Origin of the sequence: Halomonas profundus, from assembly GCF_020865425.1 — a bacterium.
In the GTDB taxonomy this organism is placed as follows: Bacteria; Pseudomonadota; Gammaproteobacteria; order Pseudomonadales; family Halomonadaceae; genus Vreelandella; species Vreelandella titanicae.
Genome location: NZ_CP086344.1, coordinates 806191 through 861712, shown reverse-complemented (window position 1 = coordinate 861712; position 55522 = coordinate 806191). Strand labels below are relative to the sequence as shown.

Annotated in this window: 60 protein-coding genes (2 of these 60 running past the window's edge); 30 read left to right on the top strand and 30 right to left on the bottom strand. The window is 52.3% G+C overall.

The window, feature by feature from the left end:
* Together LMS44_RS04080 and LMS44_RS04075 are read left to right on the top strand one after the other, a co-directional pair.
* Positions 1-326, top strand: partial view of an NAD(P)H-dependent oxidoreductase gene (locus LMS44_RS04080; RefSeq protein WP_138801325.1) — the 3' portion only. The gene continues 232 nt to the left of window position 1, outside the view; the window shows 326 of its 558 coding nt (coding positions 233-558); the start codon falls outside the window, past its left edge; it ends in the stop codon at positions 324-326.
* Between the two features lie 3 nt (positions 327-329).
* Positions 330-758: a DUF6220 domain-containing protein gene (locus tag LMS44_RS04075; RefSeq protein ID WP_414121332.1), complete on the top strand. Its 429-nt coding sequence runs from the start codon at positions 330-332 to the stop codon at positions 756-758.
* Positions 759-810: 52 nt separating this feature from the next.
* On the opposite strand, the gene LMS44_RS04070 is transcribed toward LMS44_RS04075, so the two are convergent.
* Positions 811-1725, bottom strand: coding sequence for a LysR family transcriptional regulator (locus LMS44_RS04070; protein WP_159176144.1), 915 nt, complete (start codon positions 1723-1725; stop codon positions 811-813).
* Between the two features lie 45 nt (positions 1726-1770).
* Positions 1771-2109 (bottom strand): winged helix-turn-helix transcriptional regulator, encoded by a 339-nt coding sequence (locus tag LMS44_RS04065; protein ID WP_138801327.1) that lies wholly within the window; start codon positions 2107-2109, stop codon positions 1771-1773.
* Between the two features lie 153 nt (positions 2110-2262).
* Here LMS44_RS04065 and LMS44_RS04060 point away from each other — a divergent pair, with 153 nt between their 5' ends.
* Complete coding sequence (locus tag LMS44_RS04060; RefSeq protein WP_138801328.1) at positions 2263-3246, top strand: NADPH:quinone reductase; 984 nt, start codon at positions 2263-2265, stop codon at positions 3244-3246.
* 7 nt (positions 3247-3253) lie between these two features.
* Here LMS44_RS04060 and LMS44_RS04055 read toward each other — a convergent pair whose 3' ends face one another.
* Complete coding sequence (locus tag LMS44_RS04055; RefSeq protein WP_498946885.1) at positions 3254-3388, bottom strand: hypothetical protein; 135 nt, start codon at positions 3386-3388, stop codon at positions 3254-3256.
* A 91-nt stretch (positions 3389-3479) separates the two neighbouring features.
* On the opposite strand from LMS44_RS04055, the gene LMS44_RS04050 reads away from it, so the two are divergent.
* Positions 3480-4319 (top strand): AraC family transcriptional regulator, encoded by an 840-nt coding sequence (locus LMS44_RS04050; protein WP_138801329.1) that lies wholly within the window; start codon positions 3480-3482, stop codon positions 4317-4319.
* Positions 4320-4356: 37 nt separating this feature from the next.
* On the opposite strand, the gene LMS44_RS04045 is transcribed toward LMS44_RS04050, so the two are convergent.
* From LMS44_RS04045 to LMS44_RS04015, 7 genes are all read right to left on the bottom strand, one after another.
* Positions 4357-5043: a TetR/AcrR family transcriptional regulator gene (locus LMS44_RS04045; RefSeq protein ID WP_138801330.1), complete on the bottom strand. Its 687-nt coding sequence runs from the start codon at positions 5041-5043 to the stop codon at positions 4357-4359.
* A 25-nt stretch (positions 5044-5068) separates the two neighbouring features.
* Positions 5069-6667 carry a gamma-glutamyltransferase gene (gene ggt, locus LMS44_RS04040; protein WP_414121336.1) on the bottom strand — a complete coding sequence of 533 codons (1599 nt, stop codon included), beginning with the start codon at positions 6665-6667 and terminating at the stop codon, positions 5069-5071.
* A 24-nt stretch (positions 6668-6691) separates the two neighbouring features.
* Entirely contained in the window at positions 6692-7972 is a 1281-nt protein-coding gene (locus LMS44_RS04035; RefSeq protein WP_230804796.1) for a TRAP transporter large permease, read from the bottom strand.
* Between the two features lie 4 nt (positions 7973-7976).
* Complete coding sequence (locus LMS44_RS04030) at positions 7977-8480, bottom strand: TRAP transporter small permease (RefSeq protein ID WP_051051946.1); 504 nt, start codon at positions 8478-8480, stop codon at positions 7977-7979.
* A gap of 84 nt (positions 8481-8564) precedes the next feature.
* The gene (locus LMS44_RS04025) at positions 8565-9575 is read right to left on the bottom strand and encodes a TRAP transporter substrate-binding protein (protein WP_009286830.1); all 1011 of its coding nucleotides are present in this window, start codon (positions 9573-9575) and stop codon (positions 8565-8567) included.
* A 539-nt stretch (positions 9576-10114) separates the two neighbouring features.
* Positions 10115-10531, bottom strand: coding sequence for a type II toxin-antitoxin system VapC family toxin (locus tag LMS44_RS04020; RefSeq protein WP_022519783.1), 417 nt, complete (start codon positions 10529-10531; stop codon positions 10115-10117).
* Positions 10528-10782 carry a FitA-like ribbon-helix-helix domain-containing protein gene (locus LMS44_RS04015; protein WP_022519784.1) on the bottom strand — a complete coding sequence of 85 codons (255 nt, stop codon included), beginning with the start codon at positions 10780-10782 and terminating at the stop codon, positions 10528-10530. The genes LMS44_RS04020 and LMS44_RS04015 overlap by 4 nt, the downstream gene beginning before the upstream one ends.
* Positions 10783-10892: 110 nt before the next feature.
* Here LMS44_RS04015 and LMS44_RS04010 point away from each other — a divergent pair, with 110 nt between their 5' ends.
* The 3 genes from LMS44_RS04010 to LMS44_RS04000 all read left to right on the top strand — a co-directional run bounded on the left by LMS44_RS04010 (position 10893) and on the right by LMS44_RS04000 (position 12227).
* The gene (locus tag LMS44_RS04010) at positions 10893-11198 is read left to right on the top strand and encodes a hypothetical protein (RefSeq protein WP_022519785.1); all 306 of its coding nucleotides are present in this window, start codon (positions 10893-10895) and stop codon (positions 11196-11198) included.
* A 383-nt stretch (positions 11199-11581) separates the two neighbouring features.
* Positions 11582-11890, top strand: coding sequence for a hypothetical protein (locus tag LMS44_RS04005; protein WP_498946881.1), 309 nt, complete (start codon positions 11582-11584; stop codon positions 11888-11890).
* On the top strand, positions 11847-12227 hold the full coding sequence (locus LMS44_RS04000; RefSeq protein ID WP_498946879.1) for a GFA family protein: 381 nt from the start codon (positions 11847-11849) through the stop codon (positions 12225-12227). Before LMS44_RS04005 ends, LMS44_RS04000 begins: the two co-directional genes overlap by 44 nt.
* A 117-nt stretch (positions 12228-12344) precedes the next feature.
* Here the strand turns inward: LMS44_RS04000 and LMS44_RS03995 are convergent, their stop codons facing one another.
* Together LMS44_RS03995 and LMS44_RS03990 are read right to left on the bottom strand one after the other, a co-directional pair.
* A complete protein-coding gene (locus tag LMS44_RS03995) occupies positions 12345-12488 on the bottom strand; it encodes a hypothetical protein (RefSeq protein WP_498946878.1) in 144 nt (47 codons plus the stop codon).
* A 34-nt stretch (positions 12489-12522) separates the two neighbouring features.
* Positions 12523-13041, bottom strand: coding sequence for a helix-turn-helix transcriptional regulator (locus LMS44_RS03990; protein ID WP_498946877.1), 519 nt, complete (start codon positions 13039-13041; stop codon positions 12523-12525).
* A 481-nt stretch (positions 13042-13522) separates the two neighbouring features.
* Between LMS44_RS03990 and LMS44_RS03985 the strand changes: the two genes are divergently transcribed.
* Positions 13523-14467, top strand: coding sequence for an IS5 family transposase (locus LMS44_RS03985; RefSeq protein WP_153844212.1), 945 nt, complete (start codon positions 13523-13525; stop codon positions 14465-14467).
* A gap of 302 nt (positions 14468-14769) precedes the next feature.
* Here LMS44_RS03985 and LMS44_RS03980 read toward each other — a convergent pair whose 3' ends face one another.
* Positions 14770-15357, bottom strand: a complete 588-nt coding sequence (locus tag LMS44_RS03980; protein ID WP_498946876.1) for an RpnC/YadD family protein — start codon at positions 15355-15357, stop codon at positions 14770-14772.
* Positions 15358-15439: 82 nt separating this feature from the next.
* Positions 15440-16351 carry a LysR family transcriptional regulator gene (locus LMS44_RS03975; protein WP_498946875.1) on the bottom strand — a complete coding sequence of 304 codons (912 nt, stop codon included), beginning with the start codon at positions 16349-16351 and terminating at the stop codon, positions 15440-15442.
* A 96-nt stretch (positions 16352-16447) separates the two neighbouring features.
* Here LMS44_RS03975 and LMS44_RS03970 point away from each other — a divergent pair, with 96 nt between their 5' ends.
* Entirely contained in the window at positions 16448-17287 is an 840-nt protein-coding gene (locus LMS44_RS03970; RefSeq protein ID WP_498946874.1) for a DMT family transporter, read from the top strand.
* A 647-nt stretch (positions 17288-17934) separates the two neighbouring features.
* On the opposite strand, the gene LMS44_RS03965 is transcribed toward LMS44_RS03970, so the two are convergent.
* Together LMS44_RS03965 and LMS44_RS03960 are read right to left on the bottom strand one after the other, a co-directional pair.
* Positions 17935-18852 carry a nucleotidyl transferase AbiEii/AbiGii toxin family protein gene (locus LMS44_RS03965; protein ID WP_498946873.1) on the bottom strand — a complete coding sequence of 306 codons (918 nt, stop codon included), beginning with the start codon at positions 18850-18852 and terminating at the stop codon, positions 17935-17937.
* Positions 18842-19663, bottom strand: a complete 822-nt coding sequence (locus tag LMS44_RS03960; RefSeq protein ID WP_498946872.1) for a type IV toxin-antitoxin system AbiEi family antitoxin — start codon at positions 19661-19663, stop codon at positions 18842-18844. Before LMS44_RS03960 ends, LMS44_RS03965 begins: the two co-directional genes overlap by 11 nt.
* A 305-nt stretch (positions 19664-19968) precedes the next feature.
* Here LMS44_RS03960 and LMS44_RS03955 point away from each other — a divergent pair, with 305 nt between their 5' ends.
* Positions 19969-20343, top strand: a complete 375-nt coding sequence (locus LMS44_RS03955; RefSeq protein WP_498946870.1) for a GFA family protein — start codon at positions 19969-19971, stop codon at positions 20341-20343.
* Positions 20344-20368: 25 nt separating this feature from the next.
* On the opposite strand, the gene LMS44_RS03950 is transcribed toward LMS44_RS03955, so the two are convergent.
* Both LMS44_RS03950 and LMS44_RS03945 read right to left on the bottom strand, forming a co-directional pair.
* Complete coding sequence (locus LMS44_RS03950; RefSeq protein ID WP_498946868.1) at positions 20369-20695, bottom strand: RpnC/YadD family protein; 327 nt, start codon at positions 20693-20695, stop codon at positions 20369-20371.
* Positions 20695-21603 (bottom strand): LysR family transcriptional regulator, encoded by a 909-nt coding sequence (locus tag LMS44_RS03945; RefSeq protein WP_498946866.1) that lies wholly within the window; start codon positions 21601-21603, stop codon positions 20695-20697. The genes LMS44_RS03950 and LMS44_RS03945 overlap by 1 nt, the downstream gene beginning before the upstream one ends.
* Before the next feature lie 93 nt (positions 21604-21696).
* On the opposite strand from LMS44_RS03945, the gene LMS44_RS03940 reads away from it, so the two are divergent.
* Entirely contained in the window at positions 21697-22617 is a 921-nt protein-coding gene (locus LMS44_RS03940; protein ID WP_498946865.1) for a DMT family transporter, read from the top strand.
* Between the two features lie 193 nt (positions 22618-22810).
* Here the strand turns inward: LMS44_RS03940 and LMS44_RS03935 are convergent, their stop codons facing one another.
* The gene (locus tag LMS44_RS03935; RefSeq protein ID WP_498946864.1) at positions 22811-23557 is read right to left on the bottom strand and encodes an SDR family NAD(P)-dependent oxidoreductase; all 747 of its coding nucleotides are present in this window, start codon (positions 23555-23557) and stop codon (positions 22811-22813) included.
* Positions 23558-23641: 84 nt separating this feature from the next.
* Between LMS44_RS03935 and LMS44_RS03930 the strand changes: the two genes are divergently transcribed.
* A complete protein-coding gene (locus LMS44_RS03930; protein ID WP_498946863.1) occupies positions 23642-24277 on the top strand; it encodes a TetR/AcrR family transcriptional regulator in 636 nt (211 codons plus the stop codon).
* The gene (locus LMS44_RS03925; RefSeq protein ID WP_498946861.1) at positions 24274-24669 is read left to right on the top strand and encodes a VOC family protein; all 396 of its coding nucleotides are present in this window, start codon (positions 24274-24276) and stop codon (positions 24667-24669) included. The genes LMS44_RS03930 and LMS44_RS03925 overlap by 4 nt, the downstream gene beginning before the upstream one ends.
* On the opposite strand, the gene LMS44_RS03920 is transcribed toward LMS44_RS03925, so the two are convergent.
* Both LMS44_RS03920 and LMS44_RS03915 read right to left on the bottom strand, forming a co-directional pair.
* Positions 24662-25660, bottom strand: coding sequence for a saccharopine dehydrogenase family protein (locus tag LMS44_RS03920; protein ID WP_498946859.1), 999 nt, complete (start codon positions 25658-25660; stop codon positions 24662-24664). The two genes, LMS44_RS03925 and LMS44_RS03920, sit on opposite strands and share 8 nt — an antisense overlap.
* Before the next feature lie 2 nt (positions 25661-25662).
* The gene (locus tag LMS44_RS03915; protein WP_498946858.1) at positions 25663-26058 is read right to left on the bottom strand and encodes a VOC family protein; all 396 of its coding nucleotides are present in this window, start codon (positions 26056-26058) and stop codon (positions 25663-25665) included.
* A gap of 227 nt (positions 26059-26285) precedes the next feature.
* Here LMS44_RS03915 and LMS44_RS03910 point away from each other — a divergent pair, with 227 nt between their 5' ends.
* Complete coding sequence (locus LMS44_RS03910; protein ID WP_039858789.1) at positions 26286-27194, top strand: AraC family transcriptional regulator; 909 nt, start codon at positions 26286-26288, stop codon at positions 27192-27194.
* 75 nt (positions 27195-27269) lie between these two features.
* Here LMS44_RS03910 and LMS44_RS03905 read toward each other — a convergent pair whose 3' ends face one another.
* A complete protein-coding gene (locus tag LMS44_RS03905) occupies positions 27270-27770 on the bottom strand; it encodes an Lrp/AsnC family transcriptional regulator (protein ID WP_039858787.1) in 501 nt (166 codons plus the stop codon).
* Between the two features lie 88 nt (positions 27771-27858).
* Here LMS44_RS03905 and LMS44_RS03900 point away from each other — a divergent pair, with 88 nt between their 5' ends.
* Positions 27859-29031, top strand: a complete 1173-nt coding sequence (locus LMS44_RS03900) for an MFS transporter (protein WP_039858784.1) — start codon at positions 27859-27861, stop codon at positions 29029-29031.
* A 90-nt stretch (positions 29032-29121) separates the two neighbouring features.
* On the opposite strand, the gene LMS44_RS03895 is transcribed toward LMS44_RS03900, so the two are convergent.
* Entirely contained in the window at positions 29122-30072 is a 951-nt protein-coding gene (locus LMS44_RS03895; protein WP_039858782.1) for a DUF808 domain-containing protein, read from the bottom strand.
* A gap of 280 nt (positions 30073-30352) precedes the next feature.
* On the opposite strand from LMS44_RS03895, the gene LMS44_RS03890 reads away from it, so the two are divergent.
* Both LMS44_RS03890 and LMS44_RS03885 read left to right on the top strand, forming a co-directional pair.
* Positions 30353-30601, top strand: coding sequence for a type II toxin-antitoxin system ParD family antitoxin (locus LMS44_RS03890; RefSeq protein WP_039858779.1), 249 nt, complete (start codon positions 30353-30355; stop codon positions 30599-30601).
* Complete coding sequence (locus tag LMS44_RS03885) at positions 30601-30900, top strand: type II toxin-antitoxin system RelE/ParE family toxin (RefSeq protein WP_039858778.1); 300 nt, start codon at positions 30601-30603, stop codon at positions 30898-30900. The genes LMS44_RS03890 and LMS44_RS03885 overlap by 1 nt, the downstream gene beginning before the upstream one ends.
* 3 nt (positions 30901-30903) lie before the next feature.
* Here the strand turns inward: LMS44_RS03885 and LMS44_RS03880 are convergent, their stop codons facing one another.
* Positions 30904-31806 (bottom strand): LysR family transcriptional regulator, encoded by a 903-nt coding sequence (locus tag LMS44_RS03880; protein ID WP_152419248.1) that lies wholly within the window; start codon positions 31804-31806, stop codon positions 30904-30906.
* A gap of 99 nt (positions 31807-31905) precedes the next feature.
* On the opposite strand from LMS44_RS03880, the gene LMS44_RS03875 reads away from it, so the two are divergent.
* The 3 genes from LMS44_RS03875 (at position 31906) to rarD (ending at position 33990) form a co-directional block, all read left to right on the top strand.
* Entirely contained in the window at positions 31906-32328 is a 423-nt protein-coding gene (locus tag LMS44_RS03875) for an EamA family transporter (RefSeq protein ID WP_236614941.1), read from the top strand.
* Complete coding sequence (locus LMS44_RS03870; protein WP_236614940.1) at positions 32325-32744, top strand: EamA family transporter; 420 nt, start codon at positions 32325-32327, stop codon at positions 32742-32744. Before LMS44_RS03875 ends, LMS44_RS03870 begins: the two co-directional genes overlap by 4 nt.
* Positions 32745-33066: 322 nt before the next feature.
* Positions 33067-33990: an EamA family transporter RarD gene (rarD, locus tag LMS44_RS03865; RefSeq protein WP_009286819.1), complete on the top strand. Its 924-nt coding sequence runs from the start codon at positions 33067-33069 to the stop codon at positions 33988-33990.
* A gap of 434 nt (positions 33991-34424) precedes the next feature.
* On the opposite strand, the gene LMS44_RS03860 is transcribed toward rarD, so the two are convergent.
* Entirely contained in the window at positions 34425-34886 is a 462-nt protein-coding gene (locus LMS44_RS03860; RefSeq protein ID WP_039858775.1) for an Lrp/AsnC family transcriptional regulator, read from the bottom strand.
* A gap of 283 nt (positions 34887-35169) precedes the next feature.
* On the opposite strand from LMS44_RS03860, the gene LMS44_RS03855 reads away from it, so the two are divergent.
* The 5 genes from LMS44_RS03855 (at position 35170) to cml (ending at position 40282) form a co-directional block, all read left to right on the top strand.
* A complete protein-coding gene (locus tag LMS44_RS03855; protein WP_083868741.1) occupies positions 35170-36156 on the top strand; it encodes a pyridoxal-phosphate dependent enzyme in 987 nt (328 codons plus the stop codon).
* 3 nt (positions 36157-36159) lie between these two features.
* Positions 36160-37158, top strand: a complete 999-nt coding sequence (sbnB, locus tag LMS44_RS03850; protein WP_009286817.1) for a 2,3-diaminopropionate biosynthesis protein SbnB — start codon at positions 36160-36162, stop codon at positions 37156-37158.
* A gap of 235 nt (positions 37159-37393) precedes the next feature.
* Entirely contained in the window at positions 37394-37849 is a 456-nt protein-coding gene (locus LMS44_RS03845) for a ParB N-terminal domain-containing protein (RefSeq protein ID WP_083868739.1), read from the top strand.
* A gap of 120 nt (positions 37850-37969) precedes the next feature.
* Complete coding sequence (locus LMS44_RS03840) at positions 37970-38761, top strand: DMT family transporter (protein ID WP_236614939.1); 792 nt, start codon at positions 37970-37972, stop codon at positions 38759-38761.
* Between the two features lie 342 nt (positions 38762-39103).
* On the top strand, positions 39104-40282 hold the full coding sequence (gene cml, locus LMS44_RS03835) for a CmlA/FloR family chloramphenicol efflux MFS transporter (protein ID WP_169331551.1): 1179 nt from the start codon (positions 39104-39106) through the stop codon (positions 40280-40282).
* A 49-nt stretch (positions 40283-40331) separates the two neighbouring features.
* Here cml and LMS44_RS03830 read toward each other — a convergent pair whose 3' ends face one another.
* Positions 40332-41153, bottom strand: coding sequence for a Fic family protein (locus tag LMS44_RS03830; protein ID WP_009286814.1), 822 nt, complete (start codon positions 41151-41153; stop codon positions 40332-40334).
* A 51-nt stretch (positions 41154-41204) separates the two neighbouring features.
* Entirely contained in the window at positions 41205-41459 is a 255-nt protein-coding gene (locus LMS44_RS03825; protein WP_338074265.1) for a DUF4172 domain-containing protein, read from the bottom strand.
* A gap of 213 nt (positions 41460-41672) precedes the next feature.
* Between LMS44_RS03825 and LMS44_RS03820 the strand changes: the two genes are divergently transcribed.
* From LMS44_RS03820 to LMS44_RS03810, 3 genes are read left to right on the top strand one after another with little or no spacing between them, the layout of a single operon-like run.
* Positions 41673-42899, top strand: coding sequence for an ABC-three component system protein (locus LMS44_RS03820; RefSeq protein WP_039858769.1), 1227 nt, complete (start codon positions 41673-41675; stop codon positions 42897-42899).
* A complete protein-coding gene (locus LMS44_RS03815; RefSeq protein WP_009286812.1) occupies positions 42896-43561 on the top strand; it encodes an ABC-three component system middle component 1 in 666 nt (221 codons plus the stop codon). Before LMS44_RS03820 ends, LMS44_RS03815 begins: the two co-directional genes overlap by 4 nt.
* On the top strand, positions 43536-45875 hold the full coding sequence (locus LMS44_RS03810; RefSeq protein WP_009286811.1) for an AAA family ATPase: 2340 nt from the start codon (positions 43536-43538) through the stop codon (positions 45873-45875). The genes LMS44_RS03815 and LMS44_RS03810 overlap by 26 nt, the downstream gene beginning before the upstream one ends.
* A 1107-nt stretch (positions 45876-46982) precedes the next feature.
* Here LMS44_RS03810 and LMS44_RS03805 read toward each other — a convergent pair.
* The 3 genes from LMS44_RS03805 to guaB all read right to left on the bottom strand — a co-directional run bounded on the left by LMS44_RS03805 (position 46983) and on the right by guaB (position 54463).
* Positions 46983-50873 (bottom strand): nSTAND3 domain-containing NTPase, encoded by a 3891-nt coding sequence (locus LMS44_RS03805; protein WP_009286810.1) that lies wholly within the window; start codon positions 50871-50873, stop codon positions 46983-46985.
* A gap of 448 nt (positions 50874-51321) precedes the next feature.
* Positions 51322-52899, bottom strand: a complete 1578-nt coding sequence (guaA, locus tag LMS44_RS03800; protein ID WP_039858767.1) for a glutamine-hydrolyzing GMP synthase — start codon at positions 52897-52899, stop codon at positions 51322-51324.
* Between the two features lie 94 nt (positions 52900-52993).
* Positions 52994-54463, bottom strand: a complete 1470-nt coding sequence (gene guaB / locus LMS44_RS03795) for an IMP dehydrogenase (protein WP_039858765.1) — start codon at positions 54461-54463, stop codon at positions 52994-52996.
* Between the two features lie 170 nt (positions 54464-54633).
* Between guaB and LMS44_RS03790 the strand changes: the two genes are divergently transcribed.
* Positions 54634-55224: a DsbA family oxidoreductase gene (locus LMS44_RS03790; protein WP_039858764.1), complete on the top strand. Its 591-nt coding sequence runs from the start codon at positions 54634-54636 to the stop codon at positions 55222-55224.
* 132 nt (positions 55225-55356) lie between these two features.
* Positions 55357-55522, top strand: the beginning of a protein-coding gene (locus tag LMS44_RS03785) for a hypothetical protein (protein WP_009286809.1). Its footprint extends 563 nt past the window's final position; only the first 166 of its 729 coding nucleotides appear in the window; the start codon lies at positions 55357-55359; its stop codon lies beyond the right edge, outside the window.

Below are 55522 nucleotides of genomic sequence, written 5' to 3'. Positions count from 1 at the left end.
TATGGCTGGATGCCGTGCTAACGCGACTGTTCTACATTAACTACGAGTCGGAGGGGCGCAGGCTACGAGGCATGCCCATAATGGTCTCGGTGACCGCAGGCAACACGCCTGACGCTTATAGCAAGGGCGGGCGTAATATGTTCACCATGCTTGAGCTACTTGCCCCGATGCGCGCGACAGCCCACCGTTGTGAGCTGGCCTGGAGCAGCCCCTTTATCGTCTACCATGCCAACCAGCTGTCTTTGGACGAGATTAAGACCGAAGGGACCCGTTACGCAGAGGTATTAAAGTCATGGATTGCATCACCCGAGCCACAGGAGGTTTGAGTGATGAGTGAGTTAAATAGTCATGTTACTAATTCCTCGCAAAAGGTTCCTCGCTGGTATCCCCTACTAGCAGGGGCCTTTCCATGTGGTGTTTTAGGGCAATTTCTTATCGCGGGCGGTGCACTATTCAGAAATGGTGGGCTGTGGGAGACACATGCAATAGTGGGAGGGGTCCTGTTCTTTCCGGCGAGTGCACTTCTAGTCGCTACTCTGTATGTGCCTCAGCTTAGGACGCTGAGGAGGTGGGCCGGGTTAACCTTCTTTTTTTACTTGGTACAGGTAATCTTAGCCGCTGGTTCAACCCCCTTGTTGCTTTCAATGCATCCATTTAACGGAGCGTTGATGTTGGGAGCTAGCTTAGCGTTGCTGACCAAAGTGGAATATCTCCGTCGCTACCAGCTTAAACCAACCTCAGGGCCTCTCAGTGACTGATACCTCCTATTCAGTCGTACTTATTCCCGAAAGCTCCAAGCTTGATAAGACATTATCGAATAGCTTCGATGCCTTCTTTTTGAAAGAGGCATCGCAGCGTTTCGGTCACATGTTGTACAACCAAATCACCATCTCTTCGCGCATGCCAAGCTAAATGTAGACTGAAGCCTGGCACCGGGATGGGCGGCTCGAAAACCGCTAGGGCTTGAGTATCAGAAAGACAATTTATAGGCGTGGTAGCGATCATATCCGTTGCTTTCAGCAAAGGCTCGATCATAGTGAAATTCGGTACAACAGCGCCGACATGACGAGTTTTGCCTTGTTGGGCTAATACTTCTTCCAGAGACCCACGTACATTCCCCTCTCCGGAAACAACGATATGTGGCCAGGCCAGCCACTCATCCATGTTAAATTTCCGAACGGCAGGATGCGAGGCCCGCATGGCCACAACATAGTCCTCATATCTAATTTCCTGGCGATGAAATTTTGGAGGCAGCGCAGGAAACGTTGAGATCGCAATATCAGCTTCACCATTCTCCAGACGATGGAGAGCATCCTTACTGCTGCGCCATGGCAATAGCGCTAAATTCACATTTGGAGCGCTGGTGCTTAACTTGGTTAAAAGGTGGGTCATGACCGCCAGACCTGGTTGATCTGCCATTAACAAGCGGACCGTTTGGCGAACTTGCGTCAATTTAGCTTGCGGTGTCTCTACGACGGCCGATATGGCAAGCAGTGCGTGGGACAATGGTTCTTTTAGCGACAGAGCTTTCGTCGTTAATCGCATTTCACCTGCGACACGCTCCAACAATGGATCATTGAAGACATGCCGGCACCTATCTAGTGCGTTACTAGTTGCTGGTTGTGACAGCGCAAGACGCCGTGCTGCTCGTGTTACGTGCTGCTCCTCTAACAGAGCATGCAAGACAACCAGAAGATTGAGGTCCAAAGAGCGCAAGTTGGCCATATCATTTACCAAGTCAAAAAGAGGCAACTAGTTTCTTCAATATCATTATTTTTCATCTTGTTGCCAAGAGAGATAGCTGTCTCCCCACTCTTTCATGGCGTTGAGCACGGGGGCCAGAGTCAGCCCAAGCTCGGTAAGCGAATATTCGACACGTGGGGGAACTTCGGCAAACACTTCTCGAGAGATAATACCGTGCGATTCAAGCTCTCGAAGTTGCAATGTCAACGACCGTTGCGTGACGCCACCGATAAGCTTGCGAAGCTCTCCAAATCGTTTGGTTCCGCTGAGTAGATAGTAAATGATCAGCGGTTTCCATTTGCCGCCAGCAACAGCAACGGTCGCTTCAACAGTGCACCGATACTCATGAGCTTCTTGCTTCTTCATCCGTTATACACCCGCCATTAGTATAAAACATATCCCTATATATCAAATAAGTGCCTACTTTTCAATTTAACCCCTAGTACCTAGAATATCTCTTCCGCAGCGGCTAGTGCTGTGCTGCGCTCTTTTACCTGAAAATCTTGATGGAGCACCCTGATGAAAGCAGCTTACTATGAAGCCCAAGGCAGCGCTCGTGATGTGCTGAAAGTCGGTGAATTGCCGACACCAGAACCAGGGCCAGACGAGGTGCGCGTACGCATTCATGTTTCTGGACTGAATCCTACCGATGTTAAAGCAAGAACTGGCTTCTCTTCAGAGATGCCTTATCCACGCATTATTCCTCATCAAGATGGTGCAGGCGTTATTGATGCGGTTGGCACGAACGTGTCATCGGATCGGCTTAGCGAGCGGGTTTGGGTATACGAAGCGCAATATGGCCGAGCAACAGGCACGGCAGCAGAGTTCGTTGTAGTTCCGTCTCGCCAAGCGGTTCACTTGCCAGATAAGGTCTCATTCGAAGTAGGGGCTTCGCTTGGGATTCCTGCGCTCACAGCTCACCGCTGCCTGTTTTCTGATGGCAGTCTTAAAGGTCGGCGGGTGCTGATTCATGGCGGAGCCGGCGTGGTCGGAACAGCAGCAATTCTATTGGCAAAGTGGGCCGGCGCATGGGTTTCAACAACGGTGATGAGCTCTGAACAAGCCACCGTAGCCGAAGAAAATGGCGCAGATCTAGTGATCGACCGAAAGTCGGAAGATGTTGCGAGTATTGTTTTGGAAGCAACAGAAGGACTCGGCGTTGACCATATTGTCGATGTCGCGTTGAAGCCCAATCTTGACATCAACTTGGCCTGCTTGTCCCAAGGTGGGGTTATAAGCGCCTACGCAACCGCCAATGCGACGGATGAGCTTTCCATTCCATTATTGAAGGCCATGATGCATGGTTGCGTCTTCCGTTTCGTATATATCTACAATGTACCCGATGAGTTGAAACAAGCTGCTATAGCGGATATCAACTCGTGCCTTGAGGCCGAATGCTATTTGCCAAAAATCGGTTTAAACATGCCTTTGCGGAATGTAGCGGATGCTCACGAGGCATTGGAATCGTCCAACGTTATAGGCAAGGTTCTTATACACATGTGAGCTGAGATTACTTGAAATCACGCATGACGACCATCACCACCAGCACTTCCGTCAGCAGTAACAGGTACACCCTAGTATGAATGCGGTCGAGAATGCGCCCGATCCATCGCGACGCCAGGCGGATCCCGAGCCATGAGCCCACCGTGCCATTGCATGGTCTGCCGTTGGTGGTGGCGCCATGTGGACAGGGAAGCAGCAAAGACCATCAACGCGTTTCAGCCAGGTTAACGCTAATGCTCAATACACCTCTTTCTGATGTGGATCATGTAGCAAGGCCCGTGGTGGCCATCGGCACTGACTACCGCCCCGGTACCCTCCTGGACTTCCATACCCATCGCCGTGCCCAGTTTCTCTATGGCATGACCGGCGTGATGGAAGTCAACACGGATGACGGCACCTGGATGGTGCCGCCCTATAGCGGCGTATGGCTACCTGCGGGCAAACGCCACCAAGTGCGCATGAACGGGGTGAGCACCCGAAGTCTGTATATCGAGCCCCACGTCGCGCCACGCGCTTCGCTCAACTGCGAGGTGCTGGTCGTGACGCCTCTCCTGCATTACCTGCTGCTGGCTTCCGCCCACATCCCCGCGCTCTATGACGAAAACGGCCGCGACGGTGCCCTGGCTCAATTACTCCTATACGAACTGGAACAGGCTCAGGCCCTGCCACTATTTGCGCCCCTGCCCCATGACCTTCCACTCGCCAGCCTGTGCAGAGAGTTTCTCGGCCAACCAAACATTCACACTCTTCCGGAGGAGTGGGCGCGGCAGTTACATTGCAGTCAGCGCACCTTCAATCGCCTGTTCCGTCAGCAGACCGGGCTCTCCTTTGGCGTATGGCGCCAGCAGGCCTGCCTGATGGCAGCAATTCCCAGGCTGCTCTCGGGCAGTTCCGTTACCCAAACCGCGCTGGAACTCGGCTATGACAGCCCAGCCGCTTTCTCCAGTATGTTTCGCAAGGTGCTCGGTCAATCTCCCAGCGCTTTTGTTCGGGCGGCTAGTCGCCCGCCGGAGGAAGGCGGCGGTTCTGGCTTGGTTTGCTGTCGTAAATTTATGCAGCAGATGGGCAAGTAGATGAGGTATTCGGAGCCCTGCAGATAGTCCTTGTCGCTTATTTAATCACCCGGGACTCAACACATAGATAGGAAAGTATTACCTCGACCGCATGGGCACGCCGCTCAATCAACCAATCCGGGTCAGCCAGATCCTGCTCGAAGATGATGGATAGCGTGTCGCGTTGATTGATGTGAATGATTGATAGCGAAAGAATAGAAATGTAGAGCTGGGTAGGGTCTACAGCCGAGCGAAATAACCCTGCTGCTTCCCCTCGCTTTAGGGTATCCCGGATCATGCCTACGAGCGGCGTCGTTTGCTGGACGACTTTGCTCGATTTGCGCAGCATGCGCCCACCCAGCAAGTTCTCATTGCGCACCAGGCTGGTGAACTCGGGATGCTCGGCCATATGATCGAAGGTGAATTCGACCAGCGCGCGCATACCTGCAACGGGCTCGAGATAGCTTAAATTGAGTGCCTGCTCCTTGGCGCGCAACTCCTCATAGACTCGTTCGAGAACAGTCAGGTAAAGACCTTCCTTGTCATCGAAGTAGTGATACACCATGCGCACATTACAATCGGCTGCACGCACGATACGTTCCATGCGAGCACCATCGTAGCCGCGCTCGGAAAACTCTTGAGTCGCCGCTTGAAGCAGGCGCTCGCGTGTTTCATGAGCATTACGGCGGGTTTTTCCCCGGGTACGGGCACTCTGTTTCATATCGAGCGTATCGCTTTTTGTCATGTACACATCCTTGTTTCTATTGGTGCTATAGCCCTAACGCGATGCCATCGCTGCGAGGGTCATGAGCGGCGTAAAAGCCTTTCGCCGGGTCGATAACGACCGCGCCGGGGTGGCCAGCCAGGGCACTTTGTGCGGGTAGCGGGCTCATCTGATGACCACGCCGGGTCAATTCAGCGAAAATAGCAGCTCCCGCATCCTGCTCAAGTTTTAGCGTGTCACGTCCATCGGAAAAGGTTCGCCCCAGTAGGAAGCGCGGCGCTTTAAGCGCACTGAGCGGATCCATGCCATAGTCTATCAAGCGCGTCAGCACGGCAGCGAGGGTTTGCGGCTGTCCATCTGCTCCTTGAGTACCGTAAAGTAAACGAGGCTTTCCATCGACACGATACATACCCGGGTTAAGGGTATGAAAAGGACGCTTTCCCGGGGCAATCACATTCGGATGAGCAGGATCAAGACTGAACGCGGCACCACGGTTATGCCACAAAATCCCCGTATCACCGACACTGACACCACTGCCCCAGTCGTAATAAATCGTCTGCAGCATGGAGACGGCATTACCGAAACGATCAGCGGCCGCTAGATAAACCGTATCGCCATGCTGATAAGCGAAGGGCCAATCCAATGCTTTCCCCGCCTCCACTTTTGCCGCTTCAGCATCAAGATGGGCAGGCGATAGCAACTTTTCACAAGGCACCGACGCGAAGTCGGGATCAGCCAAGTAGCTATTACGATCCAGGAAAGCACGCTTTACCGCCTCCACCAGCAGGTGGTAATAATCGGCGCTGCCTTCTTTGATCCTGGAGAGGTCAAAACGCGCCAGGATACCCATTATCTCTAGTGTCGTCATACCCTGGGTTGGGGGGCGATGGGCCAGCAGCTCGCCACCCCGATAGGGCACCGACAGCGGCGTTTCTATTCGTGCTCGGGTAGCCGCCAGATCAGCGCCGGTGAGTGGAGACCCTGCCGCTGCCAGTCCAGCGGCGATTTTCTCCCCCAACTGCCCTTCATAGAAATCCCGGTAGCCGTGAGTCGCAATGGACTGCAGTGAAGCGGCCAGCTGTGGCTGGTACAGTTTTTCACCCTCATGGGGAATCTTCCCGCCTGGCATAAAGTGCTCTCGCACGCCTGGCATCATCGACAGGTCATCGCTGCGAAAATCAAGCCAAAAGCGCTGCGATGGCGTTATCGGGAAGCCTTCCCTCGCTAGCTGTATCGCTGGTTCTAACAGCGCTGCCCAGCCCATTTTTCCGCCACAGCTCTGACGGGAAATCTCATGCGCCTGCCCCCAGGTATCGACCGTGGCAGCCGTCGTTAACATGGAACCTGGCCCTCTCGCAGGGAGCTTGCCAGATAATTTCAGGTTGGCTTTTGGCGCCTGACCAATGCCTGACAGGGTTTGCACGCCACCGTTTGCATCCGCAATGATCATGAAGGCATCGCCGCCAAGCCCGGTAAAATGCGGATACGTCACTGACAGACAAGCCCCCATGGTGATGGCAGCCTCAACCGCATTGCCTCCTTGACGAAGTACCTCACGACCCGCCTCTGTTGCCAACGTATGTGGACTGGTCACCACCCCCTCATGGGAATGCGCCAGCGCTGATGAAGTTAAACTAATAGACATTGCTACCATCCTTATTCTGGCTGTTTAGCCGCCATACACCACACTGGGTAGCCACATACTGATCGCAGGAATATAGGTCAGCAAAATCAAGGCAAACAGCGCAATGCCAATAAAGGGCAAGGCACCACGTACCGCCTGGACGTAATCGACGCCGTTGATAGTGCCCGCCACAAACAGGTTGAGGCCAAATGGCGGCGTAAACATACCAATCGCCCCATTCACGGTCAGTACTGCCCCTAGGTGGACAGGGTCAATACCAACGCGCATACCCACGGTGTAAAACAGGGGGGCGAGAATCACCATGATGGAGGAAGCATCGAGGAACATGCCGGCAATCAGTACCGTCACATTGATCAGCAGGAAGATATGGTACGGATTCTCGGATAACGACAGGATAGCGTTGGCCAACATGGCCGCTAGCCCATTACTGGAAAGAAACCACGCCAGAACCGAGGCAGCAGCGAGAATAATCATTACCTGAGCCGTTGTGGTCGCCGCTTCAATCATGCTTTGGAATAGCTCTGCAAAGCTCTTCTCACGATAAATCAGGGCTGAGACCAACAGAGCATATACCACTGATACAGCGGCGGCTTCAGTGGGCGTAAAGATACCCAGATAAATCCCACCCAAGACGACGAGAGGCACACCCAACCCCCACGAAGCATCTTTGAATCCTGCTAACACCTCGCCCCAACTGGGCGGTTTCATGGGGGTGACACCGTCCTTTTTGGCGCGGTACCAACAGTAAGGCAATAAGCATGCTGCATATAATAAACCGGCTCCCACCCCCGCCATGAACAGCGCACCCACGGACACCCCAGTGACAGCCGCGTAGACGATCATTACAACCGAAGGGGGAATGATGATGCCCAATGAACCGGCAGACACCAGCACGCCAATCGAAAATTGACCGGAATATCCTTCCTTGCGCATGGCCGGATAGAGCAATGAGCCCACCGAAACCACCGTGGCCGGGCTAGATCCGGAAATAGCGCCAAAAAACATACTCGCTGATACCGCCGTCATCCCCATACCACCGGTAAAGCGTCCTACCAACAAGTTGGCCAAGCGGATGATACGCTGCGATAACCCACCCGCGCTCATCAAGCTACCGGTGAGAATAAAAAAGGGTATCGCCATCAATGGGAACTTATCCAACCCGGCAAACAATCGCTCAGCCACGATCGCCAATGGAATATGGCTAAAGCTCCCCATCGCCACCGTGACGGAACCCGCCAATGCAATAAAGATGGGCGTTCCCACTAACATCAAAACAGCTAATAGCACCAGGAATGTGATGACCATATTCTTATCCAATTTGATCAAGGTGGGCAGAGGCTTGCTCTCGACCAAGCAACGTCCGGAAGAAATGCTGGGTAAAGCGAATACCCATTAAAAGAGCGCCCACCGGAATGGCCAACTGAACGATCCACATGGGCGCTTGTAGAGCAGAACTCACCTGACCAAACCGATGGGTTTGCTCGGTTAACTGGAAACCGTAAACCACCAGGAAAAGGCAAAAAGCGATAGAAACCGCATGAACTAGCAACTCTATCCATTTCGCCATGAGGGGAGGACTAAACCTGCGTAGAATATCGATCCCAATATGAATCCCTTGCCGTGCAGCAACGCTCGCGCCAAGCAGCACCATCCATACAATTTGGTAACGCACCAGCTCCTCAGCCCATGCAAAACCATCGTTAAACACGTAGCGTGCAATGACGTTGGCGAAAAGAATGAACGAGGCGGACAAAATCAGCAGGCCAATCAAAACCTCCTCGGCACGCGATATTAGGCGATCAAGTTTGCGCATAGCGGACTCCACCAGCGATGAAAACAATGGGGAAGGAAAGGGCTATCGGGATCACCGATCAGCCCTTTAATGGGTTACGCGCTACTATTCGGCATCAGCAATGGCTTGCTGGAATTCCGCCATTAGATCTGCGCCAATTTCATTGGCAAACTCATCGTGCACCGACGCTGTCGACTCTCTGAAAGCCGTCAGTTGGGCATCATCCAGTGTGCTCACGTTAGTGCCACTGGCTTCGATAGTGGCAATGTAGCCCGTTTCACGGCGGGCGGTTTCTTCACGCTGGAATACGGTGGTTTCACGTGCAGCGTCCGTCAATAGCGCCTGATTCTCAGGGCTTAAGCTATCGAACCAACTCTGGCTAAACAGAAATGCATAGGCTAGATAAGCGTGATTGCTGATAACCACATCCGACTGCACTTCATAAAATTTCATTTGTGTAATCGATACCAGCGGATTTTCCTGGCAGTCGACAATGCGTTGTTGCAGCGCGTTGTAGGTTTCGCCGAAGGCAATCGGTACCGGGTTAGCGCCCATCGCTTTAAACTGTTCCATGATGATAGGGCTTTGCATCACGCGTACCTTTTGGCCTGCGAAGTCTTCCGGGCCATTAACGGGTTGGTCGCAGGTAAATTGCTTGAAACCACTTTCCCAAAAAGTAACCCCCTTCAGACCCACCTGTTCCACAGTCGCCAATAGATCATCACCGGCCTGCCCATCAAGAACGGTGTGGGCGATATCGGGAGAAGGGAACAAGAAAGGCAGATCGACGATCTGCATGGCGGGAACGAAGCCCGATAACTTGGCGGTCGGAATAATCGCTGCTTCCACAGCTCCCATCTGCAACTGTTGGGTGACTTCGACATCATCACCGAGTGTGTTGTTGGGGAAAATTTCTACTGAAATCTCACCGCCACTACGCTCAGCCACCATGTCCCTGAAGCGCTCAGCTGCTAGGTGCTGTGCGCTATCTTCAGGCAAATCATGATGGAACTTGATATGGATATCGGCACTCGCCATGCCGGTGTGTACCAAGGTGCCCAACGCGAAACTACAAGCGAGGGCCTTCAGCTTCATGTTCTTAAATTGCTTTTTCATGGTGTGATCCTTGCCATTGCGCCCATTCAGAAAACACTCTTCATGGAGCGAGTTAAGTAACTATTTACTTACTTAAAGAAAAAGCAATTATCATGCCACCTTGAAACATGAGAGATTCTGCGGGTTGTTGAACGTATCTATGCATAAATTCGCACCAACTTTGTGCTAAAGGGCTCAATATGGTGCGAATTTATTCGGGGCCTGATGCCACCCATCAAGCCATCGTCCTCTTAGTCAATTCTTGGCAGGATCGGGCCGGAAGCTCTTTGCCGCCCGGCAGTTTTTGAACAGCTTTTGCATCGAGGGCTTGGGGGTCGAACAGAGCGCGCTACTTGAAGGCTTTGAGGCAGCGCGCAGTTACTCCGTTAAAAAGACGGCCAGTGGTGCTATTCCCAAATATACATGAGCCGATTGCATCATCTATTCAGATCATCTTATGAGCCGAATAAGGTTTATATTCGGCTCATGGGCTAGTCGGAGGGTATGTTGGGGTAAGAAGAATGGGTTAAGCAATTAAAGTGCCCAGCAGACCGCACCAGTTAGGCTTCAAAAGGGTTAATGACGTCCACATTGGCTGCCTCAAAAGGAGCCATATCTCTGGAGGCGACTTGATAGCCTTGTGATACGGCAATAGCAGCAATGTAGCCATCCGGCACAGGAAAACCACGCCCGGCGGTTCTGGCTGTCACGGCTAGCTCTGCATACTTGCGAGCGGCGTCAACGTCAAAGGACAAAATCCGCCCTCTGAACAACTCCACAAGGCCGCCCAAGGTCTCGCTCAACATGTCCTTGCGCTTCCCGTTGGGCAGCGCCGCAATACCAAATAACAACTCTGCAAGTGTGACACTAGACAGGTATAACGTTTCAGCCGACTGCTCATTAAGCCAAGCTCTGACGGCTGGATCAGGCTCGGGTTTCATCGCCTCGGAAACGACATTGGTATCCAGAACGATCATTCAAACCTCATCGGTTCAGCAGGCGTCTTGTCACGCACCTTTTCAAAGACCGCTACGTCTTCATTGGTCAACCCGATCTTGCGACCCAAATCAGCCAGGGCATCACCCATTTTGAGGCGACTTTCTGGCCGTGTGATCTCTTCCAGGATGGCCCGCACCTCAGCCTCGGCGCTGCGGTGATTCTGCTTGGCTCGCGCTTTTAGTGCATTGTGTACTTCGTCAGGAATGCTTCTAATAGTCATCATGCCCATAGCCCAAACTCCTATTGCATGTGGTAAGCGCAGCTGCGCTCCAACTGCATTCAGTATAGTATACTGGATGCAAAAGGCAAGCACTTGCAACACTGCTTTTCAGAAGTAACGTGTACTTTAAGGATATTTTGCAACCGCAAAGCGATGCCTGCATAACTAATCCCGTGGAGAACACTCCCGCACCAATTGCTGACATATTTGGTCAAGAGGCTGCTTTTGTGGCCAAAAGACAATCAGATTATGGTCACACCGGCTTCTTTGCTGAGCGGGTACTACTGATCCGCCAAAACGGCTATTCATTACTGACTATGAACCATTGCATCAGGTTATTTCATGGCATGGGGAATGTCTGCCATCCTCAGCAGCCAAATACAGAAAGGGCAGTCACTTGGACTGCCCTTTCGTTTTATGTGTGAAGCGGGAATACGTAAATGAAAGCACGGATCAGCGCTGACCTTCAGTGCGCAGCTTTGCCACTTCATCTAGCGCCAAGCCTATCGCTTCAGCAATCTGCTCATCACTCTACACCTCACGCAGCCAACCCAATAATGCCTCGCTGCCTGGGCGCTGAGGTGCGCCTTGACGTGTGTATAGGACAATAGCATCGTGCTGAGGCGATGGGTGTCCGGAATCAGTGAACCACTACATAAAGCAGTTTAGTGTCGTAAGGTTGGCGCGGATCCTTGTGTAAACCAACTACTCGCTAACCAATGAAATCGGATGGGCAAAAAGTTATTATCCAGCTAAATAATTTTTCTACCGAATTCATGCACTTTTATATCCTCTCACTGGACACTCTATGCATAACCTATGGATTCCCGTCGTCGCCATTTTCGTCGTTGCTGGCCTGGTATTCGGTAACCAGGCCTATTCTGAGGCCCAGCGTGATGCCCACATCGCCGCGACTATATCTGAACACCTCGACAGCCAGGCACCGGCCGAAATTTCCCACTTGACGCAAGTCAATAAGGGCTATGGGGTGTGCGGCGACTATGAGCTTTCAAGCGCCGAGTCCGGTCGTTTCTACTACAATCACGCCACCAAGCGCCTAGTGTTGAGTACCGATGCTCCGCTGTATCACGACAACTGCGAGGGCGTCTCTGACTGACCCCTTAGAACCTGTTCACGATCTTTTCAGCAGTAAAGTGATTGCGCACAAACCCCATGCCCCTCCTCACGCAGCGCTTTTCTATGCCGCTGCCGATTACCCCCAAGCAAGCTGCCAGATCGAAGGCGAACCGCACAGTTATCAGGGGCGCTACTTCTGTTCCGCATGCGGTTCGTCGGTTTTTTCGGTAAGCGAGGAAGAAATCGAAATACACCTTGGTACCCTTGATTCACCCAATCAACTTAAACCGACGTATGAGCTTTGGGGCATTCGCCGCGAACATTGGCTACCGCCATTTCAAAACGCGGAGCGATACGAACGGGATAGGGAAGTTTGAGCAGGCTCAAGGGCTGCCGCTTAGGTCAGAAGGCAATCGATCAGCGCTGACCTTCAGTGCGCAACTTAGCCACTTCACCCAGCGCCAAGCCTGTCGCTCCAGCAATCTGCTCATCACTCAGCACTCAGCACTCAGCACTCCCAGCTTGAGCAGATTACGGGCCGTTTTCTCAATACCCAGCTTTTCGCCTTTCACAATACCCAGCTTTTCGCCTTCCTGGCGCTCTTGCTGAGCCCAGTTTTCCAAATTTTCTGCCAACATATCTTTATCCTCCACCAAACTATTGAACTGTTGGCTACGCGGTCAGCAACTCCATTTCCTCGCGGCTACGAACCGGATGGCGGATCGCCTCTTTGGCTATATTCACTTCTAATGCTACTTTCGCAATATCCAGCACGCCAACATCAATTTGGTAACCCTCTCGGGTCATCAACCAGTCAAGCACCTCCGCCAGGTGCCAGATTGAGGCACTGCCTTCGTGAACCGGCACAGGAAACGTCGCTCGGTGGGTGAGCATCAGCTTTCGCATTGCCTGTCGCGAAACGCCCACAACGTCTGCTACATCCGTCAGGCCAACAAGATCCGGCGAAGCCTCGATCAGCCGCGCGGAAGGGATCGCTTTTTTTACGTCAACCAGGGCACTGTGAACCGCTTCCGCGGCGCTGCCCGCTTCACGAGAGAATTCCAGCGCCAAGCGGCCCGGCTGCCCCACGCCCACCAGAGCATCATCGCAACCGGCAGCGCCCAAACGCTCCACTAGCGCATCTAGGTCGGAGTCAGCCAGTTGGTATTTCAGCGTAAAAACATACTCCATTCTTCAATCCTCCGGCTCCGCTTCGTCTCGACGCTTGTGGGTCGAGCACTTGTCCACCACTCTCCGAATTGCCCGGGCGTGGCTGCCGGGATTTTTCGGTGTACTCCACACGCTCGCGATACAAAACTCACCGCAGCGGCATTCATCATCATTATAGGGACAGTAAATCTTGCCCCAGGCGTGACTACCGCCGACTTCAACTCACCAGCCCTCCGCTTCCGCATGTTTGAGGGCAGTTTCGATCTCTTTTTTCGGATGTGATGGACGAGGCATTATTTGCCTCTGAGTATGAAGCCCCCTTCAATGGTTGTCAATTGACAACCATTGAAGCAGCAATTCATATGCTTGCCGACGTTCATCTAAATAGATAGACCCAAGTGTCTCTTTTAACTCCCTAATAAAAATTTAAGGAAGCTCTGAAAAAGTCACTGCCATCAGTGATAATACGGCTATCGTCAACTGCATAGGATTCAGTGCTGCCATGGATCAAATCACCTTCTCCGAAGCCGAGTACCAGAACAAGAAGAGAAAGACTCGCCGCGAACTCTTTCTGGAGCGGATGGACAAGCTGATCCCCTGGACGCAGCTGGAGAAGAAGATAGCCCGTTATTACCCCAAGGGCGAGAGCGGGCGGCCTCCGTATCCGTTGTCTGCCATGCTCCGCGTCCATTGCATGCAGTTGTTTTACAACCTGAGCGATCCGGCCATGGAAGACGCCCTCTACGAGATCGAGTCCATGCGCCAATTCGCCGGTTTGAAACTAGACCGATTGCCGGACGAAACCACGATTCTCAAGTTTCGCCATTTTCTGGAACACCACGGCCTTGGCAAGGTGCTGTTCCAGGAAGTGAACAACCACCTAGAGAAAAATGGCCTGATGCTGCGCGAAGGGAGCATTGTCGATGCCACTATCATCTCTGCGCCTAGTTCCACCAAAAACAAAAAAGGCGAGCGCGATCCGGAAATGCACCAGACTAAAAAAGGTAGCTCTTGGCACTTTGGCATGAAAATGCATATAGGTGTCGACGATAAGCTTGGGTTGATTCACAGCATCGAGACCACGGCTGCCAATGTCCATGACATTGTGCCTGCCGATAAGCTCCTTCACGGTGAAGAGCAACGCGTCTTCGGTGATGCCGGTTACCTGGGTATTCAAAAACGCGACGAGCACAAGCACCGCAACGATATCTCTTGGTATATTGCCAAACGGCCTGGCACCCGCAAGAAGCTAGATGCCAGGCGACAGAAAGTCGAAAACATCAAAGCCAGTATCCGTGCCAAGGTGGAGCACCCCTTTCGGTACATCAAACAAGTTTTTGGTTATGGCAAGGCTCGCTATCGTGGACTGGCCAAAAACACTCAGCGCCTGCACTTGCTGGCGGCGTTCAGCAACCTGCTGATCAGTGAGAAATACCTATGGGAATAGGGCGATTGCGCTCCTTTCCCGCTCAATGAGCGGGAAAGGAGCAAAAATACACAAAGAAAGGGAGAAGAGTGTCTGAATTTTCGATTTTTTGTCGGCTCAAGTAAGCGTTGATGAATATCGGCAGTTATTCAGACCTTCTCTAAAAAAGAATATCAGTATGTGCAACACTTAACCTGACGCTGGGGGCTTTCATGGCATGGGGAATGTCTGCCATCCTCAGCAACCAAATACAGAAAGGGCAGCAAATTGGACTGCCCTCTCGTTTTATGTGTGAAGCGGGAATACGTAAATGAAAGCAAGGATCAGCGCTGGCCTTCAGTGCGCAGCTTAGCCACATCCTCTAACGCCAAGCCTGTCGCTCCTGCAATCTGCTCATCACTCAGCACCCCCAGCTTGAGCAAATTACGGGCTGTTTTCTCGATGCCTAGCTTTTCACCTTTCTCAATGCCCAGCTTTTCGCCTTCCTGAAGACCTACTTGGCGTTCTTGCTGTGCCCAGTTTTCCAAATTTTCTGCCAACATGTCTTTATCCTCCACCAAACTGTTGAGCTGATTGAGGTCGACCTCAGCCCCTAGCCGCTGCAAGTGGCGTTTAAGCCAGCGGGTAATAATCTTGTCGATACGCTCTTTGTGAGGATCGGCCTGAATAATCGCCACAATCCGATCCACGGCTTTTTGCAGCCCTTGCCAGTTAACGTTGACTGACCACACCACGTCCTCAATTTTTACTTCGAACAGTGGCGTAATGTAGTTGCCGCTCTGGCTCTTCAGGGTAGAAAAATCCATTAACCGGGCAATCTCGGCGGGAGCAAAGCCTTCGATGAGTTGCTGAACAAATTCAGGATAACTAAACAACTCTTTGTAGCCGGTATCGTGGTGGTTATTAACCATGGAGACCTCTGCCAATCGTTACGAGACAGATTACCATGCTCATCCATCCGTAATACATTCACACCATGCGATGGAAAGCCCGTTACGCTTTGCACTCTTTCAGTAGTTGTTGGCCGACCTGATTCAGCGGCTGCCGTTTAGCCCAAAAGGCAATCAGGTTCCGGTCACGTTGGGGAGATAGCGGCAGCGTTACCACATTAGTCGCTGGTTTATTGTTTAACGCCAATGTGGGCACTAGGCTAACACCGACATCGCCAGCAACCATCTGCAACAACGTGCGCGTATCGCGTACCCAAAAATCCACCTGAAAAGTATCGACTTCCTCCAATGAGTGAGCAAATATCTGCTGAATAAGCGCCTCACAACCCCCTGACGACATAATCAACGGATGATCGGCAAGCTCCGCTACCGTAACGCTAGCTTGTTTGCAGAGTGAGTGGTTCTCGGGTAAAACGGCAACGACCTCATCCTTCTTTAGTAGCTGCCAATCGAAGTGCTCACACCAGTAGGTGAGATTAAGCTGCGTCACATCGGTGGTTATGCCCATATCAACCACGCCGCTTTCCACCCACTCCTTTATCTCTTCCTCCATGCCTTCCAGCACAAGGCTAATGGCATCAGGGTAGCGGCTCGTTAAGCTAGAAAGGGGTGGGGATAACCATCCCGTTAATGCACTGGGAATTACACCTATTTTCAGCGTTTCATCTACTTCATTATGAAATTGGGCCACTTGCTGGCTCAATACCTGAAACTCTCCTACAACCTTTCTGGCACTAGTAAGCACTAACTCGCCTAAGGCAGTCGGCTCCCATCTTTCCGCCGCTTTTGTGATAAGTGGGCCACCTACCAGCTTTTCCAATGCCTGCATTGAGTGACTTACGCCAGATTGGCTAACGCCCAGTCGCGCCGCCGCCCGGGTATAGGATTGCTCTTCCACTACCGCAAGCAGCACACGTAGTTGGGCAATAGAGATGTCGGCGCCTCTTATCATCATCCCTCCTCATAACGGCCATGAGCGAACCGAGTTTCCAGCCAAGCACTAGCGCCTTCTATGCTGGCCTTTCATTTATCATCCTGACCTGGAAATCCCATGTCCATCGTTCTGGCACTAAGCGCCATGTTGTTGCTCGGCAGTACACACTTTATCAATGGCTTGCTCGCCCGTTTTTACCCGCCGCTTAATATTGGTTTTTACACCCATCTGGGCGGGGCGCTTGTCAGTCTTGCAGGCGCGCTGCTCTTTTCCACATGGGAGCCAGATACCTGGAAATGGGGTACGCTTGCTGGCCTTGGCTCAGCCCTGGGCGCATTGCTGCTTTATAAAGGCTTATCGCAGGCTCCCTTTGCTATCGTAGTGCCTGTTAGCGCTGTCTCGATGGTAACCATCGCCCTTGGGCTCTCTTTGGTATTTCTTGGCGAGCGGCCCAGCGCTTGGGTATGGCTAGGTGTGATGATCGCCTTGCCCGCTATCTGGCTAACGACGGGCGGAGGTAGGATAAACAAAGGGCAGGTGAGCAGCATAATCAGAACAGGCCTGCTCTTTGGGTTAGGTGCAGGGTTGGGGTTTTCTCTGCAGCTGCACTTTCTTGGGCAGGTGCCCGACCATGCGGCGCTGTATGGCATCGCCCTATGCATGCTAAACGGTGCCGTGTGTTTACTGCCGTTTTACCAACGCACGAAGCCAGCACAAATACGCTTTCCACTTTTCTCAACGATGGCGGGTGGTATCAGCGCTCTAGGGCTTACGTTCTATGCGCTATCACGGCAAGAGCAGCTCACCATTATCAGCATTGTAATTGTGTCGATGTACCCGCTGATACCCGTCGTATTCGGCTCACTGGTTCGCAAGGAGGCGGTTAGCGGCACCAGCATGGTGGGGATAGCGTTGTCTATTGTAGCGACGATGTTGATTGTGGCGGGGAATGGTTAGATAGCACTCAGCCGTTTCGGGTGTGTCAGTTTGTGGATTTGTAGTGGCGACGCAAACCGAATATTCGGTTTGGACATATCAACAGTTCGATATTGACCTGCCCAACAATACACATTGCCTAGCCAAGATCTGTGCCACTGGCAAATCGTCTGGACAGTAAGCATTCAGGGAAGGCGTCAGAAACTTGTATATATAGAGCTTCAAGCAGCTCCGTTTGATCTCTTCTTCGTGCGCCCTGTTTAGCCATACACGAGCCGATTGCCTCCATTCAGCTCATATTATGAGCCGATTATGGCTTCTATTCGGCTCATGGGCGAATCAGCGGACTTGTTGGTAAAGAAGAGTGGGTTAAACAGTAGAAATGCTCAGTAGACCGCACCAGTTAGTCCTCTTGCCTTTCTTGTCAGCCATATCCATATTTATTACTTTTGAACACGGGAAGCATTCTATGACGTCAACAAGTCTTAGCTTGGAAAAACGCAAAAGCAAACTTGAGGCGCTACGTACACATCTAGCTCAAGGTACCAGACAAGCTAGAGCTGGTGAATTCGTGGACGATTTCTCGATGGATGCATTAATCAGCGACTTAGATAGTGAAGCGTGATGCCCACATTCCATATCACACCGAGGGCGCCGCTCCGATCTACCTACCCTAGCAACACTTCCAGCTTTCTCCGTTGCTCAGCATGCTTGGCGGCATTTTCGTTTTTCAGTTTTCCCAGATTGATAAGCTTCCAGCGTACGGCTGGCAGATCCACCGCCCGAGGGTGAGCAATAGCATCAAAATCGGGCGTACCGTCATGCAGGCTTATTAGGAATCGCTTGGTGTTCTCATCGAAGCGGGAATGAATATCTGCAATCAATCGTTTACGGGTGTCCAAGAGCTCTTGGAGACTGACAGAAGCTCTGGTCATTCCCTCAAATTCTTGAGTATAAGGCTGATCAAGATTGATGAGATTCGGATTCAGCAGCTCATGCGCGGGGCGCGACGAACTCGCAATGTAGATCAAAAAGGTGCGAAATAGATCATCCGTTAGGCCCTCGTTCTCGTAAAGCAGCTTCACATCGTAAAGGTCGCGCGGATGCTGACGGTCGACGGCTGCGTTCAACTTACCGCCGAACAGATCTTCGAAGGAGACAATCTGCATCTCTGCGTAGCCGAACTCATCTTCAACAGCTTCGGAGACGGAAAGCGTTTCAGGCTCATGAACGACACCGCGTGTGACTGGAGAGGTTTCGATCTTGATCTCTACACCACCCATGCGAGCAAGAAGACGAGTGGCACCACCACCGCCGCCCTTTATACGTTGTGTTTTGGCACCAACGATACCGCCTTCAATGGCCCCCGCAATGCGATCCATCGCGTTGTTGATCTCGGAAAGGCTATCGATTCGATCTTTCACCGGCAGGTAGGTCAGGTCGATATCGACCGACAAACGCGGAAGATCACGATAGAACAGGTTTATCGCCGTGCCGCCCTTGAGCGCGAATACATCTTCCTTGGCGACATGCGGGAGAATACGCACAAGAAGTGCGACCTGTGCTTCATAGGTTTCACGTGCCATCGTTGGCCTCCGCCGTTACAAACGCTTCAGGCACCATAATCCGATAGCGCGGATGTATCTTGCCCCCTTTTACCAGCGCGCGGTCGCCACTTCCAAGATTGAACTCTGCTGGGTCGAGGCGCTTGCGCCAGGGGTGATCGTGGCGATCTGCAAAAACAAAGAACAGACGCTTTACCTTGATCTTCTTACAACTATGCAGCAGCGCTGACAGTAGTTTCGGGCGCAGCGTTGTCAGGCTCTCAAATAGCATATCGAGGTTGTGAAAACTCTCAAGGTCGGGCAGCTCGTTCATAGCTTCCATAATTGCCCTTTCGGGTGCCGACATTTTAAGCATCCAGTCCCATGGCAGCGTGCCTTCGGCATTGATGTTGTCCTTGGCCAACCCAAGCGATGAGTCGGCGAACAGCGAGGTGCTACGGGTTTGAAGTGGTGCGTTGAGTGGCAGCTTGCTGAGCCAATTGGGCGTGGCCTCGCCATATACCCAGACAGGCGCATTGCTGCCCAGACGCAGATAGTGATCGTAGCCCTGTTGGGCAAGCGCCGAGGTACCGCCGACATGGATGTCATAGCGCATAATATGCTGCATGGAAAGCAGGCAGGTTTTCCAATCGATGGTGGCCGGCGTTGTTGCATTCGGCACGGGGCGTCGGAAGACGCCGCGGTTAACGCGCTCCAGCCAGCTGTTATCGACGTATTTGCGAGCAAGGAAACGGCTGACACCGTGGCGTTCAAGCCATGCGGTGTCAACCATGAATCCTGAAGGTATGGCTTCAAGCACCTTCTTTAGCTTTTCTTCTTTAAGTGTACTCATGGTTCACAAATTAGCACTTAACTAAATAATCTGCCATGAGACTCTTTAATATCATCAAATTTTGTGTACCTTTAGCTCACCAATTATCTATCTTTTAAAGAACCAAGGGAGGGCGATTTACCCGCTTAATATCCGCGCCTGCTTGTAACCGAGATACAAACTAATTCCGGGCTCTTAGGCGAATCCGCCTCCTGCAACAGCTCGATTTATGTCGGTTTGCTGGCATCAAATACCAACGAGACGGCGGCAAGACAAAATCGAAAGTGCCACTTACTTTGAATGTATGATTCTTCTGGAGATTGGCAATGGAACAACTAACAGGTGGCTGTCTCTGCGGTAAGATCCGAATCGTGGCCAATGGCGAGCCGCTCCGGGTAGGTATTTGCCACTGTATGGATTGTCGCAAGCATCATGGGGCGCTTTTCTATGCGGCTGCTGATTATCCCAAGCAAGCTGTCATTATCGAAGGCATACCGCACAGTTATGAGGGGCGTAACTTCTGTTCGGCATGCGGTTCGTCGGTTTTTTCGGTAAGCGAGGAAGAAATCGAAATACACCTTGGTGCTCTTGATGCTCCGAATCAACTGAAACCGACATATGAGCTTTGGAACATTCGCCGCGAACATTGGCTACCGCCATTTCCAAACGTGGAGCGATATGACCGGGATCGGGAAGGTTGAGCATGCTCAAGAGCGGCCGCTTAGATCAGCGCTTACCTTCAATGCGCAGCTTCACCACTTCATCTAAAGCCAGACCTGTCGCTTCAGCAATCTGCTCGTCACTCAGCACTCCCAGCTTGAGCAGATTACGAGCTGTTTTCTCAATACCCAGCTTTTCGCCTTCCTGAATGCCTACTTGGCGTTCTTGCTGAGCCCAGTTTTCCAAATTTTCTGCCAACATGTCTTTATCCTCCACCAAACTGTTGAGCTGATTGAGGTCGACCTCAGCCCCGAGCCGCTGCAAGTGGCGTTTAAGCCAGCGGGTAATAATCTCGTCAATACGCTCTTTGTGAGCTCGTACAAACCTTAGCATCACTCATCACCCAACACCTCACGCAGCCAACCCAATAACGCCTCGCTGCCTGGGCGTTGAGGTGCGCCCTGGCGTGTGTATAGGGCGATAGCATCGTGCTGGGGCAAGCTCTCTGTCACCGGGCGGATCAGTTCGCCATTTTCAATTAAGCGTTGCGTTGTGCGCTGCCATCCCAAGGCAATACCGTGCCCCGCGACAGCCGCTTGCAGTAGCAGCGGATAACTGTCGAAAACAGCACTCTCCGCCGATGAGAGTTCAAAGTGCCCCATGGCACGAAACCAGCCATCCCACTCCAGCCAATCCGCCGGGTCAGCGTGGTAGTGCAGTAGCCGCTGGTTCAGCAAAGCGTTGAGACTCAACGGCGTAGTGACCCCTTTCAGGTACGCTGGGCTGCAGACCGGAAATATCTCGTCCTCGGCGGTAAACACCAATCGATGGCTGCCGCTGGGCCTACCGTTGGTTTGCAGCGCAATGTCGAAGCTGCCACTAAATTCGGTAATCGGCCTTGTCGACGTCGCCAGCTGTATCTCAATCTCAGGATAGCGACGATTGAAATCAGCCAACTGAGGCATCAGCCAATAGAACGCTTCGCATAACTGGCAGAACAACACGACACGTTTATCATTTGGGTCGCCGCGCAGCGCCTGAGCCCCGGTGGCGACACTTTCCAGCGCCTGGGAGACAGTACGGCCAAACTCACGCCCTTCACGGGTAAGAAACACACGGCGATGACGGCGCTCGAAAAGCATCACGCCAAGATCTTCCTCCAGCGCACGGATCTGTCGGCTGACAGCCGCCTGGGTCAGGTGGAGCTCATCGGCCGCGCGCGAAAAGCTCTCAAGCCTGGCGGCAGCCTCAAAGGGGCGCAGCGTCGCCAGCGGTGGAAGAGACTTGATGAAGTTATCCATAATCTGAGCTCATGCATGGTGACGCAGAAGTCGTTTGAAGCACTGCTAGAGGCAGCGGCACTCTAGAGCGGAATTCATACCTGGAACGCTGCAATGAAGGCCACCGCTGAACCACAAGATAATATCCTACAGGGCATAAGCCTTATCGTGGGGGCTGTCTTTCTGCTGGCGTTGACCGACGCTCTGGTTAAGTATCTGAGTGCCAGTATGTCGCTATGGCAACTCTATGTCATCGCCTCAACACTCTCGCTGCCGATACTCTTTGGATTGATCATTGGCCATTCAGGCCCCCGCCCCAAAGTAAAATCACGCCGCTGGGTGGCGATAAGAAGCCTGCTTCTGTTGCTGATGTGGATAGCCTACTACGCAGCACTACCGCTGATTCCGCTCTCGGTGGCAGCGGTCGCTATTTACACCACGCCGCTGTTTATTGCCGTGCTGGCTGCTTTTGGGGCAGGCGAGCATCTTTCACGCCAGGCGTGGCTAGGCATCTTCTGCGGATTCCTGGGCGTGGTGGTGGTGTTGCGCCCTGGCGGCGACACCTTCACACCCGCCACACTGCTACCCGTGCTTGCCGCCCTCTTTTATGCGCTAGCCATGCTGGTCACTCGCCACCACTGCCAAAGAGAGCACCCCTTACTTCTCACCCTGGGATTAAATCTAGCCTTCCTGGCAGCAGGCAGTCTTTTCAGCGTGCTGGTGGCAATCAACAGCACAGCATCGCTCGCTGAACGCGCGCCGTTCCTGTTCGCCGGTTGGCAACCGCTAGACGCCGAAGCGTTATTGATCGTGGGCGCCTACGCGCTACTGCTGATCATTGTGAATACCGGGGTGGCCAGGGCCTATCAAATTGCCCCTTCGACGTTGATCGGCACCTTTGATTACGCCTACCTCATCTTTGCCAGCCTTTGGGGCTACCTGGTATTCAGCGAAGTGCCTGATGCTATGACTTGGCTGGGTATGGGCATGATCTTAATCGCGGGAGTGATGGTGTTACGGCAATGGCGGGTCTGACGCCTATTTCTTGATGAACTACCGAAAAGCCTTCGGTAGTTGCTTAACCAGCATCACCAAATTCCTTTACCACCTCAGTTATTCAGATCATATCTTGAGCCGATTATGGTTTATATTCGGCTCATAGGTCAGCCAATGGCAGATAAGAATAGCAAGGAACTGTATAGCTCTATCCAACGGTGCCGGTTCCTCACTATGTCTGCGAAGCACCACCATCAGCAAACAATTCCACCCCGTTAACATAGCTGGCGGCATCGCTGGCCAGGAAGGCAGCAACGGAGGCAATCTCCTCCGGTTCACCGATGCGCCCTAGCGGACTTTTGGCTGTCAGGAACGCCATGCCTTCCTCGGCGTGCTCGCCGAATGCCTCGCGCAATGAAGCCGTGTTGGTGGGCCCAGGGCTCAGGATATTGATGCGAATACCCGTTCCCTTCAGTTCCGTCACCCAACTGCGCACCATATTGCGCACGGCCGCCTTGGTGCCACCGTAGATGCTCATGGTCGGCCCTGGGTCTATTGAGGACGAGGAACCAACGATCACAATGCTGGCACCAGAGCCCATCAATCCCAGCGCCCCCTGAACGGTCAGCACCACGCCTTTAACGTTGGTCGAGAGCTGCTGGTCGATCTGTTCCTCGGTGATCTGCCCAAGCGGTGCGTGGCTGCCGCCTCCGGCATTGGCCACCAGGATATCGATACGCCCGAAGCGTTCTCTCACGGACTCATAGAAAGATGCCAAGCTCGCAGCACTGGCGACATCAGCCACTATCCCCGTAGCGCTGCTGCCCAACCGTTGCACAGCTTCATCCAATACCGTCTGCCGCCTCCCCGTTATCACGACATCGGCTCCGTCATCGATCAAGCGCTTGGCGATGGCAAACCCGATACCACTGCTACCGCCGGTCACGACAGCAACGTTACGGTTCATGTTCTGTTTCACAGCATCACCTTTCAGTTTGTAGTAGTCACTAAAGCAATGCTATAGTGATCACTACAAACAAAAGAGTCAATCGGTATTATCAATATGAAAAGCAAACCATCCAAAACAGGCACTGGCGAACGCGTTGCAGAACGCTCACCTCGACGCCCCTTCGACAGAGAAGCGGGCGTTGCCGTTGCCAAGGATCTATTTCACGAACGCGGCTACGACGCAGTAGGAGTTGCCGAGCTCACCCGTGCACTGGGCATCAATCCGCCTAGCCTCTACGCCGCCTATGGCAACAAGGCGGGCCTGTACGAACGCTGCCTGGCGATCTACGTGGCAGAAGCCAACCTGCCGGCAGACAAAATCCTGACACCCGACCGGCTCTTGTCAGAAGCAATCAATGATTTACTGCGGCAAGCTGTGCGGCTCTACACCAAGTCAAAAGCCAAGCGTGGCTGCATGGTGGCTGAAGGCATGCGCGCCGATGATCCTCAGGCCCGTCAACTGGCCAACGCCTATGGCGACGCGGCGGCGGACTTTATCGAGGACTACATCAAGAGAAGTCAGCCGCAACAAGCACGAAAACTCGCCGATTACGTCGTGACGACACTGCAAGGCCTTTCAGCAGGCGCGCGCGCTGGCCGCTCAAGGGCTCGCCTGCTTGCCGTGGCCGAACTGGCTGGCCAGGCCTTCGAGACTTTTCTACATACACCCGATGAGAGCAAAGACGCATGAGTATTCTTGACCATGTCGAGTTCGCCGTACGCGATGCGGAAATATCGCGATGCTTCTACGAACAGGCGCTAGCCCCACTGGGCTTCAGCCGCATCATCACCGTAGGGCCAGACCGCACGCGCAGCGGCGGCACACGGCATGGCTTTGGGATGGAGGGCTACCCACGGCTATGGATACACGACAACGAGCAGCCGGGCGAAGGCGTTCATATCGCCTTCGCCGCAGCAAAACGATCCATTGTCGAAGAGTTTTATCGCGCCGCGCTGGCAACGGGTGGGGAGGATAACGGCGCACCAGGCATTCGCACCCACTATCACGACAACTACTACGCCGCCTATGTGCTAGACCCGGACGGCGTCAACGTGGAAGTGGTCTGTCAGCAGGTCAACTGATGGGAATATCAGTGATTCGCGTATCGGCGATGGTCTCGGCAAAGCCGTGGCCGAACAGGCCCGCAGGGGACTGGAAGCCGGGCCGCACCTCACCGGCAAGCACTCGCCGGGCAGCCTCTGCCGCCGCCATGGCCGTGAAGGTGTAACCATTCACCGTATCAAGCACCGAGCGCGCTACCGAACCGTCCATATCGGTCACTTCGACAACCGCATGGTAGCGGTTCGCCGCCCGCTCATCTGCGCTGGGCCCCGCAGGGAGTTCGTTGGCGTTTTCCGTAGGGAACGCACCCGCCGTCACATGCACGAAGGTTTCGATATCACTTACGCCTGTCGACTGGTGGAGTGTCACGAGGTCGGGCAGCGTGACAGGGAATGACGATAGCGGGCCCTCGCCAAAATCGAAGTCGCGCACCTCTTCTGGGCTGCGTGCAACTAGCTCTCCGCCAACCAGATGAAGCGTCTCCGTCGTGATGTTCTGGCTCGCGCTGGTCACCGACCCTCTCGACATTCCCCCCGCCACCAGCAAGGCGATACTGATTTTGCGCGGATTATTGACCCGCGCCACGGCGTGCCCCGCCAAGCTTCCCAGCATCGCGACGCTACCACCGCTTCCCGGCAGCAGCATGGCACCCGCAGCACGCGCCTGCCCGTCGAGCGCCAACGCTTGCCGGTAGGAGTCGAGTTCCGCCGAGAAATCGAGATAGTGCACGCCAGCACGAATGGCGGCCGACATCAGCGGCTTGGCCGTGTTCATAAAAGGCCCGGCAGCGTTGAGCAGAACAGAGATGCCTTCAAGGCCCCTTGCGATTGCCTCCGGATCATCGAGCGAAAAGAGCCGAATATCAGCGCCTAAACGCCCTGCCAATATGTCCAGCGACTCACGATCCTTCGCACGCCCTGCGACAACCAGGTGAATACCTGCGGATGCAGCGTGCTCCGCCGCCATGCCACCGGTGTAACCGGCGGCGCCATAGATCATCAATGTTTTCATGGTCAGTGCTGCCAGCTTTTGTAGACAAATTCTAGGCTATAGCCGTCAAGATCCCTCACCTGCGCGGCATAATAGCGGGGGTCATAGTGGAGCTGAGGCCCAGGTGGATGGATCTCGGTGGCGCCCGCCGTCATAGCTTCGGCATAGGCGGCATTGACCTCCTCTTCGGACGCTGCCACGAAGCCCACATGCACCGCACCGGGCACCGCCTCTCCCTGCCTTAGCCAGAAAAAAACACGCCCCTTGGCACCGAACCCCTTCAGATCAGGGTGGCCAGGCGGGCCATCATGGCCGTCAAAATCGTGGCGATTGGTAATTCCCAAAAGGGGTAGCACTCGCTCGTAAAAAGCAATGGAACGCTCGGTATCACCCACGGTGAGGAAAACATGATCAAGCATGAGACACTCCTTTAGATGGCGTAGCCACCGGCAAGCGCAGTGCCGTGCTTGCGCCGATACCCCGGCTACCTCCGGTAATGACGATAGTATTCATGTGACGCTCCAATGAGATTTAGTCTCCCCATCATAGGCACCTGCTCACCTAACGCCCCGCCTGTTCCTACCGCAAACCTGCCTATTCCTGCTTTTCGCTTGCCTCTGCTCCCGCTCTGGCATTCAATAGCGTCATGGAAGAACAACTCAACGAACTACGCCGCCTGGCTGCCCATGCGCATAACCGACGTACCGAAACCGGTATTCCCCGGGTGGCGATGGTGCAAGGCGCAATTCCAGAACACGAGCTTGCCGCCGTGTACGACCCCATGGTCAACCTGATCCTGCAGGGCAGCAAATCCATGACCGTGGGCGGGCGCACCCTGCACTACGACCCCGCGACCTATTTTGTGATGTCAGTTGATCTGCCTGCAGCGGGGGTTGTACGTAGTAGCAACTCGGGAGAACCCTACCTTGCGGTAAGCCTGACGCTGGACGCCACCCTATTGGCTGGCCTGCTCTCGGAACTGCCTAATGCTGGCAGCAGCGCCGGGCATGCAACGGGGTTTTCCGTAGCAGCAGTGACGCCGGAACTGCTCGATGCCTGGGTGCGCATGTTGCGCCTGATGGAGCAGCCAGCCGACATTGCGGCGCTTGCACCCGCCTACGAGCGCGAGATTCTTTACCGCGTGCTTCAGGGGCCAATGGGCTGGATGCTGCGCGACATCGCCACACCAGACACCGCCCTGGCACGGGTGCACCAGGTCATTCAGCGACTTCGTAACGACTATGCACGACCCTTACGGATGGAGGCACTGGCCAAGGAAGCAGCCATGAGCATCTCTGCGTTCCACCGCCATTTCAAAGCCGTGACGGCGCTCAGCCCCTTGCAGTATCAGAAGCAGGTTCGGCTACTTAAAGCGCGGACACTACTGATTTCCACCGGTTACAGTGTCACGGAGGCAGCTCACGCAGTGGGATACGAAAGCTCCACGCAGTTTGGAAGGGAATACGCTCGCGCTTTCGGCCAGCCCCCGGCGAAAGATGCTGCACGGATTGTTGCCAACATGAAGCGAGGCTTTCAGGCAAAACCCGACCAATAGCAGTACAAAGTAAAGAAAGGACGAGCTCTTCTCCTTACTCTGCGAAAACTTCCATGATGCTGTTTCCAGAATTGCTTAATCTGGCGATGGGCCTCTTTCCAGGAAGGTTGAAAGCGCAATGTAGCTGCGGACAGACCTGACGCCTTCAAGGCTCTGAATCTCCATCAGGAAGTCTTCGAGAGATTCAGTATTCGCCGCACGTACTTTAATGAGCACACAGCCATCGCCTGCCACGGTGTGCAGCTCTTCTACTTCGGCTCTATCGGCAAAGGCCAGTAGTTTGCGCGTGGCGCTGTAGCTACTGGTATCAATCAGCAGGAAGGTCAGCAGCGTTCTGCCAAGCTTGCAGCCGTCAAGTATGGCGACGGTGCCCTTGATGACCCCATCGCGCTTTAGCCTTTTTACGCGGTCATGAACAGCGGGGGCGGATAGATGCACGATTTTGCTGAGTTCAGCGTAGCTACGCGACGCATCTTCGGCGAGAGCGCCTAATATTTTTCGGTCAATTGAATCAAGTTCAGCCGGATGATGCTTTATCTGCCGAATAGCATCTGTTTCTTTATCTGACGGCACCATTATCGTTTTACCTCCGAATATTATTTTCAATAAAATAAATATAACCGAACTACATTCGATTGAAAATATCATATACGGAGACACTATTATGCCATTAGCACTTTTCGCGTTGGCGATTGGCGCATTCGGTATCGGACTGACTGAATTCGTTGTCGCTGGCATCCTTCCCCAAATCGCCAGGGATTTCGGCGTCGATATACCCACGTCAGGTTTAATGGCCACCACCTACGCGTTAGGCGTGTTCGTGGGCGCGCCCATCCTGACGATTCTAGGCGCCAAGGTGCCACGTAAAACGATGCTAATCTGCCTCGCCCTCATCTTCACGCTAGGCAACGTGATCACGGCAGTGGCACCGACGCTCCCTATCGCCCTGGCGGGCCGTATTTTAACGGCGTTCAACCACGGTACTTTCTTCGGTATTGGCTCCATCATCGCCGCCTCTCTGGTAGCGAAAGACCGTCAAGCAAGTGCCATAGCCTTCATGTTCTCCGGGCTGACGATGGCAAACCTGTTCGGTGTCCCTGCTGGCACCTGGCTCGCGCAAGTCTACAGCTGGCGGCTAGTGTTCTGGTTGATCGCCGGGATCGGTCTTATCACCGTCATCAGCATCGCGCTGCTAGTGCCCCAGATCAAAGCGGGCAAGGCCATCGCCTTGAAGAGTGAACTACGTGCCTTCGTAGACCCACAGGTTCTGCTCGCCATGGGCATCACTGTCTTCGGCCCTGCCGCTTTCTTTACTTCCATCACCTATATCGCCCCGATGATGGTAGAAGAGGCAGGGTTTTCCGATACCGGTGTGGCAAAACTGATGGTTCTGTTCGGGTTGGGTCTGGCGGTTGGTAACTGGGTAGGTGGTCGCTTTGCTGACCGCTCACTTTTCGGAACGCTGTTTGTGACCCTTGCCGCGCAGGCGGCGGTACTTTTCGTCTTCTGGCTGGGCGTTGGGAACAGCGTTGTGGCCTCGGCCTCTGTCTTCCTCATGGCCGCCTTTGGCTTCGCCACCGTCTCCCCGATCCAGAAACTGGTGATGGATCGTGCCAGCCAAGCAGGAGCGCCCACCATGGCAGCGTCGGTGAACATCGGTATGTTCAACCTGGGTAATGCCATCGGGGCATGGGTGGGTGGCGCGACGATTGCCGCCGGGTTCGGTTTGGCCTCTCCAAACTGGGCGGGTGCCATCCTTTCGTTGATCGCTTTAGGCTTGGCCGTTATTGCCTGGGCGAGCGCCGGTCAGCAGTATTCAGCGGCGCTCGCAAAGTAAGGTCACGGGAAATACCCTCCCCTATCTCACAAAAATGCCCGCCTTGATGGCGGGCATTTAGATGCCTGATACTTACTTCGCGGCGCGCACCTACTCGGCATGCGCCTTCTTACCGGGAAGTAGGTGCATCACACCCACCACAACCGAGCCCACCAAAAAGCCAATTACCGCAGAGCACAGCGTATTGAAGCTCCAGCCCAGCAAACCGCCCAAGGCACCGGTTGCCTCGCTAATGCCTTGCTCAATATGGTGTACCCACTCATAGGGCGCGTTGAACCAATCCGTGCCATCGGCACCCAGATTGACCATCAGGATATGCCCACCCACCCAGAGCATGGCGACGGTTCCCACGACCGAAATGGTCGCTAGCACCTTGGGCATGGCCGTCACCAGACCACGGCCCAGTGTCTGCATGCTCGAACTATCCCGCTGGGCGAGCTTCAGGCCGATATCATCCATTTTGACCAACAGTGCCACCACGCCATACACCAGAATAGTGATGACAAACGCGACCACCACCAGGCTCGCCAGCTGTGACCAGAATCCTTGATGGGAGACCGTGGCCAGCGCAATCACCATGATTTCAGCAGACAGAATCAGGTCGGTTCGAATGGCACCACTCACGATCTTTTTCTCGGCTTCCGGCCCCTTTTCTACCGCTGGTTTGTCGTCGTCATGCTTACCGGAAAACTTGTGCCACACCTTCTCAGCGCCCTCAAAGGCCAGATAGGTGCCACCCACCATCAGGATGATCGGCAATAGCGCGGGTAAAAAGTGATTCAGCAGCAGCGCCACCGGCAGGATAAAAATCAGCTTGTTGCGGATCGACCCTAGCGCGATCTGCTTCACAAGCGACAGTTCACGCTCCGCTGCCACTCCCTGTAAATATTGCGGCGTCACCGCCGTATCATCCACCACCACCCCGGCCGCCTTCGCCGTCGCACGCCCAGCGGCGGCACTCACATCGTCCAATGATGCTGCGGTCAACTTCGCCAATGCGGCAATGTCATCCAGTAATCCTATCAAGCCGCCTATGGCCATGGATGTTTCCTCCGTGAATAACAGTTGCAGATAGTAAAGCACATAGCTGCTGAGTTACCTGCAAATGGATTTGAGAAACTGCTTAAACACCTCGCTCAAGGGGCTGAACAAATGTGAACCGAGGATTTCGTAGACGATTTCTCGATGGATACCTTAATCAATGACTTAGATAGAGAATTATGACTACACAGAAAGGATTATTACTTGGACTGCCCTCTTGTCTTTCTTGCCAGCCATACCTATATTCATATTTGTTACTTTTGAATATAGGAAGCACATCATGGCAACGACCAGTCTTAGCCTTGGGGAGCACTGGGAAGTCTTCATCAGAAACGAAGTCGCCAGTGGCCGCTACGGCTCCGCAAGTGAGGTTGTACGTGATGCGCTACGCGCCATGGAGGAGCACAAAAGCAAGCTTGAAGCGCTACGTACGCATCTAGCCCAAGGTGCCAAGCAGGCTAGCGCCGGTGAATTCGTGGACAATTTCTCGATGGATGCATTAATCAACGACTTGGATAACGAAACGTAATGCCCAGGTTCCGTATCACACCGAGAGCGAGAGACGATTTAAAAGATATCGGTCGCTATACGGAGTGGCAGTGGGGCAAGAACCAACGGAATACCTATCTAAAGGATTTTGAAAAACGGTTTCACTGGCTCGCAGAAAATCCCCTGTTAGGAAAACATCGCTCGGATATCAGCGAGGGTTATTACAGCTACCCCCAGGGCCAGCACGTTATCTTTTACCTGATTGGCCAAGGGTGCATTGAGATTATTGGCATTCCTCATAAAGAGATGGATATCGTCTCTTATTTTTTGCCTGATTGATCATCAACACTCCCTCAAGAACTGCTTACCCACGGGATTAAGCGGCTGTCGTTTAGGCCAAAAGGCAATCAGGTTCCGATCGCGCCTTGGTGATAGCGGCCGCGTCACTACGTTAGCCGTTGGCTTATTGCTTAACGCCAAGGTAGGAACCAAGCTAACACCGACATCACCAGCGACCATCTGCAATAGCGTACGGGTGTCGCGTACCCAGAAATCCACCTGGAAGGTATCGACTTCCTCCAACGAGTGGGCAAATATCTGCTGGATAAGCGCTTCACAGCCGCCTGATGACATTATAAGGGGGTGTTCCGCTAGTTCCGCCACAGTCACACTTTCTTGTTTGCTGAGCTGGTGATTTTCGGGCAGCACGGCCACAATCTCATCCTTCTTTAATAGCTGCCAATCGAAGTGCTCACGCCAGTAGGTGAGATTAAGCTGCGTGACATCTGTTGTGACACCCATGTTGATAACACCGCTTTCCACCCACTCCTTTATCTCTTCTTCCATACCTTCCAGTACAAGGCTAATGGCTTCTGGGTAGCGGCTCGTAAAGCTCGCAAGCTGGGGCGCCAACCAGCCAGATAACGCGCTAGGAATAACGCCTATTTTTAGCGCTTCATCCACCTCGTTATGAAACTGCCCCACTTGCTGGCTTAATACCTGAAGTTCACCTATTACCTTCCTGGCGCTAGTAAGCACTAACTCCCCTAGCACGGTGGGTACTAGCCCTTCTGGGCTTTTTATGATCAGCGGGCCACACGCCAGCTTCTCCAGTGCCTGCATGGAATGACTCACCCCCGACTGGCTAACGCCAAGGCGCTCCGCAGCACGGGTATAAGACTGCGCTTCCGCCACGGCAATCAGCGCGCGAAGTTGGGCAATGGAGATATTCGCCCCTCTGATCATCACAACTCCTCATGGCGACCATGACCTAATCGAGTTTCTAGTCGCATGTTAGCGACTTCTATGCTGGCCCTTCCCTTATCATCGTGACCAGGAGCCCGCATGTCTATCGCCCTTGCACTAAGCGCAATGGTGCTGCTCGGCAGTACGCACTTTATCAATGGTTTGCTCGCCCGTTTCTACCCGCCGCTCAACATTGCGTTTTATACCCACCTGGGCGGCGCGCTTGTCGGTTTTGCCGGAGCATTGCTCTTTTCCACCTGGGAGCCAACTGTGTGGATATGGAGCGCGCTGGCGGGCATCGGCTCCGCCTTTGGGGCATGGCTGCTTTACCAGGGATTATCCCGGGCGCCCTTCGCTATCGTAGTGCCTGTTAGCGCTGTCGCGATGGTGACCATCGCCCTCGGGCTCTCACTGGCTTTCCTTGGAGAGCGACCCAATGCGCGGATATTGCTTGGCGCGATGATCGCCCTGCCCGCCATCTGGTTAACAGCGGGCGGGGTAAACCGAACAAAGCGCAGATGAGTGGCACTACTAGAACGGGCCTGCTATTGGGTTTAGGTGCAGGCTTAGGGTTTGCCTTGCAGCTCCACTTTCTTGGCCAAGTGCCCGAGCCAAGCGCTTTTTATGGCATCGCACTCTGCATGCTCAGCGGCACCGTATGCTGTTTGCCCTTTTATCAACACGCACACCCAGCACGAAAGCGTTTTCCACTGCTGGCAACCGTAGCGGGCGGTATCAGTGCACAGGGGCTAACGCTGTATGCGATGTCACGGGAAAGCCAGCTTGCCATTATCAGCATCGTGATTGTGTCGATGTACCCACTGATTCCCGTCGTGTTTGGCTCGCTGGTGCGCAGGGAAAGGGTGAGCGGCGCATCTGCTGTGGGGATAGCGCTATCGCTTCTTGCGGCGGTGTTGATAGTGGCGGGTAATGGTTAGAAACCTGATGACGAGCGTCTTGATTGGCCTTCCATGTTTTCCAGTCGCGTTAAGGCTTATAAGACTCTCTTCGGAAAACGTAGATGGGGCAAGGTCTTTGACTCTGGCTACCCTAGCAGCGCCTCAAATTTGATTCGTAGCGACAGCATAATGTGGAAGATCTCATTGAGCCAACGTGGCTAATCCATGAAAAGGTCGCATTAAGCACCTAAAACGAAAATTTTTTGCGTAAAAGGGATTAATAAAAAATCATTTTTGATAGTGAATCATAGGAAAATAAACCCAAGCAAGCTAATTTATTTAAAATAAACGCAGGTTAAAAATGAACACTACGATTGGGGTCACATTGAATGTGATAGCATCTTTCTTATTTGCAGCTATGTTTGCCTATACTTCCCTTCTTACCAATCTTGATGGGGAAGAAATTTTTGGGTGGCGTATGCTTTTAACATTCCCTTGCTTGACATTATTTATCATAACAAGAGGATACTGGAGTCAAGTTGTTAATATATATCATAGGCTTACTAAGAGCATAATATTTATAGTGACGAGGCTTTTTTCAGCAGCAATGCTAAGCTTCCAACTCTGGCTATTCGTTTGGGCCCCTGGAAATGGTCATGGTCTATCAGTATCCCTTGGTTATTTTATTATGCCGTTAACAATGGTTCTGATAGGTAAAATAGCTTTTCAAGATAGAATGACGGGATATCAGAAGGTAGCATGTTTTTTCGCATTTCTTGGTATACTTTATCAAATAGGGTTTTCTGAAAGTCTTGCCTGGCCGACCTTGGCTGTTGGGTTGGGATACCCTGTGTATTTCTGGCTAAGAAGAAAAACAGACACGAATAATATTGGAAGCTTGTGGGTAGATATGGTTTTGAGCTTGCCAATAAGCGTAATCTTTATTTTTGCTGGCGGAGAAATAACATCAGATATATGGGTTAATATAGATACTCTATGGTTAGTCATAGGACTTGGGGTGTTGAGTGCCTCTGCCCTAACATTTCAAGCTTTATCAGGCCCTCACCTTAACCTGACGCTTTTTGGCCTTTTAGTATATGTAGAGCCAGCTTTACTTTTATTAGTAGCCTTAATACTTGGGGAGGAAATCAAAGCATCTGAATGGCCTACCTACTTAGCAATATGGTTTTCCGTATTTCTTCTTATCGTAGAGGGCATCAATAGCCTCTGTGTCAAACGTAAGTTCAGAAAAGAAAAACTACGCACATCTAGATATCAAAAATAATCTATTCCAATTATTGATAGAAGTAAGCTAAATTTTTAATTAACTAACAGTGATGTAGCCGGGTATTAGTTATTCTCTAACCCGGTTTGATTGATGAATGACTGGAGCACGCCAGTGACACGACTTTGAGCGCACGCCTAGAGGTGGATGCAATTAAACGTAATTTCGAGCAAACGCAGGCCTTGGCGCGAACAAACACCTCACTCTGGTTATGTTGTCTAAATCTATTAAACGGCGCTCAAAATGTATTATGACAGACGTCTGACACTATGTATTCAACCTTCGTTTTTCTATTTGAATGACGAGAAGGTCAGATTCAAGTATTTTAAGTGCACAACTAAAAAACATGCGCTTACAAAAATCAGTGGGCCTTAAGTAAATCGCATTATTCTCTAAACAGTTTTTAACTCTCAGTTCGTTTCTAAAATATACAGTTAAGATGCTTCTATTGGAACGTAAAGCGTTTTGTAAGATTTTCCCATGGAAATAGAGGTTTTAAAGCCACGCACATTACTATCCTCGAACAAAAGCCTGTGTGTCATGGCTTCAAAATCTTCCATATTCTTTGCGATGCTAATAATTACAAAATCACCTTCCCCTGTAACGTAGTAGCACTGTTGAACCAATGGCTCTTTTATAGCTTTACGCCGAAATGACTCTATATGTTCAGATCTGTCCCTTTCGAGTTCGACAATTATCACAAAGGTCATGCTCATATCCACGGCAACCGGATCTACAATGATAACGTTTCCTTTTATTACTCCACTGTTACGCAAACGTTTGATGCGACGCTGAACTGCAGGCACTGAAAGTGATACTGCGTCCGCCAGGCGTTCGAGAGTTAAGCTTGCATCATTCTGTAGCAGGTTTAGTAGTGCCGCATCTTTAGGATCCATAAAGCGAAGCCTCTTATCGAAAAAGAACTTGAATACGCAAAATTCTATATCGTTCGGGTGTATAAAAGCAATTTCTAATCAAATTATTTTGCCATGATGTAACTGCAAAAGCGACACAGGTGAAGGCAAGCTCGGAACTGATGCCCTTTTAGGCTCGACGTGAGCGCAACGTAGGTTTTTATATAAGGCCAAAGCCTCAAAAATCATAGTGCCTTCTCAAGCGTCATGAGAAAACTTGTCTTCCGAAAAAAATCACTAAGAGGCGTTCTAAATGAGAAATATAATGGAAGCAGTTGAAGATTCGGTTAGAGCAAATGATTTTATAATTTTAAGGAATTGCTTTGGGCGGTTTGATGTAACGTTGAAATTAGAAGGCATGAATTTTGCTGAATCTATTAAGCTTCGCACTGCTAAAGCACTTGTGAATCACGCAGAAGAGCATCTTGATCTCAAGAAAAACAAGAGGTTTATAGAGTCAAGCTCAGGAAATCTTGGCGTGGCGCTGAGTATGATAGCGGCTAGCCGCGGTTACGAGTTCATCTGTATAGTTGACCCTAACACCAATGCTACCAACATTGCCATTATGAAAGCAATGGGTGCAAATGTAGTGGTCGTGAATACTAAGGATGAATCTGGTGGTTACCTCGGAACCAGAAAAAAATTCATTAGGGAACGACTTTCACATGACAATACACTCATATGGATAAACCAATATGAGTGTGAGGCAAACCCTGCCATACACTTTTCTGAAACAGCTCATCAAATAAATATTAATTGCTCGGACGTGCGTAAGATTTACATCGGCGCAGGAACCACTGGTACTGCTATGGGCGTATCAAATTACTTTAAAAAATATTTTCCTAAAATAGATTTAATAGCAGTCGATTCTGTTGGATCAGTCACTTTTGGAGGGAACGCCAGTCCAAGATATCTTCCTGGTCTTGGTTCTAGTGTGCCACCAATTTTTTTCAAAAAAGAAAGCTTCAATCGCCTGATCAGTATTAAAGAAAGTCAGACTGTTGCTGTCTCTAGATACATTGCAAGAAAATACGGACTCTTACTCGGTGCCTCTACTTGTACTGTGCTCGCTGGCATGTATGAGGACATTAACGCGACAGAAGAAGTGTTGGTAGCCATATCGCCGGATTTAGGAAGTAAGTATATAGACACAATGTACAACGACGAGTGGTGCGACGAAAAATTCGGTAGTGAATGGCGTAACATTAATCTTAGTAGCAATGAACCCAAAACTTACCAAGTGGAGCTTTAAATAATGTTTAAGGTAATCAGAGGCATTGAAATTTCCAATTATCTTGACCAAGAGACTGAATCTGTACTGAAGATAGTTGAAGAAACATATCTGATGCATAAAAATGGTTTTACAAACAATCCAGATAGTTACTTCTTGAAATTTCCAGATAATGATAAGGATAGAATTATAGCACTCCCAGCTTCTATCAACGATCCAAATATTCAGATTGCAGGCATTAAATGGATTGCCAGCTATCCTGGTAACATCGAAAAAAATCTTCAACGTGCCTCCGCCACCATGATCCTGAATGATTATCGAACAGGCTATCCATTAGCTTTACTTGAAGCTTCTCAAATAAGCGCACATCGGACGGCTGCATCTGGCGCAATCACTGTTGGAGCATTGAGTGAACGGGGAAGAGAGATTAACACAGTGACCCTAGTAGGTTGTGGAGTACTGGGTCAAAAAACAATACATTATCTAGTATCGCTTGGTTTCGATATAAAAGAATTAATGGTTTATGACCTTAACGAAAAATATGCCGAACGCTTTGTAGAGAAAAATGATCAATTTGAAAAATGCAGAATTTCTTCCACTCTTAAAGAAGCCTTTGAATCTGACTTAATTATATTGACGACAACTTCTGTTGAACCATATATTAATGTAGGCGATATAGACATCAAACGACAGATAATTCTCAATATCTCACTAAGAGATCTCCACCCGATAATTATAGAAAACTCGCTCAATGTGGTAGATGATATCGACCATTGCTTGAAAGCGCAGACTTCTTGCCATCTCACTGAGCAAAAGTTAGGTAATAGAGATTTCATAAATGCTGTAATAGCTGATGTATTAGACGGTAGCTTCGAAGACGACACCAGCAAGCCAATTGTTATCTCACCCTTTGGCTTGGGCGTTCTAGACTTGGCTTTAGCTTATCATATATATAAATACAAATATGATGATGCTTCTACTGTAGATATTGAAGGTTTCTTGCCAGACATGAAACGTTTGTGATCTTCATTAACTCGCTTAGTCAGTGTGGATCAAAGAAAACGCTAGCCGAACATTGCCGGAAGAGCGCTTATTGAGATATTTCCTTGCATTTCTGAGGGCCATAATAAGGCCCTTTATAAAAGGGACGCGGCGCTATATCTAAAAATATAATCTTATTTTTATAAGGAAAGACGATAATTATGAATCCAAGATAAAACAATAGGTTAGAAAAAGCTCACAACTGAGGGTTATTAAGATGCACGACGATTCTTTCAAACTAACGCAGACAATTACTGGTGAACAGAATATGTTTCACTTGGGATACTCGGTTGAATACGAACCGCCTAGTGCTCTTTTGCCAACAGAACGTCACGACCCGGCACGAGTAGGAGAACTGATAGAAAAAGTGAAGAAAAAGGGATTTTGGACGACCCCTATTTTGGTTGAGCAAAATTCATTGGCTATCATGGATGGCCACCACCGTACTGCTGTCGCTTTAAAGTTGAACCTGAAAAAAGTACCAGTAGTAAAGCTGAGCTATGGTGACCCAAGAGTTCTTCTTAGTGGGTGGGAGCCTGGAAAATTTTTCAGCCCTGAAGAGATCATTTCTGCAGCTTTATTAGGAGTGCCACTCCCATTAAAAAGCACAAAGCACGATCTTACAGTTCCATTACCGAGTCTAAAAGTGGCTTTAAGAGACTTAATCTATTGAGAAATCCGCACCTCTGATCATCACAAATCCTCGTGGCGACCATGGCCTAATCGAGTTCCTAGCCGCATGTTAGCGGCTTCTATGCTGGCTCTTCCCTTATCATCAAGATCAGGAGCCTGCATGTCTAGCGCCCTTGCGCTAAGCGCCATGGTGCTGCTCGGCAGTACACACTTTATCAATGGCGTACTCGCTCGTTTTTACCCGCCGCTCAATATTGCGTTTTACACTCACCTGGGCAGCGCGCTTGTCAGTTTTGCAGGCGCACTGCTCTTTTCTACCTGGGAGCCGCACGTGTGGATATGGGGCACGCTGGCGGGCATCGGCTACGCCCTTGGGGCGTGGCTGCTTTACCAGGGATTATCCCGGGCGCCCTTCGCCATCGTGGTGCCTGTTAGCGCTGTCGCGATGGTCACCATCGCCCTCGGGCTCTCGTTAATTTTCCTTGGCGAGCGACCCAGTGCGAGGGTATGGCTAGGAGTGGTGATCGCCCTCCCCGCCATCTGGTTAACCGCGAGCGGGGGTAAGCCGAACAAAATGCGGATGAATAGCAGCACCAGAGCGGGCCTGCTATTGGGTGTAGGCGCAGGCTTAGGGTTTGCCTTGCAGCTTCACTTCCTTGGCCAAGCTCCCGAGCCAAGCGCTTTTTATGGCATCGCACTCTGCATGTTCAGCGGCGCCATATGTTGCCTGCCCTTTTATCAACACGCACACCCAATACGAAAGCGCTTTCCACTCTTTGCAATAGCAGCGGGCGGCATCAGTGCATTAGGGCTAACGCTGTATGCGTTATCGCGGGAAGGCCAGCTAGCTATTATCAGCATCGTGATTGTATCGATGTACCCACTGATACCAGTCGTATTTGGCTCGATGGTGCGCAGGGAAAGGGTTAGCGGCACCAGTATAGTGGGATAGCGCTTTCAATTGTGGCGATGATGTTGATTATGGCGGGTAATGGTTACTAGCTGTTTGCTGACGAAATATTGTGGTTTACACCATGAACCTGCCTCCGTGGCTATGCTCCCTAACCATTGCTAAGGGCTTGCACGCGCCCCTCTGCCTGATAAGCTATTAAAGCCATTAGGCCAATTACTGAAGCGCTAACTCATGGGTTCAAAAAAGTCAGACCAATAAGCCGCAGCAACATTACTTTCCCGTTGATGCGGCTGCCTGCTTAAACCACTTCCTCAAATGTAGGCCGCCGCCAAATAATCTTATTTGCGCGGAGATTTTATCGTGCCTACTAAAAACACTCGGCTGTGGACTTACAGCCTGCCGGTAGCGCTAGTTCTGCTGGCCCCCTTCAATATTCTCGCGTCTCTCGGCATGGACATTTATCTGCCTGTTGTGCCCGCTATGCCAGCGATTCTCGGCACAACGCCCGAAGTAGTGCAGCTAACGCTTACCCTCTACATGATTATGCTTGGCGTAGGTCAGATTTTCTTTGGGCCGCTTTCAGACCGTTTTGGTCGGCGCCCGATACTGATTGGCGGGGTATTAGTATTCGCTTCAACTTCCTTGGCACTCGCGATGACCACTTCAGCCTGGCTTTTCGTTTTGCTACGACTGGTGCAAGCAACCGGGGCAGCCGCGATGTTGGTAGCAGTCTTCGCAACAGTGCGCGACGTTTATGCGAATACTCCCGAGAGCGCGGTCATCTATAGCCTAATGAACGCGATGTTGGCTTTCGTTCCAGCCCTTGGGCCGATTGCCGGAGCCTTGATTGCGAGTTATCTCGGCTGGGGAGCCATATTTCTTGCCCTGTGTATCTCAGCTCTCATAGCACTCCCCTTCGTATTACCGAAATGGCATGAGACACGACAAAGTAGAGAACACTCAAGCAGTGCCGATTTTGGTTTAGTGATTAGGAGCCCTTACTTCTGGGTTTATACGCTGGCTTTCGGCACAGCAATGGGATCTTTCTTTGTGTTTTTCTCTACTGCGCCTCGGGTACTCATCGCGGGAGCTGGCTTATCCGAGCTAGGTTTTAGCGTTGCCTTTGCCACGGTAGCTGTTGTGATGATTGCCACAACGCGCTTCGCAAAGTGTTTCGTGGCTCGCTGGGAGATTAACGGCTGCGTGATTCGCGGCATGCTGATACTACTTTTCAGCGCGATCTTGCTTGGGTTGGGCGAAATATTCCTAACACCCAGCTTCTGGTCTTTCGTGTTACCCATGTGGCTGGTTGCGGTCGGTATTGTGTTAACAACCTCCGTTACAGCCAATGGTGCACTTCAGGAATTCAGCGAGCTGGCAGGCACTGCCGTTGCCCTGCACTTCTGCGTTCAAAGCTTGATCGTCGGCGTTATAGGCACGGGCACAGTGATAGTTCTGAATGGTGGCACGGCCTCGCCACTTATCGCCTATACAGGCGGCATGGCAGCGATTACGTTGGCTGCGCTTACAGGCTTAACGCGTTATAAACGACAGAGGTAGTTCGTTCTTTTTCAGTGGCGATCAAGCCTTATAGTGGCAAAGATTGCCACTACAAGTCCAATGTCCGCCCAAGCAATACCGTATAGCGCGTACTGCGCCCACCACCGGGTAGCTTGGAAAGGCAGCCTTTTTCCAGCAGCTCTGACAAATCCCGCGTTGCGGTGGCTTTACTCACTTTGGCCAACGATTGGTACTTACGCGCATTGATGCCCTGCGCAAATTCCTCTCCTGCTGTATCCAATAAGCGGTTCAGCACCTTGATTTGCCGTTCGTTCAGCACGGTGGTGGCATGCCGCTGCCAGAAGGTGGCTTTCATTAACACACGGTCGATTCTTAACAGCGCCTGCTCAAGCGCCTCTTTCAGCGTGTCCAGAAACCACAACAACCACGGCGTAATATCGAGGCTGCCTTTCTGAGCGCTTTCAAGGTGATCGTAGTAAGCGTGGCGGCGCGCCATAATGGCCGCGCTCAAGGAATAGAAGCGGACGGATTGCCGCTCTGCTTGCGCCAGCGCGCGATCTGTCACCGCGCGGGTAACGCGCCCATTGCCATCATCAAAGGGGTGCAAGGTAATCAACCATAGATGGGTGATACCAGCGCGAACCAGCCCATCAAGCCCCTGAGGCGGCTGGTTGAACCAAGTAATAAAGGCATCCAGCTCAGCCTTCAACTGCCCACGGGGCGGTGCTTCAAAATGCACGTTAGGCCGATCAAGCCGCCCCGAAACCACTTGCATGGGGTGATCACCACGCAGCTCGCCTACACGTACATTGCCAAGCACGCCAGGGCCTTGCACAAAAAGCATGGATTGCCAGAGGCACAACTGTTCGCGGGAAAGTGGCTCATCAAATTGATGCGTGGATTGCAGCAATAACTCGACCAGCGCCTCGGATTCTGGTGTTGTTCTGGCGGAGACACCGGCCTACTCTAAACCCAACTGGCAAGCAACGGAAGACCTCACGGAGCCAACGTCCAGGCGCTCACCTTCGATTTCGCTGGTACGAAGTGCATTCTGAATCAGTGCATCCATCTCCACGTCCAGATCAGCCTGACCGTAGGCCGCCTCAGTTTTACCCAACACCCTCCCCTGCAGTAACCGCACGGCATCCAGCGTAGGCCGAAGAACGGATTCGTCCCACTCAAAATGCGGCCAATGTCGCTTCTCCCAGATATACATGAGCCGATTGCTCCGCCTATTCAGATCACATTATGAGCCGATTATGGTTTATATTCAGTTCATAGATTAATTAGGAAGTTGCTTCTGGTGCGCGATAACGGCATAAGGGTAGTATGAGTCCAAGACAGGCAGAGGAAAATTACTGGAATAACTATAAACATGTGGCCAGTTTTACTTGACCACTACAATGACCGTGTGGTGAAAGGAGTCAACGTGAGCGACGAGGAAGCAAGCAAGTACCCTCATAGCGCCATTTCCACTTGGAGCGGATTTGTCTACCAAGGCAAAGTGGCGCTCTATCACTGCCTCAAGCTAATTAATGAAGGCGATAGTGAATTTGAGCTACAACTGGATAGCACAGATGATTTCGCAATTTACAAAGATGGCAACCTGATTAGTGCGCATCAGGTAAAAGCAAAAATTGGTGATTACCGTGGAAACTACAAGGAAGCTTTAGAAAAATCGGCTAGCCTGGAGCTAGATAGGGTCGCAGGGATCAAAAGGTATTTCCATATATCCCAACCCATAAATGACCATAGCGATTACGTGGGCTCCAATCACGAGTGTGTTGAATTCTACCGATATGGTGAATCTCATCATTGCGAACTTGATAAAATTGAAGAGTTGACAAAGCAGGTCATTAAAGAAATTTATGCCCGCCAAACTGTGGCTTTTGATGACAGCCTGATAGACGCAAATTATTGTCTACTATCAGACAGAATCAGCTCAAAAGCGCTAGCTATCCACGCAAGAATACAAAATGAAGGTGATACTCAACGTAAAGCAGCTTACGAAAGTCGAGTGACTGCAGAAAGCATCCTTTCGGACATAACTGACACGAATCCGTACGAGCGAAAAGACTATTACGCGATAGAGCTGAAGGCGCGTCTTCACAGTCATCTGGAAGAAAGACTAGATGAATCACTGCCAGGTATGTCGAACGCGGTCTACGAAAGAGCGAGACGCATATATGAGCTGATAAGACTCTCAGAGGGCGGTGATTTCAAGATACTTTGCCAACTGATGAAACCCTCAGAAAAATTTTCACGCATTCAGGATGCAGATATACGGCGATACTCAGATCTCGTACACACAATTAATGTTGAGCCTATCTTAAAGCGACTGCCGCACTACTTGGATAGCAATAATAAATTCTACGCACCAACAGCGCTGTATCTGCCAGAGCCAACAGATAAAAAATACTGCAAATCTGAGATTATCGCTGAAATAAAAAATAACGATGATCTAGGAAATTTGCTATTTGAATTTAACAATCTAATTGCTGCCAAGGCCACCGAAAGTTTCATAGTAGATACTAAATATACAAATTGCTTTAATGGAAGCTCCATTGATGCTCAAGAACGCATCGACAGTAACATTACGAAAAGTTTATGCATCAGCATTTTAACACGAGACGACGCAGAGGCTCGGCTTAAATGATTATTGACCTCATCCATCAGGCTCTAGTAGCACATAGATTTTCCAAAGTGCAGGGTAATGATACAACAAGCTTCTTTGTGCGAGAGAATGGTACAGCAATCCGATTTGCAGTTTTGCATCGGTTAGACGAACTGATGAAGCCCGGTGATCTTAACGCTGTAATCAACCAATCAGCGCCTGAAGTATTTATAACTGATCCTGCATTTAGAAAAAATTGCGATTTAATTTGTATTCATCACCTCGACAAATTGGCCGAATTTAAAAATCACGAAGAGGAAATTTTCGAAATTGAAGAAGACCCTCACTTCTACAAAAAATACGTGCTCTACTACAGTGACACTGAAGTCGAAGCTATTAAGGGGCTAGATTTCGTCAAGCTAAATGAATTAATTTCAGATAAAGAGCAATTCAATATTTACAAAAATGAACCCACGGCAGCTACTAAGTATAGTGCAGCTGCAAAAATATTTATTAAGCTACCTTTCTTGGAGCTCCACATCAAAAACGCTGAATTAGTACCGCTTCGCCTACAGATTGAAGAGGCGGTGGCCGAAGCTGACCTTGTCAATACCTATAGTACGGTACAAAAACACGCCCAAAACAATGTCGAAAATTTAATCAAGGAACTGATTAGCTATGAACTGGCAAATCTCCAAAATTGAGATTTCAAGCTTTAAAGCTTTCAAACAAATTCATCTAGATTTCAGCGACTCATCGCTATTGACATTAGATGGACCAAATGGCTTCGGAAAAACTAGCGTTTTCGACGCAATTGAACTGCTATTGACCGGCAGTATAAAACGAATTCGTCAGTTGTTTACCACCCTCATGATGGGGAATAAAACCAATTATAAGGATAACCTACTCTGGAACAAGCGCTCAGGAAAGAAAGATCTAGCGATAAAAATTGAATTCTTCAACGGAACTCGTAAAATTGTTTTGGCAAGGCATACTCCCGCAGCAGATTTTGAGGAGAAGGCCAACAATCGTGCAGACCAATTCAACCACCTCAATCTCTTCGAGCTTCCCATTTTTTCGTCAAACGATTACATAGCAGAAAATCTCCGTGACGAAAGTTTCATTGAGGAGCTCTTCGGCAAAAACTTCAAAGAAAACTTCTCATACTTAAATTATTTGGAACAGGGTCAAAATCAGCTCCTGCACACTAGGGTGGACAAACGTAAGGAGGCGTTAAACAACCTCTTTAATATTCGCGATGTGAAGGCAGAAACTGACAAGTGCAGAGCTATCTCTATGCGTCTGACAAAATTCATAAATGATCCGAAGCGTGCTGCCGATTTATTAAGGCTAGAAATTGAGGCTGATTCGCTTAAAGGGATGATTCAAGCTGATCCAGGAGCAATTGAATATAAAAAAATCTCAACCGCTGTACTGCACCCAGGCTGGGACAAAGAGTCACCATTTCCTACCTACGCTGTGGAAATCCACGCTGAGTATGTTGAAAATCTCCAGCGACTTGGAAGATTAGTTACACTAAAGAGAGCGATACAAATCAGGGATAAAAACGAGGAGATTGAAAAATACATTGAGCTTAACAAAGACTCTGTGAAAAGCCTGGCACGCTTTGGCAGCGATATGGACAAGCTAGAGGATCTCGACGTCACCAAAAATAAATTAAACGAACTGATTAAATCTATTGAGATCATCAAACGTGGCGCAACAGTCATTAAGGCCTATGAGGCCGAGAGCCTTCCTGGATGGGGCCAAGGACGCTTGAACTGGTTCCTTGAGCAAATTGTTACCCGTGACGCGCTGCAGAAAAAGAGTAACTCGAATGCCAACGCAGCTACGGAGCTGAATCTTCTAAAAGTGGCACTGCTTGCTGAGCATGCCAAGCTCTATGCTGATGATAAGCACTGCCCACTGTGTGGCGCCGACTGGCAAGCTCATGACAATATGCTGCAAAAGATTGAGCTCAGAACAAAGCAGATCAACGATGCGCTAAGCGCTGATGGACAGAACCTGATCAATCTCACGGGGATTATGAGTGCTGAACTGGCCACGATTGAAGCCCAGATCCAGGCCCGACATACGCAGCTATCCGTCGGGTACAACAACGCGCTACACAACGCCTTACTCCGTGATAAATCTCGGTTGCCAGCAATCACCAAACTTGCAGCCCGACTTCAAGCTTTAGGTGTACAGCTAGACTATTCTTTCTCCGAAAATGAAGAGGAGGTAGCCCCCCGGACTCAGGAGCTGACAGCCTCCATCAGAAGCCAGAAAGCAGCTGAAACAGAGCCGCTGCCGGAAGACTGGAGAAAGGTTATCACCGCAGCTTTCAACGAGCTCCAAGACTTCTACATTGTCGAACCTCAAGCGCTGAAAGACAAAGAGCTATACATTGAGGCTAAAGCTAACGAAGCACAGAGCAGCAGGCTAAAGCAATGCTTTGATGAGATACAGGACATCAAGCGTGAGAAAGAAGCAGCGAGAATTGCTAAAGATAAGGTCAATAAGCTAAAGACAACCCTGGAGAAAACGGAGCGCAACTACTCTGAACAAACCATTGCCGAGATTGAGCTAATTTTCCACATCTACAGCGGGCGGCTTATCCAGAACTATCAGCGCGGCTTGGGTCTGTTCATTGAAAGCAAAGACGGTAAAGAACTCAGATTCCTGACAGCCGAGAAGTCTGAGTATGACGCGATTCTGTCGATGAGCTCCGGGCAGGTTTCAGCACTCAGCCTGGGTTTCTTCCTTTCGCTGAATAAAGTCTACTCGAGCGTACCACTGATCCTTATCGATGACCCATCGCAGTCTCTGGATGAGGTAAACATCGCCTCTCTGACCGACCTCCTGCGCTGTGAGTTCAGCCATCGTCAGCTAATCGTTTCCTCGCACGAAGACGATATATCCGCGTACATGCGATACCGGTTCACTAAGGCTGGACTCAGCACTCAATCCCTCAACATGCAACGTTTGGCGAAGGAAGCCCTGGTAGCTGCAGGCTGAGTTACCACGGCAGGGGCCTATGAAGCGTGCTCCTATTTATTTACTAGGTGTATGGTTCCGTGACGTAATGGCTCAAATCATTACAAAATTTCTCGAGCTCTCTTTGCCATTGCTCAAGTATAAACCCAATCAGCGGTTTGCTCTTGAGCGCCCTCAGTACCAAGGCACTGTTATAGATCCATAGATAATTCTTTAAGTGGGTTTGGAGCTTATCCAGCGAGGTGTCATGCAACGCCCGGATCGTTGCCTCCTTAATGGAGCATTTCATTCGCTCCGCCTGGCCGATGGTCTAATGGGTGAAAAGGCTTCATTAGGTGGTTCTCAATCAGGGGATGACGTCTCATGGCATAGGGTGAATTTAATACCCCGTAACATGTCACACAAACACCGTGCTTGGGATTCAGAACGCTACCAGAATTTGCCAGCCCCAAAATGCCAGAAGCCCGCATATACGCGGGCTTCCAGAGTATTTTTTACCAAACGCTAATGGTCTATGCCGGACGCGATCTCACTCCCACTCAGACATAAATAAGTCGAAATAATTCCTATGCAACAACAGGTTGCAAATTAGCTGCTATCCAATGCCATTAAAAATACCATGCCAAGAAGAAGCACATGAGAGCATGAGCTGCATCGTAACGGACCGTCGACCGCCTTATGGAGCCCAGTCTCACAATTTCACCAACGACGGGAACTCGCATCAGGGCCCGAATGTCCGGACCAGGCTGATTGCGGCCGGTCATTCGTTCAGGAGTCAACGACTGCTGTGATCGAAACCGGACTCAGCGCTCATTCGAGTCCTACCGCCGACATCTGCGCCACCATGATGCCGCAACTAGGTGTGTCACTCGATCTGATTGGTCGATGCCAGAATCTCGTGATGGCCGGCAATCGCGTCCGCCGGGACTAACGGCATCACGACTACGCGGCAGAAAAACGTGGGGCCTGAGTCTGGCTGGCGAACAGATCGAGGGCCTGCTTGATAACAGAGCCTGCAGCGGCGCTGTCGCTGGCCGGAGTAGCCCAGTCCCCATCCCATACAGCGAGCTTGCAAAGGCCCCACACAAGGCTGGTATTCATGCTAGTAGCGGGGGCTTCAGGACCGACTCAGGAGCGACCCTCCCAGTTCTTCGGAGTCTGCCTTCGCCTTGCTGGACGATCCTGGGACAGCTCGATAGCACGCGATCGAAGCTCCTGCACCTTCCTCTTGAAGCAGTCATCGGAGAACTTGCCTAGCCCCATGAACTTAAGGACGATGTCATACGTCTGCCAGTGCTTCGGGGGATTCTTGTCGAGCATTACTTCGATCAGCTTCAGCATTTCGGATTTCAGCTGTGGGCCTGTGGTGAGCAGTTCTTCGTGTTCGACCTCATTCTCCTCACCGGCATCATCTCCGTCTTGAACGACCTTCAGCACCCTCAGAAAGGTCACAGCCAACTTCAGCAGTGCACGGTCGCTTTCGAAATGCGACAGGAACTCGTCACGATGCGACTCAGGAATCCAGCTTTTGTGCTCGTCCAAGGAATCCAGGGCATTGGGCGCGAGGGCCGCCATCCGGGCAAGCCAATCTGACTTCACGTCTTGACTCACGGGTAGTCCGAAGAGCACGGCCCAGACGTTCGCCATGAACTCGCCCGTAGTGCGCTGTTTGCGCTCGAGCAACAGACCGGCCAAGCGCTCTGCATGGGCGACGCCCAGCACACACGCTACTTCCGCCAGTTCCTCTTCCTGGCCCATTGACGACAGCCATTCCCATGCGACCTCGAACATGCTGTGGTCTGGCATGCGCACGATCCTCCGGATCACCGCCTCCCAAGCGATGTTTCTAGATGCGTGGGCACCAACGTAATAGATGGCGGGGTGGTCGCCAGTGTAAACATGCACACACGCTTCGAGAACCGAGCCCGGCAACCCAGAGATGATCTCCCCGGGTGCTGAAGCCAATGTGAGTCCAGCTGGTAGAAGCGTCTTCTGGATTTCAGATGGAACGTCACTACGTGTCAACGCTGCTGCTTGCAGCCACATGACATCAAGGACCGCTGTCGTCAAATACTTGAGCAGACACGCGCGCTCAACGTCCGTCAGGTCGTCCCAAGCACTGACCAGGTCCGAGACGACACGGATCCGACTTGCTGTACCTGGCACTGCAAGCAGACGTTTGATCCATGCTCCCCTCTCGCCGATGTCGCTCGGCACACCTGATATAAGGATGTCCGTGACGCCGAGGATGTAGTCGCTCGGGATGCCAGACAACGCGTACTGATGGACCAACTCTATCCAACGGTCAATGATTTCCAGAAGGCTCTGAGTGGAGATGTTCCCAATGGCGTCCTTCACCACGTGGTATAGCCGCTCGTCCCTGAATGAGGCGCCCAGCGGCAGTTGGCGGAGAACCTTTGGCATCAAAGCTTCAAACAACAGCCAAGGGGTCTCGGGGCCTCCATACTCTTCGCGAGCAATGAGCACTAGACTGTCGATGAGAACCGCGGCCGAGATCGGGGAGTCAGCCATCACCTGCAGTCCACTTATAAGTGCGGCGCGGCGCGCTTCACCGCAGTCCGGCCACGCTTCCAGCACACCGTAGTATGCGGCCTTGGTGACGGATGGGTGCTGCTCATTGAAGATGCGCTGCAACAGCAGGTGGTCACCGTTCCGAGGGGAACCGAGCCAGAGATGCGCAACTGGCGCACGGACCATAGAGATGTCAAAGCTAAGGAGACGAGACGCCATCTGAAGCGTCAGCTGCCCCGGTGACCGCTGAAGGAACATCACAGCTCTTGCCGCATCGTGTGCGGAAAGCGTATGCGGCCGCTCACTGTCGAAGAGGGCTAACGCATCCGCCACCTCTACTTGGGAAACCGATGCTGGGAAGGGGTCGACTTCTAGCCTGTCTCCGACAGTGGCCGACGGGATGCGTGGCTGACCGTCCTCTGTCCATTCGACGGATGAGAGCTTCATAACAGTCACGCTGCGTACCCAGTCAGGCACCTTTCCCTGCTCCTTCACTGAAAGCGATGCAAGCCTGCGCGCGAGAAACTCGAAACACAGATCACGTACCGCTGGGAAGATCGAACGCAGCCCGCGAACCGCTATGTTGACGACGCCTTGCCGACCTTCCTCTGTGTTCAGGTTTCGGTACACCCAGCCGAGATTGGTGGCCGCCGCACGTGAGGCATCAGCATCGAGCGTGAACAACGCCCGCTCCAAAGCGGACAGCGCCGACTCTATTGACCGGGTCGTGGCTGCATCTACAAGCGACTCGGCACTGGCTCGGTAGAACGGGTGGCTGAAGGTGTAGCGCCTGGATGCCCGGCTCACCATCCTCCGAAGCTCAAGGCGATCCAAGTCATTGACCTGCTGAGCAGACAAAGCCGGAAGTGGCACGTAGCTTGGCGGCGGCGCCGACGGCTTAGTCGAAGCTCGGCTAGGCCAGGAGGACGTGATGCTCTTGACATTGGACTCACCGGGACGGTCGCTGCGCTTGTCGTCCAGCACAAATGCCAGCTCCAGCTCGGCGCTTCGCAGGGAGGGTGTCGATGCGATCGCGAGCGCGCTCATCAGAGGTGCGAGTTGCTCCTCGCGCAGCGCGTCGCCCAGAGATTTCGAGTCCTGACGCGCGTAGCTGATAACGTCAGCAAGCTGAGCGTTCGCGCCAACACGGTCGTGGTTGGCCGCAAGGTAGACGAGGCAGCCAGGTTCCAAGTCAAGTTGCCCGGCCTCGATGCCCTCTGCAACCAACGTTTCCAGAGCCGGCGGAACGGAATAGTCGGCGGTCAGTGCACTCCAGAGGCCGCCCAGGAAGTCGTTGGTACCAATGCTCATCTCCACCCAAGGCAAGTTACCCGTACGGACGACGGAGACTGAATGGCATCGAGAGATTTGCAGGAGGCGGTCCTGCGCTTGAGAGACGATGAGCCGCCTGCCGTTGGCAAGTTTGGGGATCAGGGCGCCCAGTAGCGTCAGCTCGCGTGCCGCGTTGTCCGCCGCGTGCGCGCCTCCAAGTGGGTCGTCGACGAGAGCGGCCCGGTTGCCAGTGACAGGCTCGGTCAGATAGCGTTCTGCTTCTGAAATGTCGGTACAGATTCGAACGCTGTAGCCCTGGCTTTGTAGCGAGTACGCCAAGTTGCGAGCGCAGGACGTCTTTCCTACGCGAGGGGCGCCTGTGAGGAGGAGCGCAGAGTCGAGCGACAACCGGTTCAGTAAGGCGCACTCCTCCCCTCTGGAAACATATGACGCCGCCACCAGTGGGTCTACCGCCGAGCTCCAGGAGATGACCCCGTCCACCTGTGGCAGTACGTTCACCCCGGTCTTCTTCTCCGTCACGACGATCTCTGTGATGCGTCTTGTCGCCTCCTCGACCCGATCTGGAACCACGCGGTGAACAGCTTCAAGGGTGGCTCGAATGCGTCTTAGAACCTCGGCCTCGTCGAGCCGTTCAGTGATCAGAACCCTTTGAAGTGCTGCCTTCAGTGAAGCAGCAGGTGTGACAACAAGCAATGTTCCGATGTTCGCTCGACGTCGTTTAGTCAACTCCGAGTCAGTCGATGAAGTGCCGGTTTCGTAGTTATTCAGGCTCTCCCGCATTCCGCACTCAGTGGTGGTTGTCACCCTCCCCTTAGGAACGTGCGTCGTGTGGACCGACAGGGGCACCGCATGGGGGACGACGGCATCGTTGCAGCGGCCGCTGGCAACAAAGAGCACGGATCTGCTGGAGTCGCTCGAAATCCGCTCTAGCAGCGATCCGCTGTCACCGTGGGCTGGATAGTGTACAAGCCAATCCGCCAATACGTCATGCGTGATGGCGGTGGTTGCGCCCTTCACCTGCACTTCCACCGTTCTGGCAACGCCGCCTTCTGTGGTTTGTAGAAGTGCATCTTCGCCATCTTTGGGCTCGATCTGCAGCGAAGCCCCTGGATTCCCAGACGCGAGCACAGCCAGAAGTGCGCATACGTGGTCCTGAAAGCGGTACTTCTGTTGGCCGATGATTTCTATGGACATGCCTCTTCGTCGAAACGAAACCTCCCTCTTTGCTATCTGGTTAGATGGTTTGAGTATCCATCGGAATGCGTCGCCATGGCAACCGGCTCACCCGAGGGCGTCGCGGGTCCAGAGAGCGAATTCGGCGCACTGCGCCACCACCTGCGCCTTAGTCATCGTGATGTACCGCCGAGTGTCCGCCTTCTTCGTAATCAAGATGACTGGGCTGGACGCATACGGAGAACGGCCGCACTCCCAGAATGCCATGCCAGTCGCTGGATGTGCCCTTGGGATAAGCGCCACCCAACTTGTGACACCCAACTTGTGACACCCAACTTGTGACACCCAACTTGTGACACCCAACTTGTGACACCCAACTCAATACCATAAAAAATTCCATTGATAACGCAATACGCATCATCAATGGAACGTGAAATATCATATTTAAATCAAGTGTTTATAAAAACCCTCACTCCCACTCAATAGTAGCAGGCGGCTTACTACTAACATCATAAGTCACCCGCGAAACCCCTTCCAACTCATTGATAATCCGGTTAGAAACTTTCTCAAGCAGCTCATAGGGCAGGTGCGCCCAGCGGGCGGTCATGAAGTCGATGGTTTCTACGGCGCGTAGCGCGATGACCCATTCGTAGCGGCGGCCGTCACCGACTACGCCTACCGATTTCACCGGTAGGAACACGGCAAACGCTTGGCTGGTTTTTTCGTACCAGCCGGAGGCGCGCAGCTCTTCGATGAAGATGGCGTCGGCATCGCGGAGGATGTCGGCGTACTCTTTCTTCACTTCGCCCAGAATACGCACGCCCAGGCCGGGGCCGGGGAACGGGTGGCGGTAGACCATGTCGTAGGGTAAGCCGAGCTCCAGGCCGAGTTTGCGCACTTCGTCTTTAAACAGTTCGCGCAGCGGCTCGACCAGCTTGAGCTTCATGGTTTCCGGCAGGCCACCTACGTTGTGGTGGGATTTGATCACGTGCGCTTTGCCGGTTTTAGAGGCGGCGGATTCGATCACGTCCGGGTAGATGGTGCCCTGGGCCAGGAAGTCGACGCCGTCGATCTTGCTGGCCTCTTCATCGAATACGTCGATAAAGGTGTTGCCGATGATTTTGCGCTTGGCTTCCGGGTCTTTCTCGCCCTTCAGCTTGCCGAGGAACAGGTCTTCGGCGTCTACGCGGATCACCTTCACGCCCATGTGCTTGGCGAAGGTCTCCATTACCTGATCGCCTTCCGCTTTACGCAGCAGGCCGTTGTCGACGAACACGCAAGTCAGTTGGGTGCCAATCGCTTTGTGCAGCAACGCGGCAACCACAGAGGAATCCACACCACCGGAGAGGCCGAGCAGTACGTGGCGATCGCCCACTTGCTCGCGCACGCGCTGAACCTGGTCTTCGATGATTTGTGCGGGCGTCCAGAGTTTTTCGGCTTTACAGATATCCAGCACGAAGTGCTCAAGAATGCGCTGGCCCTGCAGGGTGTGGGTCACTTCCGGGTGGAACTGTACGCCGTAAAACTGTTTCTCTTCCCAGGCCATGGCGGCAATCGGGCAGCTCGGTGTGGAGGCAGTCACGGTGAACGCGTCGGGCGCTTCGGCCACCTTGTCGCCGTGGCTCATCCATACGTCCAGCAGGGTTTTACCGCTTTTAGCGTCTACGTGGTCTTTGATATCTTTGAACAGCGCGTTGTCTTCGTCGATCTGAATCTGCGCGTAGCCGAATTCACGCTGGTTGGAGCCTTCTACCTTACCGCCCAGCTGCTCGGCCATGGTTTGCATGCCGTAGCAGATCCCAAACACCGGCAGGCCCATCTCAAACACGCACTGAGGCGCACGCGGGGAGTCCAGTTCCGTCACGGATTCCGGGCCACCGGCCATGATAATGCCGTTGGGGTTGTACTCGCGGATCTCCTCTTCGGTGATATCAAACGCGCGGACTTCGGAATAAACACCGATCTCGCGTACCCGGCGGGCGATCAATTGGGTGTACTGCGAGCCGAAGTCGAGAATCAAAATCTTATGGGCGTGAATGTCACTCATGGCGGGGTCTCGGTTAAGCGGTGTGGGTGCCGCTGGTAAGGCCAAAAAGCAAGCGGCGAGCAATGCCCGCCGCCGTTTTAACTAAAAGCGCTGGTTAGCTCACCCGGTAGTTGGGAGCTTCTTTGGTGATCTGCACGTTGTGAACGTGGGATTCGTTAAAGCCAGCGCCGGTAATCTGTACAAACTCCGGCTTGGTGCGCATTTCCTGAATATCGCGGCAGCCGGTGTAGCCCATGGAAGCGCGCAGCCCACCCATCAGCTGGTGGACAATAGCGCCCATCATGCCTTTATAGGGAACGCGGCCTTCAATGCCTTCCGGTACCAGCTTCTCGGCGCCTTCGCTCTTATCCTGGAAGTAGCGGTCGGCGCTGCCCTGGTTTTGCGACATGGCGCCCATGGAGCCCATACCGCGGTAGGCTTTGTAGGTACGGCCCTGGTAAAGCTCTACTTCACCGGGGGCTTCTTCGGTACCGGCCAGCAGGCCGCCAACCATCACGGCGCTGGCGCCAGCGGCAATCGCCTTGGCCAGGTCACCGGAGAAGCGGATACCGCCATCGGCAATCAGCGGAATGTCGTACTCTTTGAGCGCTTCGGCCACGTTGGAAACCGCGGTGATTTGCGGTACGCCTACGCCGGCTACAATGCGCGTGGTGCAGATCGAGCCAGGGCCGATACCGACTTTCACAGCATCTGCGCCTGCTTCGGCCAGAGCTCGGGCAGCACCCGCGGTGGCGATGTTGCCACCAATTACTTGAATCTGCGGGAAGTGTTCTTTGATCCAGCGAACGCGGTCGAGAACGCCTTGGGAGTGGCCGTGGGCGGTATCGACAATGATCACGTCCACGCCTGCTTCGGCCAGGGCGGCCACGCGATCCGGGGTTTCCGGGCCTGTACCTACCGCCGCGCCGACCAACAAACGGCCATCGCTGTCTTTGGCAGCCATTGGGTAGGTGCGGGCTTTTTCGATATCCTGGAAGGTGACCAGGCCACGCAGGTGGAACTCGTCATCAACGATCAGCATTTTCTCGATGCGGTGTTCGCGCATTTTGGCTTTGCTGGTTTCGAGGTCGGTACCTTCTTTGACGGTAACCAGCCGGTCGCGCGGCGTCATGATCGCTTCAACGCTGTCGCCGTGGTTAGGCTGGAAGCGCATGTCGCGTTCGGTCACGATACCCACAAGGGTTTCGCCTTCTACCACGGGGAAACCGGAGAAGCCGTATTCACGGGCCATGGCGAGCAGGTCTTCAAGCTTGGCTTTCGGGCTAACGGTGACCGGGTCTTTCACAATCACGCTTTCGTGCTTTTTGACCTTGCGCACCTCAGCGGCTTGCTGGGTCATGGCCATGCTCTTATGGATGATGCCGATGCCGCCTTCCTGGGCCATCGCAATCGCTAGACGCGCTTCGGTAACGGTGTCCATCGCGGCAGAGAGGAGCGGAATATTGAGCGAAAGATTGCGGGTCAGGCGGGTTTTGAGGCTGACATCCTTGGGGAGGACATCGGAGAAGCCGGGAACGAGGAGAACGTCATCGAACGTTAGTGCTTCTTGGGCCATACGTAGCATAGCGGCAACACCCTGATTGAGAGGAAGTGGGGCGTGAAAGGTTAATCCCCTATTATAGCGTTTTGAGGGCCTTTCCAGCAATGCAGTCAGGCTTTTGTGCTTATACCAAATGCTAATGACGTATGCTGTTAGGCTGATAGCTGGCCATTTTTACTGTTCAAGGGGGCTTTTTGTCTCAACAGATTATTGTTTACACCGATTACGTTTGCCCCTTCTGCCTGCTAGCCGAAGAGGCCATTGTTCAGGCAACCGACGGTATGGATGTGGAAATCCGCTGGCGGCCCTTCGAGCTGCGCCCTGCCCCGGTGCCCACGTTGAAGGTGGAAGACCCTTACTTGCCTAAGATATGGCAGGATTCGGTTTATCCCATGGCCAAAAAGCTCGGCGTGCCCATCAAGCTGCCCAATATTTCGCCGCAGCCGCGCACCGACAAAGCCTTTGAAGTGTTTGCCATGGCCGAAGAGCAAGGCTTGGGCCACGCCTACTCCATGGCAGCGCTGAAAGCGTTCTTCCAGCAGGAGCGCGATATCGGCGACCCGGAAGTGCTGGCGGATATTGGTGAGTCGGTAGGCCTGGAGCGCCAAGCGGTGCTCGATGCGCTGGCCGAAGGCCGCTACCGCGAGCAGCACCAGATGGCCCAGCGCCACTCGGTAGAAGAAGCGCTTATCCAGTCGGTGCCTACCTTGGTCATCGATGGCGAAGTGATTCAGGGCGTGCCTGATCCTGCCGCCCTCAAACGTTTTCTGATTGAGCGCGCTTAAGTCTATGGCCTCCCCTATTCCCCAGGCCCTCACCGTCAACCAACTCACCCATCGTGCCTAGCAAACCCTTGAGTGTGATGGTGAGGTTATGGGGTGTATCATGCTGATTATTATTAATAAAAGGGGACAAGAATGGCAGACCAACCTAGGCAGCTCTACTACAGCAATCCAGATAACATCACGGGGGCACGTGTTTCGCGCGATATGATGGTGACGTTATGCAGTGCTTTCGGGGAAGCGCTTGACGATCCAGATACGCGTCATTTCATTCGCAATACACGTATTCCCAATGAGCGGG

Excerpts from the sequence above, each read along its gene's own strand:
- LMS44_RS04070 (WP_159176144.1), bottom strand. The coding sequence starts at position 1,725 with ATGGCCAACTTGCGCTCTTTGGACCTCAATCTTCTGGTTGTCTTGCAT.
- LMS44_RS03875 (WP_236614941.1), top strand. The coding sequence starts at position 31,906 with ATGTCTATCGCCCTTGCACTAAGCGCAATGGTGCTGCTCGGCAGTACG.
- LMS44_RS04020 (WP_022519783.1), bottom strand. The coding sequence starts at position 10,531 with ATGATCGTTCTGGATACCAATGTCGTTTCCGAGGCGATGAAACCCGAG.
- LMS44_RS03880 (WP_152419248.1), bottom strand. The coding sequence starts at position 31,806 with ATGATCAGAGGGGCGAATATCTCCATTGCCCAACTTCGCGCGCTGATT.
- LMS44_RS03970 (WP_498946874.1), top strand. The coding sequence starts at position 16,448 with ATGTCCATCGTTCTGGCACTAAGCGCCATGTTGTTGCTCGGCAGTACA.
- sbnB (WP_009286817.1), top strand. The coding sequence starts at position 36,160 with ATGTTTAAGGTAATCAGAGGCATTGAAATTTCCAATTATCTTGACCAA.
- LMS44_RS03920 (WP_498946859.1), bottom strand. The coding sequence starts at position 25,660 with ATGAAAACATTGATGATCTATGGCGCCGCCGGTTACACCGGTGGCATG.
- LMS44_RS03910 (WP_039858789.1), top strand. The coding sequence starts at position 26,286 with ATGGAAGAACAACTCAACGAACTACGCCGCCTGGCTGCCCATGCGCAT.
- LMS44_RS03995 (WP_498946878.1), bottom strand. The coding sequence starts at position 12,488 with ATGTTGGCAGAAAATTTGGAAAACTGGGCTCAGCAAGAGCGCCAGGAA.
- LMS44_RS04005 (WP_498946881.1), top strand. The coding sequence starts at position 11,582 with ATGCATAACCTATGGATTCCCGTCGTCGCCATTTTCGTCGTTGCTGGC.
- LMS44_RS04050 (WP_138801329.1), top strand. The coding sequence starts at position 3,480 with ATGCTCAATACACCTCTTTCTGATGTGGATCATGTAGCAAGGCCCGTG.
- LMS44_RS04030 (WP_051051946.1), bottom strand. The coding sequence starts at position 8,480 with ATGCGCAAACTTGATCGCCTAATATCGCGTGCCGAGGAGGTTTTGATT.
- LMS44_RS03905 (WP_039858787.1), bottom strand. The coding sequence starts at position 27,770 with ATGGTGCCGTCAGATAAAGAAACAGATGCTATTCGGCAGATAAAGCAT.
- rarD (WP_009286819.1), top strand. The coding sequence starts at position 33,067 with ATGAACACTACGATTGGGGTCACATTGAATGTGATAGCATCTTTCTTA.
- LMS44_RS04025 (WP_009286830.1), bottom strand. The coding sequence starts at position 9,575 with ATGAAAAAGCAATTTAAGAACATGAAGCTGAAGGCCCTCGCTTGTAGT.
- LMS44_RS03930 (WP_498946863.1), top strand. The coding sequence starts at position 23,642 with ATGAAAAGCAAACCATCCAAAACAGGCACTGGCGAACGCGTTGCAGAA.
- LMS44_RS03815 (WP_009286812.1), top strand. The coding sequence starts at position 42,896 with ATGATTATTGACCTCATCCATCAGGCTCTAGTAGCACATAGATTTTCC.
- LMS44_RS04075 (WP_414121332.1), top strand. The coding sequence starts at position 330 with ATGAGTGAGTTAAATAGTCATGTTACTAATTCCTCGCAAAAGGTTCCT.
- LMS44_RS03925 (WP_498946861.1), top strand. The coding sequence starts at position 24,274 with ATGAGTATTCTTGACCATGTCGAGTTCGCCGTACGCGATGCGGAAATA.
- LMS44_RS03870 (WP_236614940.1), top strand. The coding sequence starts at position 32,325 with ATGAGTGGCACTACTAGAACGGGCCTGCTATTGGGTTTAGGTGCAGGC.
- LMS44_RS03945 (WP_498946866.1), bottom strand. The coding sequence starts at position 21,603 with ATGGATAACTTCATCAAGTCTCTTCCACCGCTGGCGACGCTGCGCCCC.
- LMS44_RS03960 (WP_498946872.1), bottom strand. The coding sequence starts at position 19,663 with ATGAGTACACTTAAAGAAGAAAAGCTAAAGAAGGTGCTTGAAGCCATA.
- LMS44_RS03915 (WP_498946858.1), bottom strand. The coding sequence starts at position 26,058 with ATGCTTGATCATGTTTTCCTCACCGTGGGTGATACCGAGCGTTCCATT.
- LMS44_RS03860 (WP_039858775.1), bottom strand. The coding sequence starts at position 34,886 with ATGGATCCTAAAGATGCGGCACTACTAAACCTGCTACAGAATGATGCA.
- LMS44_RS03975 (WP_498946875.1), bottom strand. The coding sequence starts at position 16,351 with ATGATGATAAGAGGCGCCGACATCTCTATTGCCCAACTACGTGTGCTG.
- LMS44_RS03845 (WP_083868739.1), top strand. The coding sequence starts at position 37,394 with ATGCACGACGATTCTTTCAAACTAACGCAGACAATTACTGGTGAACAG.
- LMS44_RS03825 (WP_338074265.1), bottom strand. The coding sequence starts at position 41,459 with ATGTATATCTGGGAGAAGCGACATTGGCCGCATTTTGAGTGGGACGAA.
- LMS44_RS03885 (WP_039858778.1), top strand. The coding sequence starts at position 30,601 with ATGCCCAGGTTCCGTATCACACCGAGAGCGAGAGACGATTTAAAAGAT.
- LMS44_RS03805 (WP_009286810.1), bottom strand. The coding sequence starts at position 50,873 with ATGTCCATAGAAATCATCGGCCAACAGAAGTACCGCTTTCAGGACCAC.
- LMS44_RS03985 (WP_153844212.1), top strand. The coding sequence starts at position 13,523 with ATGGATCAAATCACCTTCTCCGAAGCCGAGTACCAGAACAAGAAGAGA.
- LMS44_RS03965 (WP_498946873.1), bottom strand. The coding sequence starts at position 18,852 with ATGGCACGTGAAACCTATGAAGCACAGGTCGCACTTCTTGTGCGTATT.
- LMS44_RS04060 (WP_138801328.1), top strand. The coding sequence starts at position 2,263 with ATGAAAGCAGCTTACTATGAAGCCCAAGGCAGCGCTCGTGATGTGCTG.
- LMS44_RS03895 (WP_039858782.1), bottom strand. The coding sequence starts at position 30,072 with ATGGCCATAGGCGGCTTGATAGGATTACTGGATGACATTGCCGCATTG.
- LMS44_RS03950 (WP_498946868.1), bottom strand. The coding sequence starts at position 20,695 with ATGCTAAGGTTTGTACGAGCTCACAAAGAGCGTATTGACGAGATTATT.
- LMS44_RS04000 (WP_498946879.1), top strand. The coding sequence starts at position 11,847 with ATGCTCCGCTGTATCACGACAACTGCGAGGGCGTCTCTGACTGACCCC.
- ggt (WP_414121336.1), bottom strand. The coding sequence starts at position 6,667 with ATGTCTATTAGTTTAACTTCATCAGCGCTGGCGCATTCCCATGAGGGG.
- LMS44_RS04065 (WP_138801327.1), bottom strand. The coding sequence starts at position 2,109 with ATGAAGAAGCAAGAAGCTCATGAGTATCGGTGCACTGTTGAAGCGACC.
- LMS44_RS03900 (WP_039858784.1), top strand. The coding sequence starts at position 27,859 with ATGCCATTAGCACTTTTCGCGTTGGCGATTGGCGCATTCGGTATCGGA.
- LMS44_RS03980 (WP_498946876.1), bottom strand. The coding sequence starts at position 15,357 with ATGGTTAATAACCACCACGATACCGGCTACAAAGAGTTGTTTAGTTAT.
- LMS44_RS04045 (WP_138801330.1), bottom strand. The coding sequence starts at position 5,043 with ATGACAAAAAGCGATACGCTCGATATGAAACAGAGTGCCCGTACCCGG.
- LMS44_RS03810 (WP_009286811.1), top strand. The coding sequence starts at position 43,536 with ATGAACTGGCAAATCTCCAAAATTGAGATTTCAAGCTTTAAAGCTTTC.
- LMS44_RS04015 (WP_022519784.1), bottom strand. The coding sequence starts at position 10,782 with ATGGGCATGATGACTATTAGAAGCATTCCTGACGAAGTACACAATGCA.
- LMS44_RS03840 (WP_236614939.1), top strand. The coding sequence starts at position 37,970 with ATGTCTAGCGCCCTTGCGCTAAGCGCCATGGTGCTGCTCGGCAGTACA.
- LMS44_RS03990 (WP_498946877.1), bottom strand. The coding sequence starts at position 13,041 with ATGGAGTATGTTTTTACGCTGAAATACCAACTGGCTGACTCCGACCTA.
- LMS44_RS03940 (WP_498946865.1), top strand. The coding sequence starts at position 21,697 with ATGAAGGCCACCGCTGAACCACAAGATAATATCCTACAGGGCATAAGC.
- LMS44_RS04035 (WP_230804796.1), bottom strand. The coding sequence starts at position 7,972 with ATGGTCATCACATTCCTGGTGCTATTAGCTGTTTTGATGTTAGTGGGA.
- guaA (WP_039858767.1), bottom strand. The coding sequence starts at position 52,899 with ATGAGTGACATTCACGCCCATAAGATTTTGATTCTCGACTTCGGCTCG.
- LMS44_RS03890 (WP_039858779.1), top strand. The coding sequence starts at position 30,353 with ATGGCAACGACCAGTCTTAGCCTTGGGGAGCACTGGGAAGTCTTCATC.
- LMS44_RS03855 (WP_083868741.1), top strand. The coding sequence starts at position 35,170 with ATGGAAGCAGTTGAAGATTCGGTTAGAGCAAATGATTTTATAATTTTA.
- LMS44_RS03955 (WP_498946870.1), top strand. The coding sequence starts at position 19,969 with ATGGAACAACTAACAGGTGGCTGTCTCTGCGGTAAGATCCGAATCGTG.
- guaB (WP_039858765.1), bottom strand. The coding sequence starts at position 54,463 with ATGCTACGTATGGCCCAAGAAGCACTAACGTTCGATGACGTTCTCCTC.